58 protein-coding genes (2 of these 58 only partly in view) are annotated in these 56,912 nt (G+C 52.7%); 21 read left to right on the top strand and 37 right to left on the bottom strand.

Annotated elements, in window-relative coordinates; translation table 11 throughout:
• Positions 1–890 carry the 5' portion of a Fe(3+)-siderophore ABC transporter permease gene (gene fepD / locus WB371_RS05015; protein WP_336218993.1) on the bottom strand. 115 nt of this gene lie to the left of the window's left edge, so the window shows 890 of its 1,005 coding nt (coding positions 1–890); it begins with the start codon at positions 888–890; its stop codon lies off the left edge, out of view.
• Positions 891–1,002: 112 nt separating this feature from the next.
• Between fepD and entS the strand changes: the two genes are divergently transcribed.
• Complete coding sequence (gene entS, locus WB371_RS05010) at positions 1,003–2,241, top strand: enterobactin transporter EntS (RefSeq protein WP_336218992.1); 1,239 nt, start codon at positions 1,003–1,005, stop codon at positions 2,239–2,241.
• A gap of 45 nt (positions 2,242–2,286) precedes the next feature.
• On the opposite strand, the gene fepB is transcribed toward entS, so the two are convergent.
• Positions 2,287–3,234 (bottom strand): Fe2+-enterobactin ABC transporter substrate-binding protein, encoded by a 948-nt coding sequence (gene fepB, locus WB371_RS05005; protein WP_336218991.1) that lies wholly within the window; start codon positions 3,232–3,234, stop codon positions 2,287–2,289.
• Positions 3,235–3,417: 183 nt separating this feature from the next.
• Between fepB and entC the strand changes: the two genes are divergently transcribed.
• The 7 genes from entC to WB371_RS04970 all read left to right on the top strand — a co-directional run bounded on the left by entC (position 3,418) and on the right by WB371_RS04970 (position 10,797).
• Positions 3,418–4,593, top strand: a complete 1,176-nt coding sequence (entC, locus tag WB371_RS05000; RefSeq protein ID WP_336218990.1) for an isochorismate synthase EntC — start codon at positions 3,418–3,420, stop codon at positions 4,591–4,593.
• Positions 4,594–4,602: 9 nt separating this feature from the next.
• Positions 4,603–6,210, top strand: a complete 1,608-nt coding sequence (gene entE, locus WB371_RS04995; RefSeq protein ID WP_336219098.1) for a (2,3-dihydroxybenzoyl)adenylate synthase EntE — start codon at positions 4,603–4,605, stop codon at positions 6,208–6,210.
• Positions 6,211–6,223: 13 nt separating this feature from the next.
• Positions 6,224–7,084, top strand: coding sequence for an isochorismatase (locus WB371_RS04990; protein WP_336218989.1), 861 nt, complete (start codon positions 6,224–6,226; stop codon positions 7,082–7,084).
• Positions 7,081–7,836, top strand: a complete 756-nt coding sequence (gene entA / locus WB371_RS04985; protein WP_336218988.1) for a 2,3-dihydro-2,3-dihydroxybenzoate dehydrogenase EntA — start codon at positions 7,081–7,083, stop codon at positions 7,834–7,836. Before WB371_RS04990 ends, entA begins: the two co-directional genes overlap by 4 nt.
• Before the next feature lie 2 nt (positions 7,837–7,838).
• Positions 7,839–8,252 carry a proofreading thioesterase EntH gene (gene entH / locus WB371_RS04980; RefSeq protein ID WP_336218987.1) on the top strand — a complete coding sequence of 138 codons (414 nt, stop codon included), beginning with the start codon at positions 7,839–7,841 and terminating at the stop codon, positions 8,250–8,252.
• A gap of 185 nt (positions 8,253–8,437) precedes the next feature.
• A complete protein-coding gene (gene cstA, locus WB371_RS04975; RefSeq protein WP_336218986.1) occupies positions 8,438–10,543 on the top strand; it encodes a pyruvate/proton symporter CstA in 2,106 nt (701 codons plus the stop codon).
• A 56-nt stretch (positions 10,544–10,599) separates the two neighbouring features.
• Entirely contained in the window at positions 10,600–10,797 is a 198-nt protein-coding gene (locus WB371_RS04970; protein WP_336218985.1) for a YbdD/YjiX family protein, read from the top strand.
• Positions 10,798–10,847: 50 nt separating this feature from the next.
• On the opposite strand, the gene WB371_RS04965 is transcribed toward WB371_RS04970, so the two are convergent.
• From WB371_RS04965 to dsbG, 3 genes are all read right to left on the bottom strand, one after another.
• Entirely contained in the window at positions 10,848–11,465 is a 618-nt protein-coding gene (locus WB371_RS04965; protein ID WP_336218984.1) for a ParB/RepB/Spo0J family partition protein, read from the bottom strand.
• The gene (locus WB371_RS04960; RefSeq protein ID WP_336218983.1) at positions 11,450–12,673 is read right to left on the bottom strand and encodes a phosphoadenosine phosphosulfate reductase; all 1,224 of its coding nucleotides are present in this window, start codon (positions 12,671–12,673) and stop codon (positions 11,450–11,452) included. The genes WB371_RS04965 and WB371_RS04960 overlap by 16 nt, the downstream gene beginning before the upstream one ends.
• 250 nt (positions 12,674–12,923) lie before the next feature.
• Positions 12,924–13,670 (bottom strand): thiol:disulfide interchange protein DsbG, encoded by a 747-nt coding sequence (gene dsbG, locus WB371_RS04955; protein ID WP_336218982.1) that lies wholly within the window; start codon positions 13,668–13,670, stop codon positions 12,924–12,926.
• 376 nt (positions 13,671–14,046) lie between these two features.
• On the opposite strand from dsbG, the gene ahpC reads away from it, so the two are divergent.
• Together ahpC and ahpF are read left to right on the top strand one after the other, a co-directional pair.
• Complete coding sequence (gene ahpC, locus WB371_RS04950) at positions 14,047–14,610, top strand: alkyl hydroperoxide reductase subunit C (RefSeq protein WP_004859485.1); 564 nt, start codon at positions 14,047–14,049, stop codon at positions 14,608–14,610.
• 242 nt (positions 14,611–14,852) lie between these two features.
• On the top strand, positions 14,853–16,418 hold the full coding sequence (ahpF, locus tag WB371_RS04945; protein ID WP_336218981.1) for an alkyl hydroperoxide reductase subunit F: 1,566 nt from the start codon (positions 14,853–14,855) through the stop codon (positions 16,416–16,418).
• Positions 16,419–16,497: 79 nt separating this feature from the next.
• Here the strand turns inward: ahpF and uspG are convergent, their stop codons facing one another.
• The 3 genes from uspG to rnk all read right to left on the bottom strand — a co-directional run bounded on the left by uspG (position 16,498) and on the right by rnk (position 17,675).
• Positions 16,498–16,926, bottom strand: coding sequence for a universal stress protein UspG (uspG, locus tag WB371_RS04940; RefSeq protein ID WP_336218980.1), 429 nt, complete (start codon positions 16,924–16,926; stop codon positions 16,498–16,500).
• A gap of 111 nt (positions 16,927–17,037) precedes the next feature.
• Positions 17,038–17,127 (bottom strand): small membrane protein YldA, encoded by a 90-nt coding sequence (yldA, locus tag WB371_RS04935; protein WP_336218979.1) that lies wholly within the window; start codon positions 17,125–17,127, stop codon positions 17,038–17,040.
• A gap of 137 nt (positions 17,128–17,264) precedes the next feature.
• Positions 17,265–17,675 (bottom strand): nucleoside diphosphate kinase regulator, encoded by a 411-nt coding sequence (gene rnk / locus WB371_RS04930; RefSeq protein ID WP_336218978.1) that lies wholly within the window; start codon positions 17,673–17,675, stop codon positions 17,265–17,267.
• Positions 17,676–17,950: 275 nt separating this feature from the next.
• Here rnk and WB371_RS04925 point away from each other — a divergent pair, with 275 nt between their 5' ends.
• The gene (locus WB371_RS04925; RefSeq protein ID WP_336218977.1) at positions 17,951–18,787 is read left to right on the top strand and encodes an alpha/beta hydrolase; all 837 of its coding nucleotides are present in this window, start codon (positions 17,951–17,953) and stop codon (positions 18,785–18,787) included.
• 96 nt (positions 18,788–18,883) lie between these two features.
• Positions 18,884–19,510, top strand: a complete 627-nt coding sequence (locus tag WB371_RS04920) for a flavin reductase family protein (protein WP_336218976.1) — start codon at positions 18,884–18,886, stop codon at positions 19,508–19,510.
• 36 nt (positions 19,511–19,546) lie between these two features.
• Here WB371_RS04920 and rna read toward each other — a convergent pair whose 3' ends face one another.
• The 8 genes from rna to citC all read right to left on the bottom strand — a co-directional run bounded on the left by rna (position 19,547) and on the right by citC (position 27,207).
• Complete coding sequence (gene rna / locus WB371_RS04915; protein ID WP_336218975.1) at positions 19,547–20,353, bottom strand: ribonuclease I; 807 nt, start codon at positions 20,351–20,353, stop codon at positions 19,547–19,549.
• Positions 20,354–20,464: 111 nt separating this feature from the next.
• Positions 20,465–21,928, bottom strand: coding sequence for an anion permease (locus WB371_RS04910; RefSeq protein ID WP_336218974.1), 1,464 nt, complete (start codon positions 21,926–21,928; stop codon positions 20,465–20,467).
• 25 nt (positions 21,929–21,953) lie between these two features.
• Positions 21,954–22,853, bottom strand: coding sequence for a triphosphoribosyl-dephospho-CoA synthase CitG (gene citG, locus WB371_RS04905; protein WP_420704029.1), 900 nt, complete (start codon positions 22,851–22,853; stop codon positions 21,954–21,956).
• Complete coding sequence (citX, locus tag WB371_RS04900) at positions 22,834–23,385, bottom strand: citrate lyase holo-[acyl-carrier protein] synthase (RefSeq protein ID WP_336218972.1); 552 nt, start codon at positions 23,383–23,385, stop codon at positions 22,834–22,836. Before citX ends, citG begins: the two co-directional genes overlap by 20 nt.
• Positions 23,386–23,388: 3 nt before the next feature.
• Entirely contained in the window at positions 23,389–24,921 is a 1,533-nt protein-coding gene (gene citF / locus WB371_RS04895) for a citrate lyase subunit alpha (protein WP_336218971.1), read from the bottom strand.
• An 11-nt stretch (positions 24,922–24,932) separates the two neighbouring features.
• On the bottom strand, positions 24,933–25,841 hold the full coding sequence (gene citE / locus WB371_RS04890) for a citrate (pro-3S)-lyase subunit beta (RefSeq protein WP_336218970.1): 909 nt from the start codon (positions 25,839–25,841) through the stop codon (positions 24,933–24,935).
• The gene (gene citD, locus WB371_RS04885; RefSeq protein ID WP_336218969.1) at positions 25,838–26,134 is read right to left on the bottom strand and encodes a citrate lyase acyl carrier protein; all 297 of its coding nucleotides are present in this window, start codon (positions 26,132–26,134) and stop codon (positions 25,838–25,840) included. The genes citE and citD overlap by 4 nt, the downstream gene beginning before the upstream one ends.
• A complete protein-coding gene (citC, locus tag WB371_RS04880; protein ID WP_336218968.1) occupies positions 26,131–27,207 on the bottom strand; it encodes a [citrate (pro-3S)-lyase] ligase in 1,077 nt (358 codons plus the stop codon). The genes citD and citC overlap by 4 nt, the downstream gene beginning before the upstream one ends.
• Positions 27,208–27,597: 390 nt before the next feature.
• Here citC and dpiB point away from each other — a divergent pair, with 390 nt between their 5' ends.
• Together dpiB and dpiA are read left to right on the top strand one after the other, a co-directional pair.
• Complete coding sequence (gene dpiB / locus WB371_RS04875; RefSeq protein WP_336218967.1) at positions 27,598–29,259, top strand: sensor histidine kinase DpiB; 1,662 nt, start codon at positions 27,598–27,600, stop codon at positions 29,257–29,259.
• Complete coding sequence (dpiA, locus tag WB371_RS04870; protein WP_336218966.1) at positions 29,228–29,905, top strand: two-component response regulator DpiA; 678 nt, start codon at positions 29,228–29,230, stop codon at positions 29,903–29,905. Before dpiB ends, dpiA begins: the two co-directional genes overlap by 32 nt.
• A 55-nt stretch (positions 29,906–29,960) precedes the next feature.
• Here the strand turns inward: dpiA and dcuC are convergent, their stop codons facing one another.
• Positions 29,961–31,346: an anaerobic C4-dicarboxylate transporter DcuC gene (gene dcuC / locus WB371_RS04865; protein WP_336218965.1), complete on the bottom strand. Its 1,386-nt coding sequence runs from the start codon at positions 31,344–31,346 to the stop codon at positions 29,961–29,963.
• Between the two features lie 444 nt (positions 31,347–31,790).
• On the opposite strand from dcuC, the gene pagP reads away from it, so the two are divergent.
• Together pagP and cspE are read left to right on the top strand one after the other, a co-directional pair.
• Positions 31,791–32,369: a lipid IV(A) palmitoyltransferase PagP gene (gene pagP, locus WB371_RS04860; protein WP_336218964.1), complete on the top strand. Its 579-nt coding sequence runs from the start codon at positions 31,791–31,793 to the stop codon at positions 32,367–32,369.
• A 173-nt stretch (positions 32,370–32,542) separates the two neighbouring features.
• Complete coding sequence (gene cspE / locus WB371_RS04855) at positions 32,543–32,752, top strand: transcription antiterminator/RNA stability regulator CspE (protein WP_000034826.1); 210 nt, start codon at positions 32,543–32,545, stop codon at positions 32,750–32,752.
• Positions 32,753–32,806: 54 nt separating this feature from the next.
• Here the strand turns inward: cspE and crcB are convergent, their stop codons facing one another.
• Positions 32,807–33,190: a fluoride efflux transporter CrcB gene (crcB, locus tag WB371_RS04850; RefSeq protein WP_336218963.1), complete on the bottom strand. Its 384-nt coding sequence runs from the start codon at positions 33,188–33,190 to the stop codon at positions 32,807–32,809.
• A gap of 91 nt (positions 33,191–33,281) precedes the next feature.
• Between crcB and WB371_RS04845 the strand changes: the two genes are divergently transcribed.
• A complete protein-coding gene (locus WB371_RS04845; RefSeq protein ID WP_336218962.1) occupies positions 33,282–34,070 on the top strand; it encodes a deaminated glutathione amidase in 789 nt (262 codons plus the stop codon).
• A 128-nt stretch (positions 34,071–34,198) separates the two neighbouring features.
• Positions 34,199–34,402: a twin-arginine translocase subunit TatE gene (gene tatE / locus WB371_RS04840; RefSeq protein WP_152405505.1), complete on the top strand. Its 204-nt coding sequence runs from the start codon at positions 34,199–34,201 to the stop codon at positions 34,400–34,402.
• Positions 34,403–34,500: 98 nt separating this feature from the next.
• Here tatE and lipA read toward each other — a convergent pair whose 3' ends face one another.
• The 11 genes from lipA to WB371_RS04785 all read right to left on the bottom strand — a co-directional run bounded on the left by lipA (position 34,501) and on the right by WB371_RS04785 (position 45,198).
• Positions 34,501–35,466 carry a lipoyl synthase gene (lipA, locus tag WB371_RS04835; RefSeq protein WP_336218961.1) on the bottom strand — a complete coding sequence of 322 codons (966 nt, stop codon included), beginning with the start codon at positions 35,464–35,466 and terminating at the stop codon, positions 34,501–34,503.
• Positions 35,467–35,673: 207 nt separating this feature from the next.
• On the bottom strand, positions 35,674–36,627 hold the full coding sequence (locus WB371_RS04830) for a YbeF family transcriptional regulator (protein WP_336218960.1): 954 nt from the start codon (positions 36,625–36,627) through the stop codon (positions 35,674–35,676).
• 294 nt (positions 36,628–36,921) lie between these two features.
• Complete coding sequence (gene lipB / locus WB371_RS04825) at positions 36,922–37,563, bottom strand: lipoyl(octanoyl) transferase LipB (RefSeq protein ID WP_336218959.1); 642 nt, start codon at positions 37,561–37,563, stop codon at positions 36,922–36,924.
• A gap of 96 nt (positions 37,564–37,659) precedes the next feature.
• Positions 37,660–37,923 (bottom strand): DUF493 family protein YbeD, encoded by a 264-nt coding sequence (gene ybeD / locus WB371_RS04820; protein ID WP_004100153.1) that lies wholly within the window; start codon positions 37,921–37,923, stop codon positions 37,660–37,662.
• Between the two features lie 107 nt (positions 37,924–38,030).
• Complete coding sequence (dacA, locus tag WB371_RS04815; RefSeq protein ID WP_336218958.1) at positions 38,031–39,242, bottom strand: D-alanyl-D-alanine carboxypeptidase DacA; 1,212 nt, start codon at positions 39,240–39,242, stop codon at positions 38,031–38,033.
• Positions 39,243–39,381: 139 nt separating this feature from the next.
• Positions 39,382–40,482, bottom strand: coding sequence for an endolytic peptidoglycan transglycosylase RlpA (rlpA, locus tag WB371_RS04810; RefSeq protein ID WP_336218957.1), 1,101 nt, complete (start codon positions 40,480–40,482; stop codon positions 39,382–39,384).
• 10 nt (positions 40,483–40,492) lie between these two features.
• Positions 40,493–41,605, bottom strand: coding sequence for a peptidoglycan glycosyltransferase MrdB (gene mrdB / locus WB371_RS04805; RefSeq protein ID WP_336218956.1), 1,113 nt, complete (start codon positions 41,603–41,605; stop codon positions 40,493–40,495).
• A 2-nt stretch (positions 41,606–41,607) separates the two neighbouring features.
• Positions 41,608–43,509, bottom strand: a complete 1,902-nt coding sequence (gene mrdA, locus WB371_RS04800) for a peptidoglycan DD-transpeptidase MrdA (protein ID WP_336218955.1) — start codon at positions 43,507–43,509, stop codon at positions 41,608–41,610.
• Positions 43,510–43,538: 29 nt separating this feature from the next.
• Positions 43,539–44,006 carry a 23S rRNA (pseudouridine(1915)-N(3))-methyltransferase RlmH gene (gene rlmH, locus WB371_RS04795; RefSeq protein WP_103776430.1) on the bottom strand — a complete coding sequence of 156 codons (468 nt, stop codon included), beginning with the start codon at positions 44,004–44,006 and terminating at the stop codon, positions 43,539–43,541.
• A gap of 3 nt (positions 44,007–44,009) precedes the next feature.
• Positions 44,010–44,327 carry a ribosome silencing factor gene (rsfS, locus tag WB371_RS04790; RefSeq protein WP_336218954.1) on the bottom strand — a complete coding sequence of 106 codons (318 nt, stop codon included), beginning with the start codon at positions 44,325–44,327 and terminating at the stop codon, positions 44,010–44,012.
• A gap of 259 nt (positions 44,328–44,586) precedes the next feature.
• Positions 44,587–45,198, bottom strand: coding sequence for an adenosylcobalamin/alpha-ribazole phosphatase (locus WB371_RS04785; protein WP_336218953.1), 612 nt, complete (start codon positions 45,196–45,198; stop codon positions 44,587–44,589).
• A 98-nt stretch (positions 45,199–45,296) separates the two neighbouring features.
• Between WB371_RS04785 and cobD the strand changes: the two genes are divergently transcribed.
• Positions 45,297–46,382 carry a threonine-phosphate decarboxylase CobD gene (gene cobD / locus WB371_RS04780; RefSeq protein WP_336218952.1) on the top strand — a complete coding sequence of 362 codons (1,086 nt, stop codon included), beginning with the start codon at positions 45,297–45,299 and terminating at the stop codon, positions 46,380–46,382.
• On the opposite strand, the gene nadD is transcribed toward cobD, so the two are convergent.
• From nadD to leuS, 4 genes are read right to left on the bottom strand one after another with little or no spacing between them, the layout of a single operon-like run.
• Positions 46,357–46,998, bottom strand: coding sequence for a nicotinate-nucleotide adenylyltransferase (gene nadD, locus WB371_RS04775; protein ID WP_336219097.1), 642 nt, complete (start codon positions 46,996–46,998; stop codon positions 46,357–46,359). The genes cobD and nadD overlap by 26 nt on opposite strands.
• Before the next feature lies 1 nt (position 46,999).
• Positions 47,000–48,031 carry a DNA polymerase III subunit delta gene (holA, locus tag WB371_RS04770; protein ID WP_336218951.1) on the bottom strand — a complete coding sequence of 344 codons (1,032 nt, stop codon included), beginning with the start codon at positions 48,029–48,031 and terminating at the stop codon, positions 47,000–47,002.
• Positions 48,031–48,618, bottom strand: coding sequence for an LPS assembly lipoprotein LptE (gene lptE / locus WB371_RS04765; protein WP_336218950.1), 588 nt, complete (start codon positions 48,616–48,618; stop codon positions 48,031–48,033). The genes holA and lptE overlap by 1 nt, the downstream gene beginning before the upstream one ends.
• Positions 48,619–48,632: 14 nt before the next feature.
• Positions 48,633–51,215, bottom strand: a complete 2,583-nt coding sequence (gene leuS, locus WB371_RS04760) for a leucine--tRNA ligase (RefSeq protein WP_336218949.1) — start codon at positions 51,213–51,215, stop codon at positions 48,633–48,635.
• 235 nt (positions 51,216–51,450) lie between these two features.
• On the opposite strand from leuS, the gene WB371_RS04755 reads away from it, so the two are divergent.
• Positions 51,451–51,933, top strand: coding sequence for a zinc ribbon-containing protein (locus WB371_RS04755; RefSeq protein ID WP_336218948.1), 483 nt, complete (start codon positions 51,451–51,453; stop codon positions 51,931–51,933).
• Positions 51,934–52,072: 139 nt separating this feature from the next.
• Positions 52,073–54,076, top strand: coding sequence for an FAD-dependent oxidoreductase (locus WB371_RS04750; protein WP_336218947.1), 2,004 nt, complete (start codon positions 52,073–52,075; stop codon positions 54,074–54,076).
• Between the two features lie 52 nt (positions 54,077–54,128).
• Here WB371_RS04750 and gltL read toward each other — a convergent pair whose 3' ends face one another.
• From gltL to gltI, 4 genes are all read right to left on the bottom strand, one after another.
• Entirely contained in the window at positions 54,129–54,854 is a 726-nt protein-coding gene (gene gltL, locus WB371_RS04745) for a glutamate/aspartate ABC transporter ATP-binding protein GltL (protein ID WP_336218946.1), read from the bottom strand.
• The gene (gene gltK, locus WB371_RS04740; protein ID WP_336218945.1) at positions 54,854–55,528 is read right to left on the bottom strand and encodes a glutamate/aspartate ABC transporter permease GltK; all 675 of its coding nucleotides are present in this window, start codon (positions 55,526–55,528) and stop codon (positions 54,854–54,856) included. The genes gltL and gltK overlap by 1 nt, the downstream gene beginning before the upstream one ends.
• Complete coding sequence (gene gltJ / locus WB371_RS04735) at positions 55,528–56,268, bottom strand: glutamate/aspartate ABC transporter permease GltJ (RefSeq protein ID WP_336218944.1); 741 nt, start codon at positions 56,266–56,268, stop codon at positions 55,528–55,530. The genes gltK and gltJ overlap by 1 nt, the downstream gene beginning before the upstream one ends.
• A gap of 161 nt (positions 56,269–56,429) precedes the next feature.
• Positions 56,430–56,912 carry the 3' portion of a glutamate/aspartate ABC transporter substrate-binding protein GltI gene (gene gltI / locus WB371_RS04730; RefSeq protein ID WP_336218943.1) on the bottom strand. The gene runs 426 nt beyond the window's last position, so only the last 483 of its 909 coding nucleotides appear in the window; its start codon lies off the right edge, out of view; its stop codon occupies positions 56,430–56,432.

Below are 56,912 nucleotides of genomic sequence, written 5' to 3'. Positions count from 1 at the left end.
TCGGCAAAAAGCAGCAGAGCAGGGGTTGCGAGCAAGGTAACAGGAAGCGCCCAGCGGTGATCGGCGCCTACCAGCCAGCGCGACATATGCGGCATCATCAGACCGATAAAAGCAATCGGTCCGACAACCGCCGTAGCGCAACCACATAAGACGGTGATGACGAACAGGCCGATGAGCTGTGTACGCGCGACTTTACTGCCAAGCGCTGTGGCGGTATCGCTGCCGAGACTCAGACTGTTCAGCGCGCGGCTGAGCATCAGGGCGGTGGCTCCGGCAATCAGCACCGGAACAATCACAACTTTAAGGGTTTGCAGCGTCCGGATATCCAGTGAACCTGCCTGCCAGAAACGAAGCTTGTCGTAGACATCCGGATTTAACAGGGCGATCCCGCTGGTGAGACCTTCCAGAACTGCGGCGAGTGCGACGCCTGCGAGCGTCAGACGCACCGGACTCAGTTGACCTCCACCCTGGCTGCCCGTAAATGCGACAACCAGTGAGGCTACCAGAGCGCCGATAAAGGCCATCATCAGTTGTTCCTGCGGAGTGGAAAAGCCAAACAGCGCTGCGCCCAGAACGATGGCGAAACTGGCCCCGGCATTCACGCCAAGCAGTCCCGGATCGGCCAACGGATTACGAGTTAGCGTTTGCATTAACGCGCCCGCAAGCCCCAGCGCACCTCCGGCCAGCAGTCCTGCGAGCGTTCGCGGCAGACGGGCATCCAGCACAATGGTGCAATCGGCGCTTTGACAGTTACCAGACAGCGCTTCCAGAACCACTGACGCCGGTAGCGGCTTTGCACCGATGGTCAAACTTAATGCCGTGGCGATAATCAGTAATAACAACAATCCGGGCACGGCAATGGCACGCGTCACGGAAACAGAACATGACATACTCAACTTCCCTGATAATGATATTAATTATCGTTATCGATCTTATTTTGTTATGTTAGCATGTGCAGCCATTGAATGGATAATGAAAAAAAGATCGCATTAAGGCGTTGTAATGAATCGACAATCCTGGCTGCTTAATCTCAGTTTGCTTAAAACACACCCGGCGTTTCGTGCCGTCTTTCTTGCCCGTTTTATCTCAATAGTCTCGCTCGGTCTGCTCGGTGTTGCGGTGCCCGTTCAGATTCAGATGATGACGCATTCCACCTGGCAGGTGGGCCTCTCGGTGACTCTGACCGGTAGCGCGATGTTTGTCGGACTGATGGTGGGCGGTGTTCTGGCCGATCGCTATGAACGCAAAAAAGTGATTCTACTGGCGCGCAGTACCTGCGGTATGGGCTTCATCGGTCTGTGTCTGAATGCCATGTTGCCAGCCCCCTCGCTGATGGCGATTTATCTGCTGGGAGTGTGGGATGGCTTTTTTGCTTCGCTCGGCGTGACGGCGTTACTGGCGGCGACTCCCGCGCTGGTCGGGCGTGAAAATCTGATGCAGGCTGGAGCGATCACCATGCTAACCGTGCGTCTGGGCTCAGTGATTTCCCCTATGCTCGGCGGGCTATTGCTTGCCACGGGCGGCGTGGCGTGGAACTACGGCCTGGCCGCGGCAGGAACCTTTATCACCTTACTGCCGCTGCTGAGTCTGCCCATGTTACCGCCACCTCCACAGCCGCGTGAACACCCGTTGACGTCACTCCTGGCGGCGTTTCGTTTTCTGCTCGCCAGTCCGCTGATCGGCGGCATTGCATTGCTCGGCGGTTTGTTGACGATGGCAAGCGCGGTGCGAGTACTTTATCCGGCGCTGGCAATTAACTGGCAGATGTCGGCGGCGCAGATTGGCTTGTTGTATGCCGCCATTCCGCTTGGCGCTGCGGTGGGGGCGCTGACCAGCGGGCAACTGGCGCACAGCGTGCGTCCGGGGTTAATCATGCTGGTATCGACCGTCGGATCGTTTCTGGCGATTGGTCTGTTCGCGCTGATGCCTGTCTGGGGACTGGGTATCCTGTTCCTGGCGCTGTTTGGCTGGCTAAGCGCAGTCAGTTCCTTACTGCAATACACGATGCTACAAACCCAGACGCCGGAAAATATGTTAGGGCGCATCAATGGTCTGTGGACGGCGCAAAATGTGACCGGCGACGCCATTGGCGCGGCGCTATTAGGCGGGCTCGGGGCAATAATGACACCCGTAGCCTCGGCGAGCGTCAGCGGATTTGGTCTGGTGATTGCAGGGCTGTTGTTGCTGTTATTACTGGGGGAGTTACGTCGATTCCGGCAGACACCGCCGGAACCGCTATAACGTAAGGCTGGCCGGGCAGGGCGCAAGTCCCACCGGCATGGATGATTAAAACAGCGTAGAAAGACGCTCAAGCACTCGCATTGCGCTGTAATAATCCAGTCGGAATGATTCGGTTCCGAGGGCGTAGACCTGCTTGTTTTGCACCGCAGACAAATGCGCCAGCAGTGGGTTAGCGTAAATCGCCTGTTCGTCTTTCTCATCACCGGCAAACAGGAAGAGTGCTTCACCGTTCAGACCGGCAGCCAGATTCTCACCGCCAAGTTGAATAATATCGTGGCGTTTGCCCTGACTCTGGCTGGCCTGCAACCCTGCAGGCAATGTAGCCAGCGTGAACCCCAGTTGCTCCAGCATTTTTCCTTGTGCAGACTCCGGCGTCCACAGGTTCGCACTGTGAGCAGCGGCGGTGTAAACCAGCGCGCTGACGGGCTGGGGGGGTAACGTCAACTGCTGCTTAACGGTGGCTAACTGCTTATCGAACTCGACAATACGCGCAGCCGCTTGCTTTTCCTGGCCGGTAATGTCGCCCAGTTGCGTTAGCAGCGCCTGCCAGCTTTTATCGTCGTAATTGATGATGAGCGTGGGGGCAATCGTGGAAAGCTGATCGTAGAGCGCCAGCGCGGAATCACCGCCGGTCGCGCTAATCAGAATAAGATCGGGCATTTGCGCTGCCACGGCTTCCGCGCTCGGTTCACCGATATAAAGGCGGGTCAGTTTGCGTGCTTTTGCCACGTCGCTCCATTGACGTAAGAATCCCTGATCGTCAGCCACGCGGTTGTTTGGCGTGGTCGCACCGCTGGCAACGACAGGAGCATCAATTGCCAGTAACGACCCGGTAAGTGTAACGCTGGTGGAGACGATGCGTTCAGGCCTGTGTTCCAGCGTGTGGGTACCGCGAACATCCGTCACCTGGCGCGGCCAGTCAGCGGCGTGGGCTGAGGAGAATCCGAAAACGAAAAGCGTAACAATCAGGCCGGAGAGGGAAGGCAATCTCACAAAGCAGTTCCTGTGGTGAGTTATTAATGCTTCTCATTTTCATTATTAAGAAGAGAGGATGCAAGCGTTAGTCGCACTTTGTGTGACCACAAGAGTTGACATGTTGCCTGTTTGCTTTTAGGTTAGCGTCCGAAAATATAAATGATAATCATTATTAAAAACTTTATCATTTTGGAGGATGATATGGATACGTCTTTGGCCGAGGAAGTTCAACAGACCATGGCAACACTTGCACCCCATCGCTTTTTCTTTATGTCGCCGTATCGTAGCTTTACGACGTCAGGATGCTTCGCCCGCTTTAATGAACCTGCCGTTAACGGTGATTCGCCAGACAGTCCCTTCCAACAAAAATTACACAAGCTGTTTGCTGATGCCAAATCACAGGGCATTGCCAATCCGGTGATAGTTGGCGCCATTCCATTTGACACCCGACAGCCATCGTCACTGTTTATTCCCCGACGCTGCGAAACGTTTTCTCGTCAGGAAAAACAGCATTCTTCGCGTTACTTTACCGACCATCAGGCATTGAACGTCATAGCGCGCAGGGCAATCCCTGAGCAGGAGACGTTTGAAGCGATGGTTGCACGCGCCGCTGCGCTAACGGCAACGCCAGAAGTTGACAAAGTGGTGCTGTCGCGACTGATTGATATTACTACCGACGTCGAGATCGATAGTGGGGCGCTGCTGGAACGTCTGGTGGCGCAAAATCCATTTAGTTACAACTTCCATGTCCCGCTGAATGAGGGGGGCGTTCTGCTCGGAGCGAGTCCGGAACTGCTGCTACGTAAAGAGGGGGAACATTTCAGTTCGCTACCACTGGCCGGTTCCGCGCGTCGTCAACCTGATGACGTGCTGGATAGGGAGGCGGGAAATCGTCTGCTGGCGTCGGAGAAAGATCGCCATGAGCATGAACTGGTCACGCAGGCGATGAAAACCGTGCTGCGCGATCGCAGTCGCGATCTTCAACTGCCGACTTCTCCGCAACTCATCACCACTCCCACGCTCTGGCATCTCGGCACGCCGTTTGAAGGCAAAGCGAATGCCGGGGAAAACGCCCTGACGCTGGCCTGTCTGTTGCACCCGACACCTGCCCTGAGCGGCTTCCCCCATCAGGCGGCGAAAAAGTGGATTGCCGAACTGGAACCGTTTGACCGTGAGCTGTTCGGCGGCATTGTGGGCTGGTGTGACGCCGAAGGTAACGGCGAGTGGGTGGTGACCATCCGTTGCGCGAAGCTACATAAAAATCAGGTACGCCTGTTTGCGGGGGCAGGTATTGTCCCGGCCTCTTCGCCAGTGGGGGAATGGCGCGAAACCGGCGTCAAATTCTCAACCATGTTGAACGTTTTTGGACTGCATTAAGGAGCGATGATGAGCATTCCTTTCACCCGATGGCCAGACGAATTTGCCCGTCGCTATCGAGAAAAAGGGTACTGGCAGGATCTTCCGTTGACGGACATTCTGACCCGCCATGCCGAAAACGACCGGATAGCGGTGATCGAGGGGGAGCGCCAACTGAGCTATCGTGAACTGAATCAGGCGGCAGACAATCTTGCCTGCGCGCTCAGCCGTCAGGGGATTAAACCCGGGGAAACCGCGCTGGTACAGTTGGGCAATGTGGCTGAGTTATATATCACCTTCTTTGCCCTGCTGAAGCTTGGCGTCGTGCCTGTTCTGGCGCTGTTCAGTCATCAGCGTACCGAACTGACCGCCTACGCGAAGCAAATCGAGCCTGCGCTGTTAATTGCCGATCGCCAGCATGCGCTGTTTGCCAACGATGATTTCCTCAGCACCTTTATCGCGCAACACAATTCGGTTCGCGTGGTGCATTTACGCAATGACCAGGGTGAACACGGCCTGCAAAAGGCGATTAGCCAACCGGCAGAAGCGTTTGTCGCCACCCCGTCGCCTGCCGATGAAGTCGCTTACTTCCAGCTCTCCGGCGGTACCACCGGTACGCCGAAACTGATCCCACGCACCCATAACGATTATTACTACAGCGTGCGTCGCAGTAATGAAATTTGTCACTTTACTGCCGGGACCCGTTTTTTGTGCGCGATCCCTGCCGCCCATAACTACGCCATGAGCTCACCCGGTTCGCTGGGCGTGTTTCTTGCCGGTGGAACCGTCGTGCTGGCCGATGATCCGAGCGCCACGCTGTGCTTCCCGCTGATTGAAAAACATCAGATTAACGTAACGGCGCTGGTGCCGCCTGCGGTCAGCCTGTGGCTACAGGCGATAAGCGAGTGGGGGAGCAACGCGCAACTGGCGTCGCTCAGATTGTTGCAGGTTGGTGGAGCGCGCCTGTCCGCTTCGCTGGCTGCACGTATTCCGGCAGAAATCGGCTGTCAGTTACAGCAGGTTTTCGGTATGGCCGAAGGGTTAGTGAACTACACCCGTCTCGACGACACGCCGGAGCGCATCATCAATACCCAGGGGCGTCCGATGTGCCCGGATGACGAAGTGTGGGTGGCAGATGCCGATGGCAATCCGTTACCGCCAGGGCAAACCGGGCGTCTGATGACGCGCGGCCCATACACGTTTCGCGGCTACTACAAAAGTCCTCAACATAACGCCAGTGCTTTTGACGCTAACGGTTTTTACTGTTCTGGCGATCTGATCTCTATCGATCCGGATGGCTATATCACCGTACAGGGGCGTGAAAAAGATCAGATCAACCGCGGTGGCGAGAAGATCGCTGCGGAAGAAATTGAAAACCTGTTACTGCGCCATCCGGCGGTAATACATGCGGCGCTGGTCAGCATAGAAGATGAGCTGATGGGGGAGAAAAGCTGCGCCTGTCTGGTGGTGAAAGAACCGCTGCGCGCAGTACAGGTACGCCGCTTTCTGCGTGAGCAGGGCGTGGCGGAATTCAAATTACCTGACCGTGTTGAAAACGTTGAGGCATTGCCTCTGACGCCGGTCGGGAAAGTTGATAAAAAACAATTACGTCAGTGGCTGGCAACACGTCCGGCCTGAAGGAGAATACGCAATGGCAATTCCTAAACTGCAGGCTTACGCACTGCCAACCGCGCTCGATATTCCGGTCAACAAGGTGAACTGGACTTTCGATCCGGAGCGTGCTGCGCTGTTGATCCACGACATGCAGGACTATTTTGTCAGCTTCTGGGGCGAAAACTGCCCAATGATGGAACAGGTGATCGCCAACATCGCCGCGCTGCGCCGTTACTGCAAAGCGCACAACATTCCGGTCTATTACACCGCGCAACCGAAGGATCAGAGTGACGAAGATCGCGCCCTGCTTAACGACATGTGGGGCCCTGGGCTGACGCGCTCACCAGAGCAGCAAAAAGTGGTTGCGGCGCTGACGCCGGATGAAGCCGATAACGTGCTGGTGAAGTGGCGCTACAGTGCCTTTCATCGCTCACCGCTGGAACAAATGTTGAAACAAGCGGGACGTAATCAACTGATTATCACGGGGGTATATGCCCACATCGGTTGTATGACCACGGCAACGGACGCTTTCATGCGGGATATTAAACCGTTTATGGTGGCGGATGCGCTGGCGGATTTCAGCCGTGAAGAACACCTCATGTCGCTGAAATACGTTGCAGGACGAGCGGGCCGCGTAGTGATGACCCGGGAACTCCTGCCCGCGCCGATACCTGTAAGTAAAGAGGAATTGCGTGCAGTGATTTTACCGCTGCTCGATGAGTCTGATGAGCCGATGGATGGCGAGAATCTGATCGACTACGGTCTGGATTCGGTGCGGATGATGGCGCTGGCGGCGCGTTGGCGAAAAGTCCACGGCGACATTGATTTTGTGATGCTGGCGAAAAACCCGACGATAGATGCCTGGTGGGCGCTGCTCTCCCGTGAGGTGCGCGAATGACCGGATTCGATTTTCGCGGGAAAACGGTGTGGGTGACCGGTGCGGGTAAAGGAATTGGTTACACAACGGCGCTGGCGTTTGTTGAGGCCGGTGCGCAGGTCATCGGATTCGATTGCGAGTTTGCGCAGCCGAATTATCCGTTTACTACGGAAGTGATGGATGTGGCGGACGTCGGGCAGGTAGCCGCCGTGTGTCAGCGTTTACTGGCCCGGACCGAGCGGCTGGATGTGCTGGTGAACGCTGCCGGGATTTTGCGCATGGGCGCAACGGATGTGCTCACTCTGAACGACTGGCAGCAGACGTTTGCCGTCAACGCAGGCGGTGCGTTCAATCTGTTTCAGCAGACCATGGCGCAGTTTCGCCATCAGCGCGGTGGGGCGATAGTCACCGTCGCGTCTGACGCCGCGCATACGCCACGCATTGGTATGAGTGCTTATGGCGCATCGAAAGCCGCACTGAAAAGTCTGGCGCTGACCGTGGGACTGGAACTGGCGGGAAGCGGCGTGCGTTGTAACGTGGTGTCGCCGGGTTCAACGGACACGGACATGCAGCGAACGCTATGGGTCAGCGAGGATGCCGAGCAACTGCGCATTCGTGGCTTTGCTGAGCAGTTCAAACTGGGGATTCCGCTGGGCAAAATTGCCAGACCGCAGGAGGTTGCCAACACCATTCTGTTCCTGGCCTCCGATCTGGCAAGTCACATCACGCTGCAGGATATCGTGGTGGACGGTGGCTCCACGCTGGGAGCATAACGATGATCTGGAGACGTCATTTAACGCTCGACGAACTGAACGCAACCAGCCAGAACACGATGGTCGCGCATCTCGGCATTATCTACACGCGACTCGGTGACGACGTGCTGGAAGCGGAAATGCCGGTAGATACCCGCACATATCAACCGTTTGGCCTGCTGCATGGGGGCGCATCAGCCGCACTGGCAGAAACATTAGGGTCGATGGCGGGGTATCTGATGACGCGTGACGGAGAGTGTGTGGTGGGAACGGAACTGAACGCCACCCATCACCGCGCGGTATCGCAGGGCAACGTGCGCGGTGTATGTCAGCCGCTGCATCTTGGTCGCCAGAGCCAGAGCTGGGAAATCGTGGTATTCGACGCGCAAGGACGACGTTGCTGCACCTGTCGGCTGGGAACGGCGGTCCTGGGCTAAGCTCGCGTAATTTCATGAGATTGCTGCGTTAACTGGTGAACGAAGTGATCCAGTTAACAATGCAATGTAAAATATCAGTGATACTTCAGGTTTATTGGGTTGTCAGGTTGTTAAAACCAGAAAAGATGTTATAGAAACAAAATGTAACATCTACCTTCTCTGGAACACGCAAACGGATAACAACCATGAATAAATCAGGGAAATACCTCATCTGGACAGTGCTCTCCGTCATGGGGGCATTTGCGCTGGGCTATATTGCGCTAAACCGTGGGGAACAGATCAACGCGCTGTGGATTGTTGTGGCGTCGGTCTGCGTCTATCTCATTGCTTATCGTTTCTATGGTCTCTATATCGCCAAAAATGTGCTGGCAGTTGACCCGACGCGGATGACGCCGGCGGTGCGACATAACGACGGTCTGGACTATGTCCCGACCGATAAAAAAGTGCTGTTCGGTCACCATTTTGCGGCGATAGCCGGTGCGGGTCCGTTGGTGGGGCCAGTTCTTGCAGCGCAAATGGGCTACCTGCCTGGCATGATCTGGCTGCTGGCGGGCGTGGTTTTAGCCGGGGCGGTCCAGGATTTTATGGTGCTTTTTGTGTCAACCCGCCGCGATGGACGTTCGCTGGGTGAACTGGTCAAAGAGGAGATGGGCCCAACCGCAGGGGTGATTGCGCTGGTGGCCTGTTTCATGATCATGGTGATTATCCTCGCCGTGCTGGCGATGATCGTGGTGAAAGCGCTAACCCACAGCCCGTGGGGGACGTACACCGTCGCGTTTACCATTCCGCTGGCGATCTTTATGGGGATCTATCTGCGCTATCTGCGTCCGGGGCGGATCGGCGAAGTCTCTGTAATTGGCCTGGTGTTCCTGGTGTTTGCAATTATATCCGGCGGTTGGGTTGCCGAGAGTCCGACCTGGGCGCCGTACTTTGACTTTACGGGCGTGCAGTTGACCTGGATGCTGGTGGGTTACGGCTTCGTGGCGGCGGTGCTGCCGGTGTGGCTGCTGTTAGCCCCGCGTGACTACCTTTCTACTTTCCTGAAAATCGGCACCATCGTTGGCCTGGCGGTCGGTATTCTGATTATGCGTCCGACGCTGACTATGCCGGCACTGACCAAATTCGTTGATGGCACCGGGCCGGTGTGGACGGGTAATCTCTTCCCGTTCCTGTTTATCACCATCGCCTGTGGCGCGGTGTCTGGATTCCACGCGCTGATCTCTTCCGGTACAACGCCGAAGATGCTGGCGAACGAAGGCCAGGCCTGCTTCATTGGTTACGGCGGGATGCTGATGGAATCTTTCGTCGCCATCATGGCGCTGGTTTCCGCCTGTATCATCGATCCGGGTGTCTATTTTGCCATGAACAGCCCAATGGCTGTACTGGCGCCAGCAGGCACCACTGACGTCGTGGCGTCTGCCGCGCAGGTCGTCAGCAGTTGGGGCTTTACCATCACGCCGGATACGCTGCATCAGATTGCCAATGAAGTCGGGGAACAGTCCATTATTTCTCGTGCCGGTGGCGCACCCACACTGGCAGTGGGAATGGCCTATATCCTGCACGGTGCGCTGGGAGGCATGATGGATGTGGCCTTCTGGTACCACTTTGCCATTCTGTTTGAAGCGCTGTTTATTCTGACGGCGGTTGATGCCGGTACGCGCGCGGCACGTTTTATGCTGCAGGATCTGCTGGGCGTGGTTTCTCCTGACCTCAAGCGTACTGACTCGTTGCCTGCCAACCTACTGGCGACCGCCTTGTGTGTGCTGGCCTGGGGCTACTTCCTGCATCAAGGAGTGGTGGATCCGTTAGGGGGGATTAACACCCTGTGGCCGTTGTTTGGTATCGCCAACCAGATGCTGGCGGGCATGGCGTTGATGCTGTGTGCGGTGGTGCTCTTCAAGATGAAACGCCAGCGTTATGCGTGGGTGGCACTGGTGCCCACCGCGTGGCTGCTGATTTGTACCCTGACGGCGGGCTGGCAGAAAGCCTTTAGCCCGGATGCGAAAGTGGGCTTCCTGGCGATTGCCAACAAGTTCCAGGCAATGATCGACAGCGGTAATATTCCATCTCAGTACACCGAATCGCAACTGACGCAACTGGTGTTTAACAACCGTCTGGATGCCGGGTTGACCATCTTCTTTATGGTCGTGGTGGTAGTACTGGCGATGTTCTCCATTAAGACAGCGCTTGCGGCGTTGAAAGAGGACAAACCGACGGCGAAAGAAACGCCTTATGAACCTATGCCGGAAAATGTCGATGAGATTGTGGCGCAGGCGAAAGGCGCACACTAAGGTTTAATGATGACCCTCTCCCGTTCGGGGGAGGGTGGTTCTGACGGGTGATGACGATGTTTGAGACGCTTTCGAAAGCCGGGAAATATCTGGGACAGGCCGCGAAACTGATGATTGGCGTGCCGGACTATGACAATTACGTTGAACATATGCGAATGACCCATCCGGATCAAACGCCGATGACCTACGAAGAGTTTTTTCGCGAACGACAGGATGCGCGGTATGGCGGTAAAGGAGGTGCGCGCTGCTGCTAATCCTTACCGCCTTAACGCCGGAATAGCGTCTGCTATCCGGCATAGTCAGGTTATTTCACCGTCCACGCTTTAGAGAATCGACGACCAGCAAACAGCTCCTGAAGGCCGTTAATCTGTTTCAGACGTAAGACTTCATCCTCATCCATTCCCAGTTCTGTACCGATTTTTTTGTCATCCCATCCCAGTAACGCCAGTTCACGAACGATATCGGACATAGCATGGATTTGATGTCGGCCGCGGGCCCGGTTGTGGCGAATGGTGGCCGCCATGCGATCGTGTCGTGTGCGCTCAAGACAGGTGATGGGCAGATAGCCTTTAAGACGAGACTTGAGCTGCGATTTGCCTTTCCCTAACTCATGACGGTGAAAACCATCAACAATCTCATACTCTTGCGGACCGGACTGCGTCACAACGACGGGTTGTGTGAAGCCATCAGTTTCAATGGACTTCAACAGCAGCTTTTTTTCCGGCGGCGCGACGTTGTTAGGGTTGTAATCGTTAGGCGCTATCTGCTCATTTTTGATCCACAGCACACAGTCAACCGGCTCGTCACGAAACGGGCTGATACTGTGAATCGCCATTCTGAATTCATTAATGGCTTCAATTCTTTCCTCCTCTGACAGGCCTGAGAGAAAGTTTGTGAGTTCCTGTGTTAATCGTTGTTGCATAAAATCCCCCATTCCTTGCGTTTTGTTTTCATACGTTCGGTGTAACGCTGGTAATTCTTTGGCTTTGTAGGGCTAAAAGAGAGTGCCCGACACCAGTAATCATTGTTAAGTAACACTTTGCAGATCCGCCGCCAGGACGGAATATCCTTCGAACCAATATCGCCAGCTTGGGTTTGCGGGATGGTTTCCATGCCGTTTTTCTTGTACCACTGCAAATAGACGGCGATTTTGTTGCGGTAATGCTCTGCGGTTTTTTCCGGCATGCTGCGCAGTAACAGCATGGCGTAATCCTCCCAGCTCAGGTGCTCGGGCTTGAGGATTTTTCGATGACCATAAAAGTGATTATCCTGTCCGGCGTAAATCCCGCCGCTTCTGACGCCGCTAACGCGTGCGCACATCGCCGCCCACCTTTCAGGCTCAATCACGTGGTAAAGCCAAAGACCCTGACGTTGTTCCGGGCCAAAAGGCTCACAGATACGCATATAGCGAGCAGGTACGCCTGCCTGAAACATCAGGTTATAAAGCGGATTACAGGGGAGATGGGTTTGGCCAAACCAGGTCCAGATATCGGCGGTTTTCCAGTCATACAGTGGATAAATGTACCAGGTATGTCCTCCCGGTGCGGCGGTGGTCCAGGGTTTGTCATCGGCGAAACGTTGCTTGCGCAAACTGGCGATGGCGACAAACCGGTTATAAGACTCATCGGCCCGGATACCCACCATCATGGCGGCAGGGCGATTATTTGAAAACCACTCGGCAAAATCCCGGACAAATTGCTCGAAGGTTATCCCTGGTTGATAAAATGAAAAATAGGCGGGATCGGTAATGGCATCTGGAGGCGGTTGGCGAACCCAGTCTGTATTTGGCTCCCAGCATTGCCATTCAGGCTGAAATTGCGACAGAGAGTTTTGTGTAGTAAGAGGAAGTGCAACCCAATAAAACTCTTCGATGACATCGGAATATATTTCACGCAAATGCTCAATGTATTGAATCGTGCAGGAAAACTGTGCTTCCCAGTCAATAAATAACACAAAGATTTTTTTATTAAGCTGACGGGCAAGACGTGCTGTTAAATGAAGCATTAATCCTGAATCTTTTCCTCCTGAGAATGAAACGCAGACACGCGGAAGATTCTCAAGTGTCCAGCGAATGCGATCCTCTGCAGCCTCCAGGACATTTTGGTCTAACGGTATTTTATAGACAGACATATTATTTTATCCTTTAACTTTAAAGGCATAGCGTTCGAATTATTTATCCAGACATAAGATAAGCTGTTTACAGAAACATGCAATATTTAAATATATTCATTTTGTTTATTGAATGTTTTAATTTATTTTTATTTTGAATGTATTAGCGGTGATAGTCGAAGAGATAAACGGAAAATTGAATGGCAGGATCAAGGATAATATTAACGATGGCTGGGCAATCAGAGTGAGAGCTAATTGCCCATAAGTATGATTACGGTTGGCTCATCATCGCATCCAGTTGCGCTTTATCGGGCAAACCGACCACTTGCTGAAGGACGTTATCTTTATTCATATAATAAATAGCAGGTGTGACGTTGGCCCCTAAATCATCCATAATTTTTTGATGCATATTGAGGGTTTTCATGTGCGCAGGGGGAACCGTCGCGGAAAGGGTGAGTGGCATTTTCCCACCAGAGGCTTCGTAATCATGCCAGGTTTTTGCCGGATCTTTTGATGCCAGGATTGCGGCTGCGGTGGCCGGGCTTTCAGGTTTGATCACGCCGACTAATAGTGTGCGCAACTGCACTTTTCCGGATTCCACCCACGGGCGCGCCTGCTGCCAGAACTGTTTGCAGTACGGGCAAAACGGGTCAGCAAATACATACAGCACGACCGGTGCGTCTTTTTTGCCATCCAGTAACCAGGCGGCTTTTTCCATGCGTTGCCAGATTTCGCGTCCGGCTGGCGCATAAATTTCTTTTTCTATCAGCTGATTACTCAGGTTATCTCCTTTTTCGTTATACATATAACCTGAAATAGCCTGCTTACCATCCGGCGTCAGATAGATTGTGACACCCATGTCCTGATATTTTCCGAGATAGCCTTTCATCCCGCCGGGCGCATCGAACGATTTGATGATGGTAATGCCTTGTTTTTCTATCGCTTTAACCGGAGCGGGGAGCTCCTCAGCACAGGCAAAGAGAGGGAAGAGGGAGAGCAAAAGCGTACGTTTTAACATCTTTTATCCTTATCAATCATAACGATGGCGAGAGTACCGGGAAAACCTATCACAGCCATAGGTAACATCTCCGGCGGGAACATTGCCCTTTTAAGAGGGGGGTGTTGTAATCCCTCTCGCTGTTACAGCCTTTGTTAAGGTAATGTAGAGCGCAACACTTAGCCAGTTTCACTGGCGCTGAAGTTACCCGCGGGTAGTTCAGGTAACGGGGCCGCCTGCGAAGGTGGCCCTTTTTACTTTGCGTCGTAGCACGTTCACAACGTTGAATTGAGCGGTTTGTTAGCCAACGCTTATTGATTTGATAAAGGAAACGCATTAGCCCTGTCAGTCAATCTTCGGTAACTTATCCCTCAACGAAAACACGGAGGAAGTACAGATGTCTTTGATTAATACCAAAATTAAACCTTTTAAAAACCAGGCGTTCAAAAACGGTGAATTCATCGAAGTCACTGAGAAAGATACTGAAGGCCGCTGGAGCGTCTTCTTCTTCTATCCGGCTGACTTTACTTTCGTATGCCCGACCGAACTGGGCGACGTGGCTGACCATTACGAAGAACTGCAGAAACTGGGCGTTGACGTTTACTCTGTTTCTACCGACACCCACTTTACTCACAAAGCATGGCACAGCAGCTCTGACACCATCGCTAAAATCAAATACGCGATGATCGGCGACCCGACTGGCGCCCTGACCCGTAACTTCGACAACATGCGTGAAGACGAAGGTCTGGCAGACCGCGCAACGTTCGTTGTTGACCCGCAGGGTATCATCCAGGCGATCGAAGTTACCGCTGAAGGTATCGGCCGTGATGCGTCTGACCTGCTGCGTAAAATCAAAGCTGCTCAGTACGTTGCGTCTCACCCAGGCGAAGTTTGCCCGGCGAAATGGAAAGAAGGTGAAGCGACCCTGGCTCCATCCTTAGATCTGGTCGGCAAAATCTAAAAATTCCGGCGTCTTTCATGCCACAGGTGTGTTGGCTGCGCTTACTCACCCCGGTCACTTACTAATGTAAGCTCCCGGGGATTCATAAGCTTGCCGCCTTCCTGTGACAAGAAATACTGGGAATTTGTCTTATTTACGGGTGCTTTTGGGTGCCCGTTTTATTCAGCACCATGACGCAAGTTGCATTCATGCCGCGGTACACAATCGACTTGCATGATGATGTTTTCAGAGAGGGAAGAACAATGCTCGACACTAATATGAAAACCCAGCTCAAGGCCTATCTTGAGAAACTGACCAAACCTGTTGAGCTGATTGCTACGCTGGATGACAGCGCTAAATCGGCAGAAATCAAGGAACTGCTGGCTGAAATCGCCGAACTGTCAGAGAAAGTGACCTTTAAAGAGGACAACAGTTTAGCCGTGCGCAAACCCTCTTTTCTGATCACCAACCCCGGTTCTGATCAGGGACCGCGCTTTGCGGGTTCTCCGTTGGGGCACGAATTTACCTCTCTGGTTCTGGCGCTGCTGTGGACCGGCGGGCATCCGTCAAAAGAGGCGCAGTCTCTGCTTGAGCAGATTCGCGATATCGACGGTGATTTTGAGTTTGAAACCTATTATTCGCTCTCCTGCCACAATTGCCCGGACGTGGTACAGGCGCTGAACCTGATGGCGGTGCTGAACCCGCGTATCAAACATACGGCGATTGATGGCGGTACCTTCCAGAACGAGATCGCTGAACGTAACGTGATGGGCGTTCCGGCGGTTTATGTCAACGGTAAAGAATTTGGTCAGGGCCGCATGACGCTGACGGAAATCGTGGCGAAAGTGGATACCGGCGCGGAAAAACGTGCCGCAGAAGAGTTAAGCCAGCGTGACGCGTACGATGTCCTGATTGTCGGTTCGGGGCCTGCGGGCGCGGCGGCGGCGGTGTACTCCGCACGTAAAGGTATTCGTACCGGGCTGATGGGCGAACGTTTCGGCGGCCAGGTTCTGGATACCGTGGATATCGAAAACTACATCTCCGTACCGAAAACGGAAGGGCAGAAGCTTGCGGGCGCGTTGAAAGCGCACGTAGATGATTACAATGTCGATGTGATTGACAGCCAGAGCGCCAGCAAACTGGTCCCTGCGGCCAGTGAAGGTGGTTTGCATCACATTGAAACGGCGTCGGGCGCAGTACTGAAAGCCCGCAGCATCATTATTGCCACTGGTGCTAAATGGCGCAACATGAACGTTCCGGGTGAAGATCAGTATCGTACTAAAGGCGTTACCTATTGCCCGCACTGCGATGGCCCGCTGTTTAAAGGTAAGCGCGTGGCGGTAATTGGCGGCGGTAACTCCGGCGTCGAAGCGGCGATTGATCTCGCGGGTATCGTGGAACATGTGACTCTGCTGGAATTTGCTCCGGAAATGAAGGCGGATCAGGTATTGCAGGATAAAGTGCGCAGCCTGAAAAACGTCGATATCATTCTGAACGCACAGACCACGGAAGTGAAAGGCGATGGCACGAAAGTGGTGGGCCTGGAATACCGTGACCGCGTGAGCGGCGATATTCACAATGTTGAACTGTCGGGTATCTTCGTTCAGATTGGTCTGCTACCTAACACCAACTGGCTGGAAGGGGCAATTGAACGCAACCGTATGGGTGAAATTATCATCGATGCGAAATGCGAAACCAGCGTGAAAGGCGTCTTCGCCGCTGGTGACTGCACAACCGTACCGTACAAACAGATCATCATCGCGACCGGCGAAGGGGCGAAAGCCTCTCTGAGCTCCTTTGACTATCTGATTCGTACGAAGACGGCATAAAAAGAAAGTAAGACTACACCTGCAAAATAAAAGAGGCACCCATGGGTGCCTCTTTTTTTCGCTGCTTATCAGGCGTTGATTAACGCACTACCAGTACAGGTAATGTCGCATGACGTACCACGCTGGAGGCGTTAGAACCCAGCAGATGTGTTGTAATCGATGGATTACGAGAACCAATGACCACAACGTCGGCGTTGAGTTCTTCACCCAGTTCATTGACCACGTCACGAACGCTGCCAAAACGAACATGTTGCTTAATACGAGAAGGGTCGATACTGAAGTGGCTGACCATCGTTTGCAGTCGGGTTTCAGCCTCGTGTTGCAGATGCTCTTCGAAACGGCGAACGTCAGCGGCAAACCGGTGCAGACTCAGGCTGGCAGAGCCCGGCAGCACATGTAAAAGATGAATGACGCCATCCTGCTGCGCCAGAAACTCTGCATGGCGGATTGCCTTATCGCTGAGCTCCATTTCAAAAACATCAACCGGCATAATGATTGTCTTATACATACCCGTTTCTCCCTGTTAATTAATACTCAAATCATTCAAGCATATAATAATATTTCTTTCTGCGTTCTGCCTGACAAATTTCACACTCTGCGGCGATGCTTTATCTGTCCGCTACCTGTGTTTTTCCAGATACAGCACGGCTCCGACAATCACCGCCGCTATAATCAGGAACCCCAGTAATATGCCAGCTATTTCGCTCATGACCTCACCTGTCAATGAAACCGACTCAGTGTGGATGACCACGAAAAAAAACGAACCAGGAGAAAAGGGTGATTTTGCGGAAAGAGGATGCGTGTGCATCCTCTGGGTAAAGCGAGACGTCGCTTATGCAGATGGGATTAGCGCAGATAGTCGCCTGCGGCTTCTGGCTGGTATTCCAGCGCCAGTACTTCAAGGTGGGTAGAGGCGCCACCTGGAAGCTCCCAGTGAATGGTGTCGCCAACGCGCAGACCCAACAGCGCAGCACCAACAGGCGCCATAACGGAAAGCTGGGTGTTGCTGTCGGTCATTGCTGACGGATAGACCAGCGTACGTACGCGAATTTCGCCATCGCTCAGATTGCGGAATTTCACGCGACTGTTCATGGTCACGACGTCATGCGGCATGGTTTCTGGCGAACACATTTGGGCGCGATCCAGTTCGGCATTTAACGCGTCAGCAATGGGTAAGTCAGCATACGCGGGTTGCTCAAGCAAGCGATCGATGCGTTCTGCGTCAAGGTCGTTAATGATGATAGTTGGTCTGGACATTTTTACTCCATGTCGTCAGTACTGCGTTTTGCCGCAGGTTGATATTCCCAAAAGAAAACCCTCACCGTCAGGCGGCGAGGGTTTAACTCTCCTGATAATACTGAGACTTTCCTCAGGTTTGAAGTGATTTAGCTCACATTCGGGGAATTACTCAAAAAAGCGCCGATTGTATGAATTTTATGCGAAAACCGTGATCGTTCTCAAATTTGCATTATGCTTTTTAAGTGCTCACACAGGGCGCATCACACACTCAGTGTTCCGTTACAGGAGATCTCATGAGCCAGTTCGACAAACTTACTCTCAAAGATGGCAGCTATCTGTATTTCAAAGACTGGGGCGACCACCACGGACAGCCGGTTGTCTTCAGTCATGGGTGGCCTCTGACGTCTGATGCCTTTGAAGATCAGATGCTATTCCTGGGCTCGAAAGGATTTCGGGTGATTGCCCACGACAGGCGTGGGCATGGACGTTCTGCGCAGCCGTGGGACGGGCATAATATGGATCAGTACGCGGACGATTTGGCTGAGCTCACCGCCCATCTGAATCTGCAAAATGCTGTGCATGTGGGACACTCAACGGGTGGGGGCGAAGTGGCGCGCTATATTGGTCGACATGGCACGCAGCGCGTGGCGAAAGCCGTGTTGATTGGCGCGGTAACGCCGATCATGGTGAAAACCGATTTTAACCCGAACGGCGTACCAAAAGAGGTCTTCGACGGTATCCGTGAAGGAGTCGTCAACGATCGGGCTGCTTTTTTCAATGAGCTAACATCTGCTTTCTATGGCTATAACCGACCTGGCGCGAAGGAGTCAAAAGCGGTACGTGAAAGCTTTGTTGAACAGGGATTACAGGGCTCAATAAAAGCGCTTTATGATTGTGTTAAAGCCTTCTCTGAAACGGATCTGCGTGAAGATCTGCGCAAAATGACCATTCCCACACTGGTCATTCATGGCGATGACGATCAAATCGTCCCCATCGAAACCTGCGGTAAAGTGGCGGCTGAAATATTGCCGGACGCGCAGTTGAAGGTGTATGCCGGTGGTTCCCACGGGATCTGCACCACGCATAAGCAGCAGATAAATCAGGATCTGCTGACGTTTATCCAGTCGTAATTTTTAACGGATTGCTCTACGCTGATCTTCTTGCATCAGGGGGATGAGCGAAGCGTAATTTGTGCTTCGCTGACGTTAACGACTTCAGAGAAAACTATGTATTTCTATCAACCATCGCAGGGACATGGCCTGCCGCACGACCCGCTCAATGCTATCGTCGGTCCTCGTCCGATTGGCTGGATCGTCTCACAGGACGCTGACGGTCGGGACAACCTCGCCCCCTACAGCTTCTTCAACTGTTTTAATTATCATCCGCCCATTATCGGTTTTGCCAGCACCGGCTGGAAAGACAGCGTGCGTAACATTCTGGAAACAGGCGAATTTGTCTGGAACCTGACCACGCAAGAGCTGGCGAGTGCGATGAATGAAACCTCCGCCAGTCTGCCACATGGCGAAGATGAATTTTTGGCAGCCGGACTGACCAAAGCGGAGAGTCGGCTGGTAAACGTGCCGCGTGTTGCTGAAAGCCCGGTGAATTTTGAATGCCGTCTGTCGCAAAGCATTCAGCTCACGACCGCCCAGGGGGAAGCGATAGAAACCTGGCTCATCTTAGGTGAAGTGGTGGGGATTCATATTGCAGAAGCGCTGCTGGAAGAGGGCATTTACCAGACAGCCAAAGCGAAACCGGTACTTCGCGCGGGAGGGCCGACAGCCTATTATGCAATTAGCGAAACGCACCGCTTTGACCTGGTGCGTCCGGATGCCCGCGCAAAACGTGGCTGACGCAAACCGACGCAGGTAACGCGCCGGTCTGAGTCATCAGTAACCGGCTTTGTCGATAATAAACTGTTTACCGCAGTTACCCGGATGCGGCTGTGGAGCGAAAGAATCCGCAGTAAGCGGCGCGTTAATGGTCTGCGCTTTCAGCGAGAACTGTATCTCCGTCAGGTACGCCGGGTTGCCGTGGCAGCTCAGTTTTACTGCTCTGATGCTCTCTTTCCCCCAGCGTTTCGCAAACGCGGCATCAAAAGCGCTACGGCTGACACGCTTGCCATAGTTATCGTTAAGAAAGGTGCCCAGCTCGCTGGTTTTAATCTCTTTATTCAGACGCACCATCGTGTCGAAGTACGCGTCCGGGTCAAAACCAAAGCAGGCGCCATGTTTAGCGTATTCATAGCGTTCAAGGCAGGAACGGCCTCCCGCGCCAGGCATTACGGCACTGAGCCTGGCGGCGCTTTCCAGAGAAAGCCCAGTTTCTGGCAAGGAACATTTACGACTGCCGCGTGCTTCCGGCAGATTCGGGATCGGGCGCGTGGCGCAGCCAAATCGCATCCACCGCCGCTCATCCACTCCGCGCGAGGCGACAGATTTCGGCAACCCCGGCCACAAACCGTGAACGGTCAGAAAATCGGCTTTATTCGCCGTCTCTTTTTGCAGACGACATTCGTCAGGTTCGCGGTTATTGCGTTCATGCTGGCTCTGGCAAAACCCGGTCTGCCAGGAGAGCGCCAGCACGTAACGATCGAAATCGCCATACTGTTTCGCCTGAAGTTCGTTGGCGGTTGCCGTTGAAAGGGGAAGCAGAGAGGCTGCCAGCAGCAAAGAGTTATGCCAGGTCGGTTTCATGATGGTTCTGTTACTTATATAAAAACGGGGTAGTCTCTATTTAACCATAAAAAAAGCCCGCGAGGTGGGTAAACCCCGCGGGCGGTGATCATTCAGTTTGGGTCGAGGCTATTAGCTCCACATCGCCAGAATCGGCCAGCCTACCAGTAACAGCATGGCGATATAGATGACCCCAAAGATGGCACCCAGACGCCAGTAATCTCTGGATTTCACATAGCCACAGCCATAGATGATGACGCCAGGACCCGTTGCGTAAGGTGTCAGGCAGCCCATAATACCGATGGACAGCACCAGCAGAATACACAGGTGTTCCATTGGCACGCCCGGGATCCCTTTGCCGATCGCCAGGATCACTGGCAACATGGTGGCGGTATGCGCAGAGAGGCTGGCAAACAAATAGTGCGCAAAGTAGAACACCAGCACCAGCACAATCACCGTTGCGTTAGGCGAGAAACCTTCCAGATGGGTGCTCATAGTACTGGCGAACCAGTCGATAAAACCAGAACGGGTTAATCCGTTTGCCATTACCACGAGGGTGGCAAGGTTGACCAGCGTGTTCCATGCGCTGTTGTATTTAGTGATGTCTTTCCACGGCACCACGTGCAGCGCCAACATCAGTGAAACAGCCAGCAGGCCGACAGCGGTAGCGTCGATTATCTCGCCGCCAAAGACCCACAGTCCGAGGCTTAACAGAACCAGACCGATCAGCGTCCACTCTTTGGTTGACAGGGAACCCATCGTTTTCAGTTCGTCGCCAGCCCAGGCCGCGACTTCCGCACTGTGCGTCACTTCAGGTTTGTAAAGGACATAAGAGAGCCATGGCGCAACGATCAGCAAAATAATACCGACCGGCAGAAAGCTCAGGAACCATTGCAGCCAGCTGATCTGAACTCCCGCGATTTTGCTGACAAATTCCAGACCCAGCACGTTTGGTGCAGCCCCTGTCACAAACATTGATGAACTCAGGCTGGTACTGATCACCATCATCCACATCAGATAACCGCCGATACGCCGCGCGGACGGGTCGTTCGGGAATGATTTAAACAGCGGAGGCAGGTTTTTAATGACCGGGAAGACGGTACCACCGGTACGCGCGGTATTGGATGGCGTGAACGGCGCCAGCAGAATATCGATGATGACAATCGCATAGCCCAGCGTCAGGGTACGTTTCCCCATGAACTTCACCAGGAACAGCGCGATGCGGCGACCAAGACCTGTGACTTCATAGCCCAGGGCGAAGATAAACGCGCCGAATACCAGCCAGACGGTGGTGCTGGAAAAGCCCGCCAGACCCCATTTCAGCGCCTGTTTACCGGCATCAAACGCCGGATCTGCCAGCTCTTTGGCATCAAACAGCAAATAGTTGCTGCCGATCACGCAAATGGTGACGGCAATAAAACTGATTGCCGTCGCCGGAATCGGTTCCAGGATCATACCGATGATCATGGCAACGAAAACGGCGAAGTAGTGCCATGCCTGAGGGGGCATGCCGTCAGGAACAGGAATAAGAAACATTATGCCCATGACAATCAGCGGGGCAAATAACTTCCATATTGTATCTTTAGATAAAGACATAAGTGATTCTCCGAAAAGGATCTTTTCAATAATTGTGTAAATGTTGAACCAGGGAAATCTGAGCTAAAAACCACGTCACGATCAGCAGATCGGCGCTGCCGCCAGGGCTGAGGTTGCGTTCAATACATTGGCTGTCGAACTGGTGCAGATGAACGAGATCATCAGGGGTTCGGATGCCCCCTTGTTGTAACAATGCGTTTGCCTGCTGCTGTATCCAGCGCAGTCCTGTCTCACCGCCGCGCGAGGCAACGTTAGTGTCGCCATTGCGGGCGATAAGCAGGAGAAGCGTGTCGAGAAGTGCCAGCTCAGGATCGCGCCCCTCGGTTAACAGAGCGCGGTAATGTGGCAAGGCGTAGCGGATCACGAGCGGATATCCCGCTTCGGCTTCGCCGCGCGCGCCGGTTAATCCCAGTTGTTGATAAAGTCGTTGGCCTGCCGTGGATTGTTGATTGTTATGGCGCAGTTCGCGCTCGGTCAGACCGCAACAAAAGGTGGCGGCAGTGCTACAGATGGTTTCCGGAGTCACACGTTGCTGCAACTGATGCAGCCGACCAATAGCGGCACACAGCAGTCCGAGAGAAAAAATGCTGCCTTTATGGGTATTGACGCCCGCAGTCGCGCGGAACATGTCGGCTTCACAGGCAAGTCCCAAGGGACGCAACCCGTTCAGTACCTGGGCTGCGGGTAATTGTGAGCAGCATGCGCCATACTCGATGAAACGCGGTAACCACGCCTGAATAGCCAGCGCGCTGCGGTGAAAATCCGCGAGCGACATATCCTTATGCGCGCCGCAGTTGAAGCGATCCACGAGGCCGGGTTTTGGCGACAGGTTGACTTCAGTCAGCATTGCGCGCCACGCCAGATGACCGTATGCGTCAAACAGCGTATGAGGAAGCGCGGTGGTTTCAGCGGGCATATCGTGCATCGGCAGCATGCAGCAGCACCTCCATATGGTTCGTCAGTTCGGAGAGCGTATGGTTTTTCCCGCGCGCACATTCCGCAGCGCTGTGTTCGCACAACAGGCAGCGGCGAGCGGGAAGCGAGAAATGGCGGCGGGAGAGAATTTCGCCTCCGGGGGTTAGCACATCGATGTCCCACAAACGTCCCAGAGGATGAGTTTGTTCAAGCTCAATGGTCGCGAGCTTGATGTCGCGGGCCGATGCCTCAATCGAGAACATGCCTTCCGGCCCGCTTGCCGAGGCCAGTGCAGCCTGCTCCCGGATAAACCAGTCCGCCCGTTGCGCCAGTTTGAGCAGGGCGATCACACCGTGATTAAAGATGCGACGGGTAAGTTCGCTGTCTTTAATTGGGCCTGGCGCCACCACGGTAAAGGAGACCAGTGGAACGGGCAGGCGCTTCAGCCAGTAGTGTTGCCGTGCTTGTCGCTCATCCCGGCTGACGAGCAGCTCAGGGATGGAAACCGCGTGGTGGGTGGCCTGTTCCGGGAGCAGGTGCATGGCTTATTCCTTCACCTGATGAACAACGTCAATCACCGAGCCATCCCGGTAACGCACAACCGCGATCACCCGATCGGTGAATTCAATCGGACGGGGTTCGCCAGTAAGTTGTTGAGCGCGTTCACGCAGCCATGCAATGGAGACCACTTTCATGCCTGCGGCTTTCAGACGTTCGGCAAGTTCCGGGCGCGCCGGGTTGACGGCAATACCATGATCGGTAACCAGAATATCGACGCTGGAGCCTGGCGTGACGCAGGTTAGTACGTTATCCACCAGCGTTGGAATTCGGCCACGCACCAGCGGCGCAACGATAATCGACAGGGCAGCGGCAGCGGCGGTATCACAGTGACCGCCAGACGCGCCGCGAATAACGCCGTCAGAACCGGTCAACACATTGACGTTAAACTGGGTGTCAACTTCCAGTGCGCTCAGGACGACAACGTCCAGCCGATCGACAGAGGCGCCTTTTGATCCCCAGTTGGCATACTGGTTCGCGCTGATTTCAATGTGATTGGGGTTACGCGCCAGCGACTCTGCGGCGTTGCGGTCAAAGCTCTGGACGTCCAGTAGTTTGCGGATCAGCCCCTTTTCGTGCAGGTCGACAATGGTCGCCGTGATGCCGCCGAGGGCGAAATCCGCGCGAATATCGCGGCTGCGCATTTTGTCTTCGAGGAAACGGGTAACCGCCAGCGACGCGCCGCCGGTGCCGGTTTGCAGAGAGAAGCCTTCTTTGAAATAACCGGAATGGGTGATGACCTCTGCTGCGCTGCGGGCAATCAGCAGTTCTCGCGGGTTGGTGGTCATGCGGGTGGCATCAGCGCCGATCTTATCGGCGTCGCCGACCTGGTCAATCTGGACAATCAGATCCACCTGATCCTGGGCAATGCTGGCCGGGTTGTGCGGATAAGGCAGCAGTTGTTCCGTCAGCAGAACGACCTGACGGGCGCTTTCGGCATCAACACGGGCATAGCCGAGTGAACCGCAGCAGGCTTTCCCGGTATAGCCATTAGCATTACCGAACCGATCGCAGGACGGAACGCCGAGAAAAGCAACGTCGATGCTGAGTTCACCGCTTTGTACCAGATGTACACGACCACCGTGAGAGTGAACCTGAACAGGTTCAGCCAACAGTCCACGAGAGATCTCCTCTGCCAGCGGACCACGCAGTCCGGAGGTATAAATACGGGTCACAACGCCATTACGGATATGTTCGACCAGCGGCGCGTGGCAGTCGCTCAGGGAGCTGGACGCCAGCGTCAGGTTTTTAAAACCCATGTGGGCGATGGTTTCCATCACCAGGTTGATGGTCAGATCCCCGCCGCGAAACGCGTGGTGGAAAGAGATGGTCATGCCATCCTGCAAACCGGAGCGGCGGACCGCCTCTTCGAGCGTTGCGCACAGTTTTTTGTCGCGCGGTTTTTGGGCCTGCTGGTTCTGTTTCGAGATGTTCAGATAGGCGGAAAGATCGCTTTCTGCACGGCGGGTCCAGGCTGCTACCCGTTCGTGTCGTTGAGCCTGTTCATTTTTCTGGGTCATTGTTTTTTGCCTTATTCTTCGCGGATGCCGGAAAGTTCTGCGCGGGAGAGCACCAGACGTGCGCGCTCAATCACCGGGCTGTCGACCATCTTGCCGTTCAGGGAAACCACCCCGCGTCCTTCGCGGGCGGCGGCTTCTGCGGCTTCCACGACCAGACGCGCATGGGTCACTTCTTTTTGCGTCGGGGCATACAGGTTGTGCAGCAGTTCAATCTGACGCGGGTTAATAAGCGACTTGCCGTCAAAGCCCAATTGTTTAATGTGAGCGGCTTCGTGCAGAAATCCTGCTTCGTTGTTGGCATCGGAATAGACGGTATCGAACGCCTGAATACCGGCAGACCGCGCCGCCTGTAAAATAGAGCAGCGGGCAAACAGCAGTTCAGTACCTTCTGGCGAACGTTCTGTACGCAGGTTGCGTACGTAGTCTTCTGCCCCCAGCGCGATACCGATCAGGCGTTCAGAGGCATGGGCGATTTCCACCGCGCGGGTAATGCCTAAAGGGGATTCAATGGCGGCCAGCAGACCCGTGCTGCCTGGCTCGCGACCACAGGCTTTTTCTATCCGCAGAATTTCGGTTTCAATGTCGGTGACATCCTTTGCGGTATCGGTTTTAGGCAGACGAACCACATCCGCGCCACCGCGCACGACCGCTTCCAGATCGTTGATCCCCCATTCGGAATCGAGGGCGTTAACGCGCACGATGGTTTCAACGTCGCGATATAGCGGGTGTTGCAGTGCGTGGTAGACCAGGCGGCGTGCGGTGTCTTTTTCACGCAGGGCGACGGAGTCCTCCAGGTCGAACATTAGGGCATCAGCCGGGTAGATAAACGAGTTGCTGACCATGGCGGCATTGGCGCCGGGGACAAACAGCATGCTGCGGCGAGTGCGCGTTTTACGCTGTTGCAGAGAAGCGGAAATCATTGGCGATCCTCCCAGGGCAGGGCCGGAATGCCGCTGGCGCGCGCCAGTAGTGCTTCCAGCCGTGCGCGTAAAATGCAATCCAGCGCGCCTTTATCGTCGACATTTAATTGCACGCCGCGCACGTCATATTTCGCGAGAACATCCAGAAGGGTGGCGCGAATGGCATCGCCAAACTGTTTCTCAACGCTGCTGTTGATCTGCAGGTCAATCTCCTGCGTATCGAGCGGGGCGATGCGTATCATCACATCACCGGACTCAAGTGTGCCTGCGACGGCAGCCTGATTTATTTTCATTTTTCACCTGTTACTAATGCGGGGGTCTTTTGGCGGACTGTCGCGCAAGTTGGCGTGTGCTCAAGCATGACTTGCAGGTACTGCAAGGTGGCCGGGGGCACCAGCGACGCGATAGCCGTGAGATCTTTTTTAACGAGCAATTTGCGCACCAGAGAGGCGGATATCGGCATCTCCTGGAAGCACAACCGCTCAATTTCCACCAGCTCAATGGGTGGGGCGGGAAGGGTTGGCGTCTCCAGCCAAAAACGCATGTCGCGGTTGTACTGGGCGGTTACGACGCAAAAAGGTTCCGTGCCAACAAAGCGATGAGTGATACCCAGCGCGGGCGCCAGATACTGACGAAATATTTTTAAATCGATTTCGGTATAACAGTGGTTGATGACGCTCTGCTCTTTGATGAAATAGCAGGGGAACGTGGCGCGCGAAATGATGTATTCCGAACCGCGATGAACCGTGAGGTGTGCGATATCCGATGTGCCTTTGAGTACCAGATCGAGTCGGTCTTCATACGGGAAGCGCGACGTGTCCTCTTTGACAAGAAACAGATGCAGCCAGTCGCACTGCGCCGCTGCTTGTTGGATCAGGTAGCGGTGTCCGTTAGTGAACGGGTTGGCGTTCATCACAATGCAGCCGATTTTCTTGCCATCATGGCGGAATTTGGTCAGCGACTCAGCGTACCGCTTCAGCCGTGTGCTGCTGTTCTCCATCAACACCATAATGCCAGGTACGCAGGTCAGTGTTGAAAAACCGCACTGCCTGAACAGCGTTTCGTATTCCGTTTTGGTGTAGATGAAGAGATGGGTGTAGTGTCTTTCATAGGCGAGATTAATCAGTTCGGTCGCCAGCGTCAGCGCCAATCCTTCACCGCGTACAGATTCGCTAATCGCAACACATTTAATGATATTTCCGGCGATCCCGCCGCAGGCGATCAGTTTTTCATTACGCGTTACGGTAATAAACACTTCCACGGTGGTATCGACGCTCAAATCATTCTCTTTCAGGAATTGTGTGATCGCCGCCATTTTTATATTTTCTGAGCGTTTAACTTGCGTGAACACATTATTAGCAAACATATGAAAGAGTCCTGAGAGCGTGTTGTAGTGTTGCTGTTCTTGTACGTATGTTGTACACAGAAGCAATCTGATAACGTTTTGTTTTCATCCGGGAAGAAAAAGATTTTTGCTACGACATATTTCTTTTTTTTCCGAGCGCATACATCGTAAGGAGTATTTCTATAGTAAATTTTGATTTATTTCACAAACACTTAGATGGTTTTAATGTGTTTAATGGTTTTAAGTTTTTTAATTATTCTAATCACGGAATGTAAGGTGGTGTTAATTTGTTTAATTGATTTAATGTGGTGAATCTGCAACGATCCTCTATATTCATTTTTCGTGTGAATAAAACATTTCTATTACATTTAAAGGCGGTTTTCGCCGAATATTGTCGGGGAAGAAACAGCGATGTCAGTTCAAAAAAATAAAAAGCCGTTTTCTTTTTTTCGCCGACTGGCATTTCCATTACGCATTTTTCTGCTTATTCTTGTTTTTTCTGTGTTTATTATTTGCGCATTAGCACAGTATTTTTCCGCCAGTTTCGAAGATTATTTGAGTACCCATGTTCGCGATATGGCGATGAACCAGGCAAAAATTATTGCGGCTAACGACAGTATCATTGCCGCAGTGAAGCAGCGTGATTACAAGCGACTGGCATTTATTGCAGGTAAATTGCAGAGTGACACCGATTTTGACTATGTGGTTATTGGGGACAAAAACTCCATTCGTCTTTATCACCCCAATCCGGCAAAAATTGGCTATCCGATGCAGTTCACTAAGCCGGGGGCGCTGGAGAGAGGGGAAAGCTATTTCATCACCGGGACGGGGTCAATTGGTCTGGCGATGCGTGCTAAAACGCCCATCTTTGATAATGACGGTCATGTTATTGGCGTAGTCTCTATCGGCTATCTGGTGAGCAAAATTGATAGCTGGCGGCTGGACTTTATTCTTCCTATGGCTGGGGTGTTTGTTCTGTTGCTGTTCGTGCTTATGCTGCTCTCGTGGTGTTTTGCCGCTCACATACGCCGTCAGATGATGGGAATGGAGCCGAAACAAATTGCCCGGGTTGTGCGTCAACAGGAAGCGTTGTTTAGTTCCGTTTATGAGGGGCTGATTGCGGTTGACCCGGAGGGCTATATCACCGCCATTAACCGCAGTGCGAGAAAGATGTTAGGACTGCGCTCGCCAGGCCGGCAATGGCTGGGAAAACCCATTCACGACGTAGTCAGGCCAGCAGATTTTTTTACCGAGCAAATTGCCGAAAAACGCGTCGATGCAATGGTAAATTTCAATGGCCTGAGTGTAATTGCCAACCGTGAAGCGATCCGCTCAGGTGAGGAGTTGCTGGGGGCGATTATCAGTTTTCGGAGCAAAGACGAAATCGCCACCCTGAATGCGCAATTAACGCAGATTAAGCAATACGTCGAGAGTCTTCGAACGTTGCGCCATGAGCATCTAAACTGGATGTCGACACTCAATGGCCTGTTGCAAATGAAAGAGTACGACAGGGTCAGGGAGATGGTGCAGGGGGAATCCCAGGCGCAGCAGCAACTGATAGACAGCCTGCGTGAATCTTTTGCTGACCGTCAGGTGGCTGGTCTACTGTTTGGCAAAGTGCAGCGTGCGCGTGAGCTGGGGCTCAAAATGACGATTGTGCCTGGCAGTCAGCTTCAGCAATTACCAGAGGGGTTGGACAGCACAGAATTTGCAGCCATTGTCGGTAATCTTCTGGATAATGCATTCGAAGCCAGCCTGCGTACTGAGCAGGGAAATAACGTTGTGGAACTGTACCTGAGCGATGAAGGCGAGGATGTGGTGATTGAAGTCGCCGATCAGGGATGCGGTGTGCCTGAGGCATTACGCGAAAAAATATTCGAACAGGGGGTGAGTACCCGTTCAGACGAGCCCGGTGAGCATGGCATCGGGTTGTATCTTATTGCAAGTTATGTGGGGCGCTGTGGCGGGAGCATTACGCTGGAAGATAATGATCCCTGTGGCACCTTATTTTCTCTCTTTATTCCGAAAGTGAACAAGAACAATGACGGAACCATTAACCCTGTTAATCGTTGAAGATGAAATGCTGCTTGCGGAGATGCATGCAGAATACATCCGCCATATTCCCGGTTTTAACCAGATTTGGCTAGCGGGCAATCTGGCGCAGGCAAGAATGATGATTGAGCGGTTCAAACCCGGCCTCATCCTGCTGGATAACTATCTGCCGGACGGAAAGGGCATCACGCTGCTGCATGAACTGACGGAATCGCATTACCCCGGTGGCGTCGTTTTTACCACTGCGGCCAGTGATATGGAGACGGTGTCTGAAGCCGTGCGCAGCGGGGCGTTTGATTATCTGATTAAACCTATCGCCTATGAGCGTCTGGGACAGACGCTGACGCGCTACCAGCAGCGCAGGCGGATGCTGGCAGAAAACGACAGCGCCAGCCAGCGCCAAATTGATGAGATGTTTAATGCCTATGCGCGAGGCGAGCCGAAAGATGACCTGCCTACTGGTATTGATGCGTTAACGCTTAACGCAGTGAAAAAGCTGTTTGCCGACCCGCAGGTGCAGCATACCGCCGAAACGGTGGCACTGGCGCTGACCATCAGCCGTACAACGGCAAGACGCTATCTCGAATACTGCGCCAGCCGACATTTTATCATTGCGGAAATTGTGCACGGAAAGGTGGGAAGACCGCAGCGAATTTACCACGGTTGATGGCGTGTTTTGCCGGATGAGCCGCTAAGCGCCATCATCCGGCAAATCTGATGAATCAGCCTCCCGCAACGGCGGAGGTTGATCCAGGAACCATCACTTCGGTGGCGATGATAACAATTAACAGCCCGACCATCACCGGAACGGACGTGCGTTTTACCACTTCAAACGGCGAGATTTTGGCCATACCCGCAACGGCGACAACCACACCGGAAACCGGGGAAATGGTACGCCCCAGGTTAGATGCCTGCAGCATCGGGATAGAGAGATAAGCCGGGTTGATGCCGGAAGAGTGCGCCAGTTTGGGAATCATCTCGACGAAAGCATAGAACGGCGCGTTCCCGGACCCCGTCGTCATCGCGGCCAGCATCGTCAGAATGACCAGTACCAGCATCAGAATGATACTTGCGGAACCAAACGAGGTGGCAATGGAGATCAGGCTCTGAATAAAGCCGATAGTGCTAAGCCCTTGTGCAAATACGCCAGCGGCAACTAACAACATCACCACGTTTGCAAACGCATCGGCCATTCCACGGTAAGCCACTTCCAGTCCGGAGAAGACTTTCTGGGTGTTGAAACCGCGAATAAACTCCAGCACCGCCGCAATCAACATGCAGAGCACCAGAATAGTAATGATGTGCAACTGTGGCCCCCATTTTCCATCAAAAACCAGTACGCCGATGATTGGCGTAAAGGGCAGAATGGAATAGAAAGCTGGCGCAGTCGTGGTGATTTCATTCACATCCAGCATTTCATGGGTAATGTTTTCTTTCTTATCCAGATAGCGCTGCCAGAAGTAGTGAGCAATCGCCATACCAATAATCGCGGCAATAGAGATAGGCAACGTCGTTTTAAACGCGAAGTCGATCAGCGGCATTTCAGCGGCTTTTGCGGCCAGCACCACATCACCGGATGTTGGGGAGAGAATAATCGCGGCAGGGGAGGCGCAGATAGCCGCCGCAGCGCCACGGCTAATTCCCACGTTAACCATGACCGGGAATAGCGTCGCCATCAATAGTACGCCGAGGCCGGTTGCAGACGACACCGCCAGAGACATCAGACATGCAACGAAATAGGCGGCAATCATCAGCAGATAGGGTGAGTTGATGTACTGTAAGGGTTTAGAGGCTAACTTCACCACCATATCGTTGGCGCCGATGTGGGTCATGTAGGCGGCAAAACCGCAAAGCATCATGATCATCATGCCGAGATCGCCACCACGGCTCATCAACAGGATCTTGATGTATTCAACGATATCCGTTGCGGTATAGCCCGTACTGGTTTCGCTGGAAGGCAGGACTTTGTGGCCCATCAGGGCGCTGATAATCAGTAATGCCAGGCCGCCAACAAAGAGCACGCCCGTCGCGGAGTATCCTTTAATGATGTAGCGCGCCACACCCACAATAACCACAACTCCTATCAGGAGTTCGATAAATGTCAACATTGTTTCCCCTGTCACATGGACGCCCAGAATGAAAATAAGAAAATGATGATAAGTTGGTGTAAAAATGTGCCGAATAAACCCATTCCGCTTGCTGATTAAAATCAATAAACAGAACGATTAAACCCGTTGAGTGGTTATTCTTTTTTTCTAACCTGGTATCTGAATGGTGTATTTCGCAGAATTTTAAGGAAAAAGCAGGTTGTTGTTAATGTGTTATGTAAATGATGTGTGATTGTTTGTTTTTGTCGGGCGAGTGGGATTTTTTACCTGAACAAATGAAGATAACGCAATATCTTACTGATAATCAGGTGAAACGGAATGGTGGCGACGATGTGGATCTGGTAACAATGCGATAAATCTTAGAACAATCTGATTCTGTGAACGAATACAATCGTTAAGGTTTTATTCAAGTTGAATTTGGTACAATAAATACTGAATTTCTGAATGGTAATACATGTCGTGAAAGCCGTTAAAAAATATTTGCTTCTTTTTTCATCTGTTTTTATTCAGTTAGCTTACATGCCACCGGCATCGGCGGAAGAAAAAGGCTGGTTCAATACTTTTACGGATAACATTGCCGAAACCTGGAAGCAGCCTGAGCATTACGATCTCTATATTCCTGCCATCACCTGGCATGCCCGTTTTGCGTACGATAAAGAAAAAACAGATCGCTATAACGAGCGTCCATGGGGCGGCGGTTTTGGTCAGTCACGCTGGGATGAAAAAGGGAACTGGCACGGTCTTTATATCATGGCCTTCAAAGACTCCTGGAATAAATGGGAACCTATTGGCGGTTATGGCTGGGAGAGTACATGGCGACCGCTGCCGGATGATAACTTCCATTTGGGATTAGGGTTTACTGCGGGTGTGACGGCGCGTGATAACTGGAACTACATTCCGATCCCGGTACTGTTGCCGTTGGCCTCTGTCGGCTATGGCCCGGTGACGTTCCAGATGACCTATATCCCAGGAACATATAACAACGGTAACGTTTACTTTGCATGGATGCGCTTTCAATTCTGACACGATAAAAAGCCGTAAAATTGTTATAAAACATTGCGTTATATGCTTATGATAAAAAATAACGCGACATTTATCACTTTTTATCAAAGTTCGACTGGACAAAGCCTACCACAATTGGTGTACTGATACCCGACACAGCATTTGTGTCTATTTTTCATGTAAAGGTAATTTTGATGTCTAAGATTAAAGGTAACGTTAAGTGGTTTAATGAGTCCAAAGGATTCGGTTTCATTACTCCGGAAGATGGCAGCAAAGACGTGTTCGTACACTTCTCTGCAATCCAGACCAATGGTTTTAAAACTCTGGCTGAAGGTCAGCGTGTAGAGTTCGAAATCACTAACGGTGCCAAAGGCCCTTCTGCTGCAAACGTAACTGCTCTGTAAGCTTACGTCAGCAAGATTTCAAAACCCGCTTATCGAGCGGGTTTTTTTTGGTTCTTAATGTGCACTGGAAGCAGAAAACAGCCAAAATGCTAATGCTGTCATCGCAAATGAGCCCAGTAAGTTAATCAGTACGTTCAGCATCGCCCAGCCAAACCGGCCTTCCTGAAGCAGAAAGACAACTTCCGCAGAAAATGTGGAGAAGGTTGTCAGGCCGCCACAGAAACCAGTGGTGATGAGTACTTTCCAGACCGGATCAATGTTTGTCATACGGCTGAACCATGCCAGCCCCATACCAATGATAAATGCGCCCATTAAATTCGCTGTCAGGGTTCCTATGGGAATCGCCTGATGCATCGGGTTAAATCGCATGCTGAGCATCCATCTCGCTACACTTCCTGTGCCACCGCCAATAAAAACCGCTAAAAGAAGTTGTAACACTGCCTGTTCCTGCTATTTGGTTGGTATAGAGGATGAGTGTAACGCTGAATAATCATGGTTGGCGAGTCTGATAAAACTGACTGGAGGAAATATGTTCATAGCTGCAGGACAATTTGCCGTGAGCTCCCAATGGGAGCAAAACGCGCAGACGTGCGTATCGTTAATGTCGCGAGCAGCAAAAAGCGGCGTGTCGCTGTTGGTTTTACCGGAAGCACTGCTGGCGCGGGATGACCAGGATCCCGATCTGTCTGTGAAATCAGCCCAGCCTCTGGATGGGGCATTCCTGAAGATGTTATTGCGGGAAAGTGCCTGTAACACAATGACCACTATCCTCACTGTTCATGTTCCTTCATGCTCCGGACGTGCGATAAATACGCTGGTGGCGTTGCGGGGAGGGGAGATCATTGCGCGTTACGCTAAGCTGCATCTTTATGACGCGTTTTCCATTCAGGAATCCAGAAATGTGGATGCCGGCAATGCGATCGCGCCTTTGCTTGATGTTGAAGGATTTAAGGTTGGCCTGATGACCTGCTACGATCTCCGCTTTCCCGATGTGTCGTTGGCGCTCGCTCTTGAGGGGGCGGATGTGTTGGTTCTACCGGCAGCGTGGGTAAAAGGCGCACTGAAAGAACATCACTGGTCAACATTGCTGGCCGCCCGGGCTCTGGATACAACGTGTTATATGGTTGCTGCGGGAGAGTGCGGGAATAAAAATATTGGGCAGAGTCGTATCGTTGACCCTTTTGGTACGACGATTGCGGCAGCAGCAGAGATACCTGCGTTGATTATGGCAGAGATGTCGGCTGAACGAATTCGGCAGGTGCGGGCGCAATTGCCGGTGTTACGTAATCGCAGATTTGCGCCACCGCAACTATTATGACGTTTTTTTAAACACTGCTTGATTCACCTTGTTACAGATTGCTATTGTGTGCGCGCGTCAAATGACCGTTAATATTCTCAGGTTACTAAGGCGCGCTATGCAGCCTGTTTTAAGTTAAGAAGGTATCTATGGGTGAGATTAGTATTACCAAACTGCTGGTGGTGGCCGCACTGGTCGTTCTGCTGTTTGGTACCAAGAAGTTACGCACGCTGGGTGGAGACCTGGGCACGGCGATTAAGGGTTTCAAGAAAGCAATGAATGATGAAGATGCGGGTGCGAAAAAAGACGCAGACGGCAACATTCAGGCTGAGAAACTCTCTCATAAAGAGTAACACCCGGAGCCGGATGCTCATCCGTTTTACTCTGACGAGAAAAAACCCGCGTTCATGCGGGTTTTTTTATCGGTGAAATGTAAATATTCGTTACGGAATTACTTCACTTCCATTCCTTTTGCCTGCAGGTCAGCATGATATGACGAACGGACGAATGGTCCGCAAGCAGCGTGTGTAAAGCCCATTGCCATTGCTTCCGCTTTCATCTCTTCAAATTCATCAGGGCTGACATAGCGCTGAACAGGCAGATGGTGGCGGCTTGGCTGCAGATATTGGCCCAGCGTCAGCATCGTGACGCCATGGCGGCGCAAATCGCGCATCACTTCAATAATTTCGGCGTTGGTTTCACCGAGGCCAACCATCAGACCCGATTTTGTCGGGATCTCCGGATGCGCTTCTTTAAAGCGCTCCAGTAACTTGAGCGACCAGTTGTAATCCGCGCCCGGGCGAACCTGACGATAAATACGCGGTACGTTCTCAAGGTTGTGGTTAAACACATCCGGAGGTGTGGCTGTCAGAATATCCAGTGCGCGATCCATGCGGCCACGGAAGTCGGGGACCAGCGTTTCAATCTTAATCGCAGGGCTTTTCTCACGAATTGCGGTAATGCAATCGGCAAAATGCTGAGCGCCGCCGTCACGCAGGTCGTCACGATCTACTGAGGTGATGACGACATAACGCAGGGCCATATCCGCAATGGTCTGCGCCAGTTTAACCGGTTCATTTGCGTCTGGTGCGACTGGGCGGCCGTGGGCCACATCGCAGAACGGGCAGCGACGGGTACAAATAGCGCCGAGGATCATGAATGTCGCGGTGCCGTGGTTGAAACACTCCGCCAGGTTTGGGCATGAGGCCTCTTCACACACCGAATGCAGGCCATTCTTACGCATTGCGGCTTTGATGCCCTGGATACGAGTGGAGTCCGCTGGAAGCTTAATTTTCATCCATTCCGGCTTGCGCAGCAGGGCTTCGCGCTCTGTCGCCACATTTTTGACCGGGATAAGGGCCATCTTATCGGCATCGCGGTATTTAACACCGCGTTCCATCACAATGGGTTTACTCATAGCGTGCGTGTTCCAGTTGCGAATAACGAAGGAAAGCGTTTTGATTCAAGGGAATGTTGTATTTATCAACTATTTTTGAATTCATTACACGCAGTATATCATCGAAACGGGTGTTAAAGCAGCCTGAGTGACCGGCAAAATGTAAAATAATTGTTGTTTTGTGCCATTTCCCTACATATGTTGTGACCCGGCAGCAACATTTCCCTTTCAGAATGCGTCGCGGATGGTGGTAATGACATTCTCAAGAACCGGATCGCGTAAACTCAGCTTGTTGTAGTGCAGTGAGAAGTCGATGTTTTCACTGTTCAGGGATGGATGAGGGACACGCTGCAAAGGCCAGCAATGGTTGAACAACGAATAAAAGCGCGCAGGCATAATGCCCACCAGGTCGGTACAGGCGATCAACGAAGCCACAGTAAAAATATTGTAGCTGCTAAAACTAATTTGCCTGTTGGGGAACAACTCCTGGATGCGCTGACGCAGCAGGGTAAGGCTTTGTCCTTCAATCATTAACAGACTGTGTTCTGCACTGTCCAGATTATCCGCACTGAGGGCCATGGTCAGCGAAGGGTGCCCCTTCCGGCAAACCAGTTCGATGTTGTCAGAAAACAGGACATGCTGTTGAATCACGCGATTACTGTAGGTGTGATTATCAATAATCAAATCGGTCTGAAACTGACTGAGCTGTGTCTCAGCGTCATGAACGGGGATATTACGCAGCAGCAGTTGCGGATACCGTGACTTGATGGCCTGATAAATGACAGGCATCACCAGCGCGCCGATAGAGGGCGTTGTGCCGATGGTGATCGTCCGCTGTTTATCATAGCTGCCGGTGAGATCCAGTGCGCCGAGAATCGATTCCAGTCCCTGGCTAATGTATTCGTGCAGATGGGTAGCGTAGGTGGTCGGTGTCACGCCCTGACCCTTCCGGATAAAGAGCGGATCGGGGAAAATAGTGCGCAATTTCTGGATAGACTGGCTAATAGCTGAAGGCGTCAGATTGAGGATTCTTGCTGCATTGACGATGCCATTATGAACATAAACGGCTTCAAAAATTGTCAGCAGGTTAAGATCGATATTTCTTAGCGTTCTGAAAATTTGTGGCTTATCGTCGGCTCGATGTTCGTAGAAATTTCCTTTCGGCTTACTATTATCACTCACGCTCGCGCTCCAAATTAATTCACGGTATGAATAATAGTGGCGTTTATATTTTTATTGTGCATGTAATTCACCGCTATTGTTCATCTGTAGTATCGATAACCATATTCAAATGGTAATTGATGGCAGGTTTAACATTCTGGTATGGAAAAATCCTACATCATTTATTTAATGAGATAAAATCGTTAAAGACCCAGTAAGATAGAAAGAAAATATAGAAAGCAGGAGGCATTGTAAAGCATTTGAAGGATATTGTACTAATGGCCTTGTTGTTTTTAGGCCATTATATTCAATTAGTTAAGCTGTGATATATTCGAAGGGTGGATTGTTTAGCAAGGCTAAAATATTGGACAATAATCGTGGCCTGATATTATCGGTAGTTGCTTTATTATCCCATTGAGATATTTTCGCCATCTCCATCCCGGCGTAACCACAGGGATTAATTCGCAGGAAAGGTGAAAGATCCATATTTACATTCAACGCGAGGCCATGAAATGAACAGCCACGACGAATGCGCAAACCGAGAGAGCAAATTTTCTTTTCGCCAACGTAGACGCCTGGCGCGTCAGCGCGAGGATGGGCTTCAATACCCAATTCCGCGAGAGTGTTAACAACTGACTGCTCCAGAAGCGTCACCAGTTCCCGCACGCCCAGTTTGCGGCGCTTCAGGTTTAACAGTACGTACATGACCTGCTGGCCAGGACCATGGTAAGTGACCTGTCCACCCCGGTCGCTTTGAATAACCGGAATATCACCGGGCATCAGGATATGTTCGGCTTTCCCTGCCTGACCCTGGGTGAAAACAGGATAGTGCTCAACCAGCCAGATCTCATCAGCAGTATGTTCGTCGCGGGTATCGGTAAATTCATGCATCGCCCGGGAGACCGGTTCGTAGGGTTGGAGGCCGAGCTGGCGGACCCGTATTTTATCCTGAGACAAAACAACATCTCCGTAGAGAAAAACAAAGAGGGATAAAGTATATCACAGCGAAGGAGGGCAGAGGGCCCTGAACCTGGTCAGGACCCACATCAGGTATTACAGCACCATACGGACAATCTCGATGTTTCCGAGTTCTTCATACAGTGTTTCAACCTGCTCAATATGCGTTGCGTTGATGGTAATCGAGACCGAGTGGTAGTTGCCTTTGCTGCTTGGTTTTACCGTCGGAGAGTAATCACCTGGCGCATGGCGCTGTACCACTTCAACCACCTGATCAACCAGCTCAGGTAACGCCTGTCCCATTACTTTGTAAGTAAAAGGAGTAGGGAATTCAAGCAGTTCGTTAAGTTTGGTTTTCATGTCAGCTCCGGCGTAACGTAAATAAATAACAACTCCCGCCAGAGGGCGGGAGTTTTACTGATGCTTAGTATATGGGGACGGAAATCACACTTTCAAGTGTTCGATTTTTAACCAAACCAGTGATGGAACATTAATTTAATGTAATCAATGATTTTTCCGAAGAAGTTACCTTCAGGAATTTCCTGCAATACCACCAGCGGGCGCTGTTCAATGGTTTTACCGTCAAGCTGGAAATTGATCGTGCCGACCACCTGATTTTTCTGCAGCGGTGCGTGCAGTTCCGTTGTGTTCAGCACATAGCTGGCCTTCAGGTCCTTCATACGCCCGCGAGGGATAGTCAGATAGACGTCTTTATCGACACCCAACGAGGCACGATCGGTATCACCAAACCAGGCTGGTTCAGACGCAAACTCTTTCCCTGCTTTTATTGGATTGACGGTTTCAAAGAAACGGAAGCCCCAGGTCAGCAGTTTTTTACTTTCCGTTTCACGTCCTTTAAAGGTACGTCCCCCCATGACCGCAGAGATCAAACGCATCTGACCTTCGGTTGCAGAGGCCACAAGGTTATAACCCGCTTTGTCGGTATGGCCGGTTTTGATGCCATCCACATTCAGGCTGTTATCCCACAGCAGTCCGTTACGGTTCAGCTGACGGATACCGTTAAAGGTAAACTCTTTTTCTTTGTAGATAGAGTATTCATTAGGAACGTCACGGATCAGCGCCTGACCAATCAACGCCATGTCACGGGCAGAACTGTACTGACCTTCGGCATCCAGACCATGAACCGTCTGGAAGTGAGAGTTTTTCAAACCGAGGGCATTTACGTAGCTGTTCATCATTCCAACGAATGCATCCTGGCTGCCGGCTGCAAAGTCAGCCATCGCCACGCACGCATCGTTACCGGATTGCAGGTTAATCCCACGAATCAATTGCGAAACAGGCACCTGCATACCAGGCTTGAGGAACATCAGCGAAGAGCCTTTGAACACCGGATTCCCGGTTGCCCATGCGTCGTTACCAATCGTAACCAAATCTGACTCTTTAAACTTGCCCGCTTTCATGGCCTGACCGATAACGTAACTGGTCATCATTTTGGTCAGACTGGCCGGATCACGACGTGTATCGGCGTTTTGCTCCGCCAGCACTTTACCGGAGTTATAGTCAATGAGGATGTAGGACTCTGCGTCGATCTGCGGAACACCCGGGATCATGGTTTTGATATTCAGGTCATCGGCATGCGCGCCTGAAATAGCGGCTGTGCAAAGAGCCGTGGTGAGCGCCATGCGCTTCATGAAACGAGCGGTAAAAGTGGTCTTCATGGTCTGAACTACGACGTCCGTGATGAAATTAAAAAAAGTGCCCTACTATAGCAAATGCGATACCGGCAGGCATCTGACTTTCCGCATGACTTTGTTAACGTCATTTACAGAAATTGACACTTCAGATGCCTTGATAAATTCATTGCGCGCCGGTAATGAAAGACTGTAATTGGGCTTCGGATTGCAAACGTTGCTGTAATGCGCTGGCTTCCGCTTTGTTGGCGAATGGTCCCAGTTGAATGCGCCACACGGCGCCATTCTGCGTCACTCGTCCGGGAACGCCAAACTGCTGCGCCAGACGTTGTTGATACTGCTGCGCGCGTCCCTGATCGCTGACGGCACCAACCTGAACCACGTAGCGGCCATTGGTTGCGGCGGCGGCAGGTGCTATCGCTGCTGTCGATGCTGCTGGCGCGGTTACCGGTGTTGCTGCTGCGGGTTGCGGTGCGGGTGTGGGTTCACTTCCTTCCAGTACGCCTGCAGCCAGGGTTGTTGGGGCGCCGAGGAAGCCACTGCTTTTCACTGGCGCGCCTGCGCTGTCTTCGCTTTGCAACGTGGAATTACTGATAGCACGTACATCACCCTGCGGCTGCATGGCTTCCGGGGCGGAGGACGCACTCCCCATTCCACCGCTCAGATCCGGGCGTGCGGGCAGGGCATAGGTCTGTTTTGCCACCGTCGTACAGGCCATACCTGGGCCTGAGAGCGAGCCATCCTGCGCGACAATAATTGGGTCAATACGCACTTTGGTGTTATTGGACGTATTGAGACGATCGGCGGCGGCACGTGAGAGTGAAATCACGCGATCGTTACCGTAAGGTCCACGATCGTTAATGCGCACCACGATCATACGACCATTGGCAAGGTTGGTGATACGAGCATAGCTGGGAATTGGTAGCGTTGGATGGGCGGCAGTCAGTTGCATCGGATCGAACGCTTCCCCAGAGGCCGTCAGATTGCTGCCAGGTTCGGCATCATAGATTGCCGCTAATCCAGCCTGACTGAAGCGAGAGGCATCTTGTACAATTTTATAGCTCTTCCCGTCTCGCTGATAATCCTGATTCGCGCTTGGGTTAAGCGGCTCAAAATGCGGATCGGCCCCGCTAATTTCAACCACGGGTCCATTACATACTGCCGGCTGTGGCGCGGCGGTAGTCTGTTGCTGACCGTCATCACTCGTACATGCCGCAAGCAGCATAATTCCTGCTGCGACGCAGACTCCAGGCAATTGCTTACGCATTGCGTACCCCTTACACGCTTTTTGATAACATTTTTCTGTGGGTATGGATCGACATGACAATCCCGAACCCGGCCATCAACACTATCAGTGCTGAGCCTCCGTAACTGACTAACGGAAGCGGAACGCCCACAACAGGCAGAATCCCACTCACCATACCAATATTCACGAAGACATAAACGAATAAAATCAACATTAAGCCACCGGCCATGACCCGGCCAAAGGTGGTTTGTGCGTGGGCGGCAATCCACAGGCCACGCATAATCAACAGAATGTACAGCGCCAACAGGATGAGGATCCCAACCAGTCCCAGCTCTTCCGCCAGTACGGCAAAGATAAAGTCAGTATGGCGTTCAGGCAAAAACTCCAGTTGTGACTGGGTGCCGTGGAGCCAGCCTTTACCGCTTAACCCGCCAGAACCAATCGCAATTTTAGACTGAATGATGTGATAACCCGCACCTAAGGGATCGGTTTCCGGATCAAGTAGCATCATCACGCGTTGACGCTGATAATCGTGCATCAGGAAGAACCACAGAATGGGGATAAATGCCGCGACCAATACGACCGCAACGCCAATCAGTCTCCAGCTTAAGCCAGAGAGGAACAGGACGAACAAACCGGAAAGCGCGACCAGAATTGAGGTGCCGAGGTCCGGCTGTGCGGCAACCAGCAGCGTCGGCAGAAAAATCAGCACCAGCGCAATGGCCGTGTTCTTCAGCGATGGCGGGCAGACATCGCGGTTGATAAACCGGGCGACCATTAAGGGCACCGCAATCTTGGCGATCTCAGAGGGCTGGAAACGGACGATACCCAAATCCAGCCAGCGCTGCGCACCTTTCGAGATAGCCCCAAAAGCATCCACGGCTATCAGCAAAATGATACAGAATATATAGAGATAGGGTGCCCATCCTTCATAGACGCGAGGTGGGATCTGCGCCATCACCACCATGATCACCAGCCCCATCGCAATTTGGCCGACTTTACGCTCCATCATGCCAATGTCCTGGCCGCTGGCGCTCCAGATAACCAGCGAGCTGTAGACTAAGAGCGCCAGCAGAATCAGCAACATGGTGGGATCGATATGAATCTTGTCCCAGAATGTTTTTTTGTTCGGATTATCCGTCATGGTTATTGATCCTCCGCCGCTGCAACCGCCGGGTTTTCCGCTGGCAGATCGGTGTTGTTATCGCCCAACATGATGTGGTCAAGAATCTGCCGCATAATCGTACCTACTGCCGGACCGGCTCCGCCGTTTTCCAGAATGATGGCTACCGCGACCTGGGGATCGTTATACGGCGCAAAGGCGGTCATCAACTTATGGTCGCGCAGACGTTCGGCAATTTTATGCGCATTGTAGGTTTCATTCGCTTTCAGGCCGAAGACCTGAGCAGTACCGGACTTGGCCGCGATTTTATAAGGCGCGCTGGCGAAGTACTTATGCGCCGTCCCGTTACCACGGTTTGCCACACCATACATCCCGTCCTTCGCCAGTTCCCAGTATCCGGAATGAATATCGCCCACCGGCGGTTCATGTGGCTGTACCCAGGGAACTTTTTTGCCATCCTCCGCCGTACTCATCAGCAAATGCGGCACTTTCACCACACCGTCGTTAATCAGGATCATCAGCGCTTTGCTCATCTGAATAGGGGTGGCCGTCCAGTAACCCTGGCCGATACCGACCGGGATGGTATCGCCCTGATACCACGGTTTTTTAAACCGCTTAAGTTTCCACTCGCGGGTGGGCATGTTACCGGAGCGCTCTTCCGCAAGGTCAATACCGGTATACTGGCCGTAACCAAATTTCCCCATCCATTCAGAGAGACGGTCAATACCCATGTCATACGCGACCTGGTAGAAGAAGGTATCAGCGGACTCTTCCAGCGACTTGGTGATATTCAGATGTCCGTGACCCCATTTTTTCCAGTCACGGTAACGTTTTTCAGAGCCGGGCAACTGCCACCAGCCAGGGTCAAACAGGCTGGTATTACGGGTGATGACGCCTGCACTCAAGGCGGATACAGCGACATACGGTTTTACCGTTGATGCCGGTGGATAAACCCCCTGCGTTGCGCGATTGACCAACGGCGTATTGGGGTCGTTAAGCAGACTGGAATAGTCTTTACTGGAAATCCCATCGACAAACAGGTTCGGGTCATAACTCGGCATTGACACCAGCGCCAGCACGCCACCGGTACGCGGGTCAGTCACCACGACGGCAGCACGGCTACCGGCGAGCAGCGTTTCGATATACTGTTGAAGTTTGAGATCCAGCGTCAGATAGATGTCGTGTCCTGCCTGTGGCGGAACCTCTTTAAGCTGGCGGATAACGCGTCCGCGGTTGTTGACTTCAACCTCTTCATAACCCGTCTGACCGTGCAGCACTTCTTCGTAGTAGCGTTCAATTCCCAGCTTACCAATGTCATGGGTGGCCGCATAGTTAGCCAGCTTGCCGTCTTTATCCAGCCGCTCAACGTCTTTATCGTTAATCTTCGACACATAGCCAATAACATGGGTCAGGGCCGAGCCGTAGGGATAATAGCGGCGCTTATAGCCTTTCACTTCCACGCCCGGGAAGCGGTACTGGTTTACGGCAAAGCGGGCAACCTGCACTTCGGTCAGGTTGGTTTTTACCGGAATAGACGTGAACCGGTGCGAACGAGAGCGCTCTTTCTTGAATGCTGCAATATCATCGTCGGTCAGATCGACAACGTTACGCAGCGCATCCAGCGTTTGTTGTACGTTATCGACCTTCTCAGGCATCATTTCAATCTGGTAAATCGTGCGATTCAGCGCAAGGGGAATGCCATTACGGTCGTAAATAATGCCGCGGCTGGGGGCGATCGGCACCAGCTTAATGCGGTTTTCATTCGAGCGGGTCTGGTAATCGGTAAAACGGACGATCTGTAAATTATACAGGTTGGCAATAAGCACGCCGGTGAGCAGCAATATACCCAAAAAAGCGACCAGCGCCCGGCGCACAAATAGCGCGGACTCAGCCGTATAGTCGCGAAAAGAATTCTGTAATTTCATCCGCTGCTTAGTCTACTCAAGCTCAATGATCACTCACGGTGATAAGGGTGATTAGTGGTAATGCTCCACGCCCGATACAGACTCTCTGCGACCAGCACCCGGACAAGGGGATGAGGAAGCGTTAACGCAGAGAGTGACCAGCTCTGTTCCGCTGCCGCTTTGCAGGCGGGGGACAAGCCCTCCGGCCCACCAATTAACAGGCTGACATCACGACCATCCAGTTTCCAGCGTTCCAGTTCGCTCGCCAGTTGCGGCGTGTCCCAGGGTTTGCCCGGGATATCGAGAGTGACGATGCGATTTTTGCCTGCGGCAGCCAGCATCTGTTCACCCTCTTTGTCGAGAATTCGCTTAATATCCGCGTTCTTGCCGCGTTTACCTGCCGGGATTTCAATCAACTCAAACGGCATATCTTTGGGAAAACGCCGCAAGTATTCGGTAAAACCGGTCTGCACCCAGTCGGGCATTTTCGTACCAACAGCGACAAGCTGAAGCTTCACACATTAACTCCAGAGTTTTTCCAGCTCATACAGGCGACGGCTCTCTTCCTGCATAACGTGGACAATCACTTCACCGAGATCAACGACAATCCAGTCGGCGACGCTTTCACCTTCCACGCCCAGTGGCAGCATTCCCGCTGCGCGTGACTCTTGCACAACGTGATCAGCAATAGACATGACATGGCGGCTTGAAGTCCCGGTGCAGATGATCATGCAGTCGGTGATACTGGATTTTCCCTGAACGTCTAAGGAGATGATGTCCTGACCTTTGAGGTCATCAATTTTGTCGATAACAAAATCCTGGAGTGCTTTACCCTGCAAGTTTTCCCCCTGGGTGCGTGAAATAAATCTGGTTAAGCCTGTCAGTATACCTGAACCCGCCATTTTTTCTGGACAAAGTCAGCGGGTGGCTTTCTGAAAGTGGGCTATCATCCCACCCCCGGCATCAGAATGCATCGCCATTTTTGTAAAACAATTTCTGAAACACGCGAAAGGGCAGGAAAAGTCTGGCTGCGGAGGATAACAGCCTGTCCGGGGGTGTCAATGGGTGGAACGTGTCTGATGGTAAAAAACAGATGTTTCATTCTCCGGGGGCCCAGACCGCCCGGCTGTTCAACACCCGAAGCGTGGCAAAATCTTCGCAGAAATCAATGACACTCCAGCATCCTTGCTCAACGCGAAAGTGCCACATGGCGGCGGCAGGCATAGCCAGTAACCGGGCTATCAGGAGGCTGAGCACACCCTGATGGCTGACGACTAAAACGTGAGAAGCATGCTGGTAATCGGCGAGCAGATGGATGGCGTGTTCAACGCGCTGGGCAAAAGCCTGAAATCCTTCGCCGTTGGTTGGTGTCGCGTTTTGCCAGTCGTTACACCAGGCCGCGTAATTTTCCGCATCTTCGCGGCTGAGATCGCGATGATGCCGCATTTCCCAGTCGCCAAAAAACATCTCATTGAGTTCCGGTTTGACCTGTAAAGGAAGATCGCGTCCCTCAAGCACTAACTGCGCGGTATGTTGTGCGCGTTCCAGTTCGCTGCACAGCACGTGCTCGAAAGGAACCCGGTTGAGCAGTGTATTCAGCGTTCGCGCTTGTGCGATACCGCGCTCGGTTAAGGGCGTGGGGGCATGGCCGCTGTACAATCCGGCTACATTGGCTTCGGTTTCACCATGACGAACTAACCAGAGTCGCATTCTTTCCTCGTGACACGTATTGGCGCAAAACATGATATTGGCCCGGATTGCGCAACCTGAATTCTCTAAAATAGCCTCTTTTGCCAGGAGCGGCACCGATGTCTTTATTCAACAGCGCCCACGGCGGCAACACCCGCGAAGCCGCCGAACGGCTCGGCATTTCACCTGAGATGTTATTGGATTTTAGCGCGAACATTAATCCGCTGGGTATGCCCGAAACGGTAAAACGCGCTATCGCCGACAATTTACACCTCGCCGAACGCTACCCTGATGTCGATTACATTCACCTGCATCAGGCGCTGGCAAAACATCATCAGGTACCTGCCGCGTGGGTCCTTGCCGGTAACGGTGAAACGGAGTCGATTTTTTCCCTCGTAAATGGTTTTAAGCCGCGTCGGGCAATGATTGTGACGCCGGGTTTCGCCGAATACCGACGTGCATTGCAATGGGGGGAATGTATCATTGATGAGTACGCCCTGCGTGAGGAAGATGGCTGGCAACTGACCAGCGCGATCCTTGATGCGTTAACGTCGCAACTGGACTGCCTGTTCCTGTGTACGCCGAATAATCCGACCGGATTGTTGCCGCAACGCGCATTATTAGACGCCATTGCCGAACGCTGTAAGGCACTGAACATCGCGCTCATTCTCGATGAAGCGTTTATCGATTTTATTGCCGAAGAACCGGGGTTTATTCCACGGTTACAGGATAACCCGCATATCTGGGTTCTGCGTTCGCTGACCAAGTTTTATGCCATACCGGGACTGCGATTGGGTTATCTCATCAATAGCGATGAGCAGGCCGTCGCGAAGATAAGAGCGCGGCAGATGCCCTGGTCAATCAATGCGTTTGCGGCGCTGGCCGGAGAGCATGTGCTACAGGATACCGCGTATCAACAGGCAACATGGCAGTGGTTGCGGGACGAGGGGCCGCGTTTTTATCAGCAACTGCGCGCGATGCCAGGACTGACGGTTTACCCTGGAGTGGCTAACTATCTGTTATTGCGCTGTGACACGGATCTCCAGCAGGCGCTGCTGACGCGACATATTCTTATCCGTAGTTGCGCCAATTATCCCGGACTTGACGGACGTTATTTCCGCGTGGCGATCCGCAGCCGACAGGAGAACGATCGTCTGTTAGCGGCATTAACGGAGGTATTCAGCGATACAGGCCGTGCTGATTAATATAGTCCAGCACCGCTTGCGGCATCAGGTCATCACAGGGTTCGCCGTTCTCCAGGCGTTCCCGGATGATTGTTGCGGAAATATTGAACCACGGCGTTTCGGCGAGGTAGATTTTCCCGGCAGGAAGCTGATGCAGATCGTCTGGCGTATTTGTCAAATGCTTTTCCAGCCAACGCTGATGCAGTTCCTGCGCCATGTCGAGCGGATAACCCGGACGGCGGCAGACAATCAGATGCGTGTTATCAAGAATGGTTTCGTAGTCATGCCAGGTCGGGAAGGTCAGCAGCGAATCCTGACCGATAATGAACGCCAGCGGCGCATCCGGGCCTTGCTCTTCGCGCCAGACCTTCAGCGTTTGTGCGGTATAAGAAGGCGTGTCGTGTTGCAGTTCGCGCTCATCAAGAATAAACAGCGGTTTGTCGGCAATGGCCAGCTCCAGCATGGTTTTTCGCTGCGCGCTGGTCGCCTCTGGCTGCGGACGATGAGGCGGAACGTTATTTGGCATGATAATAACCCGTGAAAGACCAATCAGATTGGCCAGCGTTTCCACGGGTTTAAGGTGACCATAATGCACCGGATCAAAGGTGCCGCCAAAAAGAGCCTGTAATGATTTCATATCAGCCATCAATAAAAACGTCCGCCAGCGCTTTGTGGCAAATCAGCAGCGAGAGCCCTTCAAGCTCAACCCAGACCGACTGCCCATAATCCTGTTTCAGCGTTAATTCCGTACGGGTCAGCAATTGTACCGCCTGGCGTAATTGCGTCTGGCTCAGCCGGTTCAGCGCGTCGCCCGTCATTCCCCGACGGTTTTGCCAGACGCGATGCTTATCAAATAGTGTGCGCAGCGGGGTATGGACAGACTGACGTTTCAGCGAGACCAGCAGTAACAGTTCGCGTTGCAGCGTTCGCAGCAGAATAACAGGCTCGCTGCCCTCCAGACGCAACTGTTGCAGAATGTGCAGCGCACGCTTACTTTTCCCCATCAGCAGAGCATCAACCCAATGAAACGGGGTGAAGTGCGCGGCATCGTTAACGGCCTGTTCGACGCGGGGTAGCGTGAGTTTCCCATCCGGCCAGAGCAGCGATAAACGTTCCAGCGCCTGCGCTAATGCCAGCAGGTTACCTTCATAGCAATAGCACAGCAGTTGATTCGCCGCGTCATCGAGTTGCAGATTATTTTGCTTTGCGCGTGTCGCAACCCAGCGAGGGAGTTGCGCTTGTTCTGGCGTCTGACAACTGACATGAACACATCGGTCAGCCAGGGCGCTGACCCAGGCGGCATTTTCCTGTGCTTTGGTGAGCTTGTTTCCGCGCACAATCAGCAGCAGATCGTCATGCAGCAATGGCGTCAGGGCCGCCAGTTGCTCATTGATTGCCGCATTCGGACCGTTTTCCGGCAACAACAGCAGCAGTGTCTGGCGAGTGGCGAACAGGCTCATCGCCTGGCATTGCGAGAACAAGGCATTCCAGTCGGTGTTGTTGTCGAGTGTAAATGTATGATGTTCATCGAATCCCTGCGTCGCGGCAGCCTGACGAATAGCATCCTGGCTTTCCTGCAACAACAGCGGATCGTTTCCAAGTAGCAGATACGCCGCGCGCAGCCCTTCAGAGAGCTGCGCGCGGAGTTGTTCAGGGTACAACCGAATCATCAGTTACCCAGTGTGGTGGAGGCACGCGTAGAAGAGGAAGCGGGTTTCGCTTCTTTTTCATCAGCGGCCGCTTCCTGAGTGGATTGAACATCAGCGACCTGAACGCTCGACAATTTACGGATCAGTTGCTCCGCGGCTTTGTCGTACATCTCTCTGATAATCATGTCCTGCTCATTATCTTTTGCCAGCGCCATTTGCGGGTTATCAAAAAACGAGCGGTACACTTTCGTGCTGATGGGATAAATATCGTGTCCCGGAATCAAAACCGACGCATTGACTGTCATAACCATCTGATACTCCGCCGTCTGGCCATCCTGGAAAACAGAAGCCGTATCCTGCGAAATGGTGACTGCGCCAAGACGCAATGACGGAACGTCTTTACGCATTGAGCCTTTTTCCAGCAGTTCAACATTATTCAGGCGAAGCTGGTTACGCACAGCACGGCTTAACGGGCCATTCGGATCCCCGGTATCGAGAATCATGGTTTTCATCGTGGCGGGGACCTGCGTGGTATTTCGCAGGTGCCAGCCACACCCGGCGGTGGTTAACACCGCCAGAGATAACAACAATGTTGCCAGATATCGCACGCTTCCTCCCGCGCTTAGCCAACGACCAGATTGAGCAGTTTACCCGGTACATAAATCACTTTACGCACGGTAACGCCATCAAGATATTTTGCGACCAGATGTTCCTGACCCGCACGTTCGCGAACTTGTTCTTCAGTCGCATTCACCGGCACGGTGATTTTGCCACGCACTTTGCCGTTGACCTGCACCACGACCAGCGTGGAGTCTTCAACCATCGCGGCATCGTCTGCAACCGGCCACGGCGCGTTATCGATATCGCCTTCGCCTTTCAGCGCCTGCCACAACGTAAAGCAGATGTGCGGGGTGAACGGGTTGAGCATCCGCACAACCGCCAGCAGCGCTTCCTGCATTAGTGCGCGATCCTGCTCATCGTCCTGCGGCGCTTTCGCCAGTTTGTTCATCAGCTCCATAATAGCCGCAATCGCGGTATTGAAGGTCTGACGACGGCCGATATCATCGGTCACTTTAGCGATTGTCTTATGCACATCACGGCGCAGCGCTTTTTGATCTTCTGACAGCGCATTAACGTTCAGCGGCGCAACATCGCCACGAGAAGTGTGCTCATAAACCAGTTTCCAGACACGTTTCAGGAAGCGGTTAGCCCCTTCAACACCGGACTCCTGCCATTCCAGCGTCATGTCTGCCGGAGAGGCGAACATCATGAACAGACGCACGGTATCCGCGCCATAACGTTCAACCATTACCTGCGGGTCGATACCGTTATTTTTCGACTTGGACATTTTGCTCATGCCGGTATACACCAGCTCATGACCTGCCGCGTCTTTCGCCTTAACGATACGACCTTTGTCGTCGCGCTCAACGATCGCATCAACCGGAGAAACCCAGTTACGCTCGCCGTTTTCGCCAACATAATAGAACGCATCCGCCAGCACCATGCCCTGACACAGCAGCTGTTTTGCCGGTTCATCAGAGTTCACCATGCCTGCATCACGCATCAGTTTGTGGAAGAAGCGGAAGTAGAGCAGGTGCATGATGGCGTGTTCGATACCGCCGATGTAAATATCCACTGGCAGCCAGTAGTTTGCCGCTTTGGAATCCAGCATGCCTTCCTGATACTGCGGACAGGTATAGCGTGCATAGTACCAGGAGGACTCCATAAAGGTGTCGAAGGTATCGGTTTCACGTAGCGCAGGCTGGCCGTTCACGGTGGTTTTCGCCCACTGCGGATCGGCTTTGATTGGGCTGGTAATCCCGTCCATCACAACGTCTTCCGGCAGAATAACCGGCAGTTGATCCTCTGGCGTCGGCAGCACGGTACCATCTTCCAGCGTCACCATCGGGATCGGTGCGCCCCAGTAACGCTGACGGGAAACGCCCCAGTCGCGCAGTCGGTAGTTAATTTTACGCTCACCCACGCCTAACGCGGTCAGTTTGTCAGCAATGGCATTGAAACCGTCTTCGAAGCTCAGGCCGCTGAATTCACCGGAGTTAAACAGCGTGCCTTTATCCGTCAGCGCTTGTTCGGACAGGTCCGGTTCAGAACCGTCTGCCGCCAGGATGACAGGCTTGATGGTCAGGCCGTATTTAGTGGCAAATTCATAGTCGCGCTGATCGTGACCCGGAACGGCCATCACACCGCCTGTACCGTATTCCATCAGAACGAAGTTAGCGGCCCAGACAGGGATCTCTTCACCGGTTAACGGGTGAATCGCTTTAAAGCCAGTATCGATCCCTTTTTTCTCCATGGTCGCCATGTCGGCTTCAGCGACTTTGGTGTTACGGCATTCGTCGATAAAAGCAGCCAGTTCCGCATTATTCGCCGCCGCTTTTTGCGCCAGCGGGTGGCCCGCGGCAACCGCCAGATAAGTGGCGCCCATAAAGGTGTCCGGACGGGTGGTATAGACGGTCAGCGTATTTTCATAGCCTGTCACGTCGAAGGTGATTTCCACACCTTCAGAGCGACCGATCCAGTTACGCTGCATCGTTTTCACGGTGTCAGGCCAGTGATCCAGTTTATCCAGATCGTTTAGCAGCTCGTCGGCGTAAGCGGTGATTTTAATAAACCACTGTGGGATCTCTTTACGCTCAACTTTGGTGTCACAGCGCCAGCAGCAGCCGTCGATCACCTGTTCGTTCGCCAGTACGGTCTGATCGTTAGGGCACCAGTTCACCGCCGAGGTCTTCTTGTAAACCAGACCTTTTTTATACAGTTCAGTGAAGAATTTCTGTTCCCAGCGATAGTATTCCGGAGTACAGGTCGCCAGCTCACGGCTCCAGTCGTAACCAAAGCCCAGCATTTTGAGCTGGTTTTTCATGTAAGCGATGTTGTCGTACGTCCACGGCGCGGGGGCGGTGTTATTTTTCACCGCTGCGCCTTCCGCAGGCAGACCGAATGCGTCCCAGCCGATAGGTTGCAGGACGTTTTTGCCCAGCATACGCTGATAACGGGCGATCACGTCTCCGATGGTGTAGTTACGTACGTGGCCCATGTGTAGTCGACCAGAAGGATAGGGAAGCATAGACAGGCAGTAATACTTCTCTTTGCTCTCGTCTTCGGTTACTTCAAATGTGCGCTTCTCATCCCAGTGAAGCTGTACTTTGGATTCTATCTCTTCCGGGCGGTATTGCTCTTGCATGGCAGCCAGTGGTCCTGTTTTCAATACAGCTACAAACGTAGCTTTCGATGTGGTGTTTCAGATCCGCATAGCATAGCCCAAACGCCCGCGTCAAAACAGCCTTTCGCGCATTCAGCATGGAATTCGCACTGCGACAATTCTTGCACGAATTTACACACTCTGTGGACAGCCTTGCAAAGCGCGACGTAAATAACGTCTATTATTATAGACAGTTAACGACCCGGGAGGCGAAACGATGAACAAGGTTGCTCAGTATTACCGTGAGCTGGTGGCATCATTAAGTGAACGACTGCGTAATGGCGAACGTGATATCGATGCGCTAGTGGAGCAGGCGCGGCAGCGAGTTTTGCAAGCCGGGGAGTTGACGCGAACTGAAGTGGATCAAGTTACGCGTGCTGTCAGACGCGATCTGGAAGAGTTCGCCATGAGCTACGAGGAGAGCCTGGAGGAGGAATCCGACAGCGTCTTTATGCGGGTCATTAAAGAGAGTATCTGGCAGGAGCTGGCGGATATCACCGACAAGACGCAACTGGAATGGCGTGAAGTTTTCCAGGATCTGAGCCATCACGGTGTGTATCACAGTGGTGAAGTGGTGGGGCTGGGCAATCTGGTCTGTGAGAAGTGTCACTTCCATCTGGCGGTATATACCCCGGAAGTGCTGCCGCGGTGTCCTAAATGCGGACATGACCAGTTCCAGCGCCGGCCGTTTGAGCCGTAATTAAGCGGCTGAAAAAAGCTTCCCCCGTCCCCGCGTTGTCGGGGATTTTTTTGTCTGTGGGTTCGCATCTTTCGTTAATATCTTAAATAAATAACAGCCTAATTATTAGGCTGAAAACTTTAAACTAAGGAAATTAGCGATGAGCAGAATGATCTTTTCTCCGTTCGCGATAGGCAATGTGACGTTAAAAAACCGCTACGTGATGGCTCCGATGGGTAATCTTGGCATGGTGGATGCCAATGGCGCATTTACTCAGCGCGCCGTGGATTACTTCGTGGCAAGGGCTCAGGGAGGCGTGGGGTTAATTATCACCGGACTGGCCGATGTCGCTCCCGAGATCGAAGGGCTTGAGCCGATGCATGCCGTCTCTCCAGTCAGAAATCCGCGCGCATTTAAACTTACCGCGATAGAGATGGTCGAGCGGGTTCATGCATGGGGGTGCAAAATCTTCCTGCAACTCTCGGCGGGCTTTGGCTACGCGGGAAATCCCGGCGAACATTTTGGACATTATGTCGCGCCGTCAGAAACGGAAAATCGCTGGGATCCCAACATTAAACATCGCGCGCTTACGCGTCATGAGATCTATCAGTTTATTGATGGGTTTGCGAGAAGTGCCGACATTGCAAAAAGCTGTGGATTCGACGGTGTTGAAATTCATGCCGTGCATGAAGGGTATCTGTTGGATCAGTTCACCATGGCTTTTTATAACCAGCGTACTGATGAGTTTGGAGGCTCTGAGCAGGGGCGGCTTAAATTTCCTCAGGAGGTGGTAAAAGCCATCAAGGCTCGCTGCGGTGAGGACTATCCCGTCGTACTTCGTTTCAGCTTAAAAAGCTTTATTAAAGGGCGGCGACAAGGGGCACTGCCTGGTGAGCGCTTTGTCGAACAGGGGCGCGACATCGAAGAGGGGCTGAACGTTGCACGCCAACTGGTGGCGGCAGGTTATGATGCGCTGGATGTGGATGTGGGAACGTATGATGCGTGGTACTGGAACCATCCGCCGATGTACTTCGGTAAAAAAGGGATTTACCTGGAATTTGCTCGTCAGGTGAAAGAGGCGGTTGATGTCCCGGTGATTGTTGCAGGGCGCATGGATGATGACGCGCTGGCTGAACAGGCGTTGCGGGAAGGGAAGTGCGATCTGGTGTCGCTGGGGCGTCCGTTACTGGCCGATCCGGATTACCCGAATAAAATTTATCTCCGGCAATCTCAGCGGGTCCGCCCGTGTTTGTCCTGCCATGAGGGATGTATGGGCCGTTTTCCACGCGGGGGCACGCTCTCCTGCGCCGTGAATCCCGCCTGTGGTCGCGAGGCGATTTATCAAATGATGCCTGCCGCGGAAAAGAAAAATATCGTGGTTGTTGGCGCAGGCATTGCGGGGATGGAAGTTGCAAGAGTCGCCGCGACACGAGGTCATCGCGTAACAATTTATGAGCAGCAGCAGCGTGTTGGCGGCGTGGTTATTCCCGGAAGTCAGCCTTCTTTCAAATCGTACGATCGCGATCTGCTGAACTGGTATGAAACCGAGCTCAAGGCGCTAAATGTCGCGATCCACTTCAGTACGACGGTGACGCCAGCGTTTTTGGCTCAGCTTGCGCCCGACGTTGCTGTTATCGCGACCGGTTCAACACCGGTTGTGCCTGAAATCCCCGGCATGGAACGCTTATCTTGCCTCTCTGCCTCTGATGTTTTAATGAATCCCGCGCTGGCTGGAGAGCGTTGCACCATTATTGGCGCGGGGCTGGTAGGCGCGGAACTCGCTTTATGGTTAAAGCAGTTGGGTCGTCAGGTTGAGATGGTGGAATTTGCCCCTGCTGCGCTGGGTGGCGGTAAAAACATGCCGTTTATGAACTATGACATGCTCAGGGATCTACTGGCCTACCATCAGATCCCGGTGCATGTGAATGCGTCGGTTAGCGAGGTATACACTGATGGGGTACAGATTGTTACACCCGAGGGGAGCCAAAAGCGACTGTCTGACACGCTTATTTATGCCGTAGGTTATCGCCCGGCGTCACACCTTTATGAGCAGTTGACCGCAGCAGAGCCTGGCTTTTTAACTTATCAGGTCGGCGATGCGCGAAAAGTGAATAACATCATGTATGCCATCTGGGATGGTTATGAGCTGGGTCGAAGCCTGTAACGAAAAGATCGGGAGGTGCGCCTGATGGCGGCATCTCCCGACGCTACTGACATTAATGCAGGATTTTTGCGAGGAAGTCCTTCGCACGCTCGGATTTCGGATTAGCGAAGAACTCCTCTTTCGGTGAGTCTTCAACGATTTTCCCTTCGTCCATAAAGATCACCCGATTCGCGACTTTGCGCGCAAAACCCATTTCGTGGGTCACCACCATCATGGTCATCCCTTCGTTAGCCAGTTCAACCATAACGTCGAGCACTTCGTTGATCATCTCCGGATCGAGCGCGGAAGTGGGTTCATCGAACAGCATAGCGACAGGATCCATACACAGCGCACGGGCTATCGCGACGCGCTGCTGCTGACCGCCGGAAAGTTGTGCCGGATATTTATTCGCATGAGCGGCGAGGCCAACGCGCTCCAGCAGTTTTTGCGCTTTTTCGCGCGCCGGCGCTTTATCACGCTTGAGCACTTTTACCTGTGCGAGCGTCAGGTTTTCGATGATCGACAGGTGCGGAAACAGTTCAAAGTGCTGGAACACCATGCCGACGCGGGAGCGCAGTTTTGCCAGATCCGTTTTCTTGTCGTTAACGACGATCCCGTTGACGGTAATTTCGCCTTTTTGAACCGGCTCCAGGCCGTTAACCGTTTTAATCAGCGTTGATTTACCGGAACCTGACGGGCCGCAGACCACCACCACTTCGCCTTTTTTCACTTCCGTGGAGCAGTCGGTCAGCACCTGAAAGTGACCATACCATTTAGAAACATTTTTCAGGGTAATCATTAAACTGTCCTTTTCTTCAAATAGCTGACTAACAACGACGCGCTCAGGCTGATAACAAAGTAGACGGCACCGGCAAACAGGATCATTTCAACCTGAGTACCATCACGCTCGCCAATGGTCGATGCGGTACGGAAGAAATCCGCGAGGCTTAAGACGTAAACCAGGGAGGTATCCTGGAACAGGACAATCCCCTGTGTGAGCAGAAGTGGCACCATCGCACGAAACGCCTGCGGTAAAATGATGAGTTTCATCGACTGCCAGTGGGTCATTCCCAGCGCCAGAGCCGCGCTCGACTGGCCACGGGAAATACTCTGGATGCCCGCACGGATAATCTCGGAGTAATACGCGGCTTCAAACATGGAAAACGCCACCATTGCTGAAATGAGGCGGATATCCGTTTTTGGCGACAGTCCCAGAACGTCCTGCAACAATCCAGGCACAATCAGATAGAACCACAGCAGCACCATCACCAAAGGGATGGAGCGGAACACGTTAACATACGCTTTAGCAAACCAGGCGATGGGCGCAAAACTTGAAAGGCGCATCACCGCCAGCAGCGTTCCCCAGACGATACCGATAACCACAGCCGTCAGAGTGATTTTAAGGGTAATAACCAGCCCATCCAGCAGATACGGCAGGGAGGGGACAATAGAACTCCAGTCAAATTCGTACATTATTTGCCTCCCATATTGCCAGGCAGGCGGATCTTACGTTCCACCAGATTCATCACCAGCATGATGAAGGCATTAATCATCACGTACGCCAGGGTAATAGCGGTAAACGATTCCCAGGCATGCGCCGAGTAATCCAGCAGTTTACCGGCCTGCGCCGCCATATCGACCAGACCGATAGTGGAGGCGATGGCGGAGTTTTTCACCAGGTTCATCATTTCTGAGGTCATTGGTGGGACAATTACGCGATAGGCGTTAGGCAGCAGCACATAGCGGTAGGCCTGTGGCAAGGTCAGCCCCATTGCCAGCGCTGCGTTTTTTTGACCACGCGGCAGTGACTGAATAGCGGCGCGTACCTGTTCGCAAACACGTGCCGCGGTGAACAACCCAAGACAGAGCATTGACGACAGGAAGAACTGAATATTGGGATCCAGTTCCGCCTTAAACCACATACCGAGATCTTCCGGCAGCAGCTCAGGGATCACCAGATACCAGGTGAAGAACTGGACGATCAGCGGAACGTTACGAAACAGTTCAACATACAGGGTACCGATCCCGGAAAGGAAGCGATTAGGAACAGTGCGTAAAATGCCGAATAAAGAGCCGACCAGGAAAGCAATAATCCAGGCGGTGATGGATAACGCCACGGTGACCTGAAAGCCGCTCCAGAGCCAGCCGAGATAGGTGGTGTTGCCGAATGGGGCCTGTTGTAAAAAAATACCCCAGTTCCAGTCTATTGACATACATCTACTCCGAAAAAAAGGGTAGCAGCGCTACCCTCGAAGATTGTCATTCAGCGTATTTCGGTTTTCAGGCCTGATGGGGAACGACCATCAGGCGTATAGTCTGTCCGTGCTGAATAGCAATCGAGAGGGCAAGGAGATCTCGCCCCATTTTGTTTTAGTTAGTTAAGTGCTTTGTCATTCGGCTCTTTAAACAGGGCTTTCATTTCGTCAGACAGTTCGAAATTCATATTCAGGTTTTTGGGCGGAATCGGATTCTTGAACCACTTATCAAACCATTTTGCCGCTTCACCTGAGGTTTGTGCCTGGGCAATAGTGTCATCCATCAGCTTTTTGAACTCAGGATCGTTCTTACGCAGCATGCAACCGTAAGCTTCTTGTGACTGCGGCTTGCCGACGATTTCCCAGTTATCCGGTTTCTTCGCCTTCGCGCGCTCACCGGCCAGCAGGGCGTCATCCATCATAAAGGCCACCGCGCGACCGCTTTCCAGCGTACGGAAGGAGTCACCGTGGTCTTTGGCGCTGATGATGCGCATATCCATTTTTTGCTCGTCGTTCAGCTTGTGCAGCAGAATTTCTGAGGTGGTCCCTGAGGTCACTACCACCGCTTTGCCTTTCAGATCCGCGAAGTCTTTAATGTCCCC

Source organism: Citrobacter amalonaticus, assembly GCF_037053465.1.
Taxonomy (GTDB): Bacteria; Pseudomonadota; Gammaproteobacteria; order Enterobacterales; family Enterobacteriaceae; genus Citrobacter_A; species Citrobacter_A amalonaticus_H.
Note: the sequence above shows the minus strand (reverse complement) of the source record. Positions and strands in the feature narration are given on the sequence as shown.

Excerpts from the sequence above, each read along its gene's own strand:
- entS (WP_336218992.1), top strand. The coding sequence starts at position 1,003 with ATGAATCGACAATCCTGGCTGCTTAATCTCAGTTTGCTTAAAACACAC.
- entC (WP_336218990.1), top strand. The coding sequence starts at position 3,418 with ATGGATACGTCTTTGGCCGAGGAAGTTCAACAGACCATGGCAACACTT.
- entE (WP_336219098.1), top strand. The coding sequence starts at position 4,603 with ATGAGCATTCCTTTCACCCGATGGCCAGACGAATTTGCCCGTCGCTAT.
- WB371_RS04990 (WP_336218989.1), top strand. The coding sequence starts at position 6,224 with ATGGCAATTCCTAAACTGCAGGCTTACGCACTGCCAACCGCGCTCGAT.
- entA (WP_336218988.1), top strand. The coding sequence starts at position 7,081 with ATGACCGGATTCGATTTTCGCGGGAAAACGGTGTGGGTGACCGGTGCG.
- entH (WP_336218987.1), top strand. The coding sequence starts at position 7,839 with ATGATCTGGAGACGTCATTTAACGCTCGACGAACTGAACGCAACCAGC.
- cstA (WP_336218986.1), top strand. The coding sequence starts at position 8,438 with ATGAATAAATCAGGGAAATACCTCATCTGGACAGTGCTCTCCGTCATG.
- WB371_RS04970 (WP_336218985.1), top strand. The coding sequence starts at position 10,600 with ATGTTTGAGACGCTTTCGAAAGCCGGGAAATATCTGGGACAGGCCGCG.
- WB371_RS04965 (WP_336218984.1), bottom strand. The coding sequence starts at position 11,465 with ATGCAACAACGATTAACACAGGAACTCACAAACTTTCTCTCAGGCCTG.
- WB371_RS04960 (WP_336218983.1), bottom strand. The coding sequence starts at position 12,673 with ATGTCTGTCTATAAAATACCGTTAGACCAAAATGTCCTGGAGGCTGCA.
- dsbG (WP_336218982.1), bottom strand. The coding sequence starts at position 13,670 with ATGTTAAAACGTACGCTTTTGCTCTCCCTCTTCCCTCTCTTTGCCTGT.
- ahpC (WP_004859485.1), top strand. The coding sequence starts at position 14,047 with ATGTCTTTGATTAATACCAAAATTAAACCTTTTAAAAACCAGGCGTTC.
- ahpF (WP_336218981.1), top strand. The coding sequence starts at position 14,853 with ATGCTCGACACTAATATGAAAACCCAGCTCAAGGCCTATCTTGAGAAA.
- uspG (WP_336218980.1), bottom strand. The coding sequence starts at position 16,926 with ATGTATAAGACAATCATTATGCCGGTTGATGTTTTTGAAATGGAGCTC.
- yldA (WP_336218979.1), bottom strand. The coding sequence starts at position 17,127 with ATGAGCGAAATAGCTGGCATATTACTGGGGTTCCTGATTATAGCGGCG.
- rnk (WP_336218978.1), bottom strand. The coding sequence starts at position 17,675 with ATGTCCAGACCAACTATCATCATTAACGACCTTGACGCAGAACGCATC.
- WB371_RS04925 (WP_336218977.1), top strand. The coding sequence starts at position 17,951 with ATGAGCCAGTTCGACAAACTTACTCTCAAAGATGGCAGCTATCTGTAT.
- WB371_RS04920 (WP_336218976.1), top strand. The coding sequence starts at position 18,884 with ATGTATTTCTATCAACCATCGCAGGGACATGGCCTGCCGCACGACCCG.
- rna (WP_336218975.1), bottom strand. The coding sequence starts at position 20,353 with ATGAAACCGACCTGGCATAACTCTTTGCTGCTGGCAGCCTCTCTGCTT.
- WB371_RS04910 (WP_336218974.1), bottom strand. The coding sequence starts at position 21,928 with ATGTCTTTATCTAAAGATACAATATGGAAGTTATTTGCCCCGCTGATT.
- citG (WP_420704029.1), bottom strand. The coding sequence starts at position 22,853 with ATGCACGATATGCCCGCTGAAACCACCGCGCTTCCTCATACGCTGTTT.
- citX (WP_336218972.1), bottom strand. The coding sequence starts at position 23,385 with ATGCACCTGCTCCCGGAACAGGCCACCCACCACGCGGTTTCCATCCCT.
- citF (WP_336218971.1), bottom strand. The coding sequence starts at position 24,921 with ATGACCCAGAAAAATGAACAGGCTCAACGACACGAACGGGTAGCAGCC.
- citE (WP_336218970.1), bottom strand. The coding sequence starts at position 25,841 with ATGATTTCCGCTTCTCTGCAACAGCGTAAAACGCGCACTCGCCGCAGC.
- citD (WP_336218969.1), bottom strand. The coding sequence starts at position 26,134 with ATGAAAATAAATCAGGCTGCCGTCGCAGGCACACTTGAGTCCGGTGAT.
- citC (WP_336218968.1), bottom strand. The coding sequence starts at position 27,207 with ATGTTTGCTAATAATGTGTTCACGCAAGTTAAACGCTCAGAAAATATA.
- dpiB (WP_336218967.1), top strand. The coding sequence starts at position 27,598 with ATGTCAGTTCAAAAAAATAAAAAGCCGTTTTCTTTTTTTCGCCGACTG.
- dpiA (WP_336218966.1), top strand. The coding sequence starts at position 29,228 with ATGACGGAACCATTAACCCTGTTAATCGTTGAAGATGAAATGCTGCTT.
- dcuC (WP_336218965.1), bottom strand. The coding sequence starts at position 31,346 with ATGTTGACATTTATCGAACTCCTGATAGGAGTTGTGGTTATTGTGGGT.
- pagP (WP_336218964.1), top strand. The coding sequence starts at position 31,791 with ATGGTAATACATGTCGTGAAAGCCGTTAAAAAATATTTGCTTCTTTTT.
- cspE (WP_000034826.1), top strand. The coding sequence starts at position 32,543 with ATGTCTAAGATTAAAGGTAACGTTAAGTGGTTTAATGAGTCCAAAGGA.
- WB371_RS04845 (WP_336218962.1), top strand. The coding sequence starts at position 33,282 with ATGTTCATAGCTGCAGGACAATTTGCCGTGAGCTCCCAATGGGAGCAA.
- tatE (WP_152405505.1), top strand. The coding sequence starts at position 34,199 with ATGGGTGAGATTAGTATTACCAAACTGCTGGTGGTGGCCGCACTGGTC.
- lipA (WP_336218961.1), bottom strand. The coding sequence starts at position 35,466 with ATGAGTAAACCCATTGTGATGGAACGCGGTGTTAAATACCGCGATGCC.
- ybeD (WP_004100153.1), bottom strand. The coding sequence starts at position 37,923 with ATGAAAACCAAACTTAACGAACTGCTTGAATTCCCTACTCCTTTTACT.
- dacA (WP_336218958.1), bottom strand. The coding sequence starts at position 39,242 with ATGAAGACCACTTTTACCGCTCGTTTCATGAAGCGCATGGCGCTCACC.
- rlpA (WP_336218957.1), bottom strand. The coding sequence starts at position 40,482 with ATGCGTAAGCAATTGCCTGGAGTCTGCGTCGCAGCAGGAATTATGCTG.
- mrdB (WP_336218956.1), bottom strand. The coding sequence starts at position 41,605 with ATGACGGATAATCCGAACAAAAAAACATTCTGGGACAAGATTCATATC.
- mrdA (WP_336218955.1), bottom strand. The coding sequence starts at position 43,509 with ATGAAATTACAGAATTCTTTTCGCGACTATACGGCTGAGTCCGCGCTA.
- WB371_RS04785 (WP_336218953.1), bottom strand. The coding sequence starts at position 45,198 with ATGCGACTCTGGTTAGTTCGTCATGGTGAAACCGAAGCCAATGTAGCC.
- cobD (WP_336218952.1), top strand. The coding sequence starts at position 45,297 with ATGTCTTTATTCAACAGCGCCCACGGCGGCAACACCCGCGAAGCCGCC.
- nadD (WP_336219097.1), bottom strand. The coding sequence starts at position 46,998 with ATGAAATCATTACAGGCTCTTTTTGGCGGCACCTTTGATCCGGTGCAT.
- holA (WP_336218951.1), bottom strand. The coding sequence starts at position 48,031 with ATGATTCGGTTGTACCCTGAACAACTCCGCGCGCAGCTCTCTGAAGGG.
- leuS (WP_336218949.1), bottom strand. The coding sequence starts at position 51,215 with ATGCAAGAGCAATACCGCCCGGAAGAGATAGAATCCAAAGTACAGCTT.
- WB371_RS04755 (WP_336218948.1), top strand. The coding sequence starts at position 51,451 with ATGAACAAGGTTGCTCAGTATTACCGTGAGCTGGTGGCATCATTAAGT.
- WB371_RS04750 (WP_336218947.1), top strand. The coding sequence starts at position 52,073 with ATGAGCAGAATGATCTTTTCTCCGTTCGCGATAGGCAATGTGACGTTA.
- gltL (WP_336218946.1), bottom strand. The coding sequence starts at position 54,854 with ATGATTACCCTGAAAAATGTTTCTAAATGGTATGGTCACTTTCAGGTG.
- gltK (WP_336218945.1), bottom strand. The coding sequence starts at position 55,528 with ATGTACGAATTTGACTGGAGTTCTATTGTCCCCTCCCTGCCGTATCTG.
- gltJ (WP_336218944.1), bottom strand. The coding sequence starts at position 56,268 with ATGTCAATAGACTGGAACTGGGGTATTTTTTTACAACAGGCCCCATTC.